Here is a 56,552-nt window from a genome sequence, read left to right on the forward strand (position 1 = left end):
CGTGGCGTAGTGTCACTCAACGGGAAAATGGTGGACAGCCCGGTTATCGAACGTGCGCGTCTGGTGCTATCACGCGCTGCGCTCTCAGGCATTCGTCAAGAATAAGGATTAATCATGACTCAGATCTCCCGACAGGAACGGGTTGCCGCCTGGCGTCGCCACGCGGACGATATGACCCCGCTCTATGCCCCCGTCTCTAAGCTAAACCTGCAAACGCAAAAGCCCCGGGATCGCAAGCTTTGCGCCAGCCTTGAAGAGGCGATTCGCCGCTCCGGGCTGCAGGACGGCATGACCATTTCGTTTCACCACGCCTTTCGCAATGGCGATCTGACGCTGAACCAGGTCATGGACGCGATTGCCGCTCTGGGATTCAAAAACCTGACGCTGGCCTCCAGTTCACTCAGCGACTGCCATGCCCCGCTGGTCGAACACATCCGCAATCAGGTCATTACCCGGATTTATACTTCGGGCCTGCGCGGCCCGCTTGCCGAGGCAATCTCTCGCGGCCTGCTGGCTGAACCGGTGCAGATCCACTCCCACGGCGGGCGCGTTCATCTGGTCGAAAGCGGTGAGCTGAACGTTGACGTGGCCTTTCTTGGCGTGCCCTCCTGCGATCCCTTTGGCAACGCCAACGGTTTCACGGGCAAAGCCTGCTGCGGCTCACTGGGCTATGCCAAAGTCGATGCCGAAAACGCGCAGCAGGTAGTGCTACTCACCGAAACGCTGTTGCCCTACCCGCACGCGCCCGCCAGCCTGCGCCAGGACCAGGTCGATCTGATCGTACAGGTTGAACAGGTCGGCGATGCGGACAAAATCGGTGCCGATGCCACCCGTATGACGTCCAATCCCCGCGAACTGCTGATTGCCCGCAGCGCCGCGGACGTGGTGGTTAACTCCGGCTTTTTCAACGATGGGTTCTCCCTGCAAACCGGCACGGGTGGTGCGTCACTCGCGGTCACCCGTTTTCTGGAAGATAAAATGCGCCAGCGCAACGTCCAGGCCGCGTTCGCGCTGGGCGGCATTACCTCCACCATGGTCGAACTGCACGAAAAAGGGCTGATCCACACGTTACTCGACGTGCAGAGCTTTGACCGGGCGGCCGCTGAGTCCCTCGCCCGCAATCCGAATCACATTGAAATCAGCGCTAACGAGTACGCCAACCGGGGTTCAAAAGGTGCCAGCGTTGACCGGCTGGATGTCGTTGTCCTCAGCGCACTGGAGATTGATACACAGTTCAACGTTAACGTGCTGACCGGCTCCGACGGCGTCCTGCGCGGCGCATCCGGGGGTCACTGCGATACGGCCGTCGCCGCGGCCGTCTCTATCATCGTTGCCCCGCTGGTACGCGGCCGTATCCCCACGCTGGTTGATCAGGTCACCACCTGCGTCACGCCGGGTTCGAGCGTGGATATCCTCGTCACCGATCATGGTATCGCCGTCAACCCCGCTCGCCCAGAGCTGGCCGAGCGCCTTAAGAATGCCGGACTGAAGGTGGTGTCCGTTGAGTGGCTGCGCGAGCGGGCTGACATTCTCACCGGAACACCGCAACCCATTGAATTTACCGATCGGATTATCGCCGTCGTGCGCTATCGCGACGGTTCGGTAATTGACGTCGTCCATCAGGTGAAGGAGTAAACCATGCCGCTCTATCTCAGCTGCGCGAGCAATCGTGTCATCGCGCTGCCCGAACTGCTTGCCAGCCGGGATGATCGTCAGGCACGCCAGCAGCAGTGGCAGAAAAAGTATCCCACATCACTGATTTCCTTTACCACCGTGGCGCCAGGCCCGGTCAAAGACAGCGAACTGTCGCGCCGTATTTTTAACCACGGTATCCGTTCACTTCGCCAGATGCTTGCCGCATCCGGCTGGGAAATTGTTCACCAGCGCTGCTACGAACTGGCGACGGGGGCAGAAGGATTGCTGGCCGTTGATGCCCCAGCGCTGGCGCTCAAGCGGGCCTGTATCACACAGGAGCAGCATCACCCGCTGGGCAGGCTATGGGATATCGACGTCTTCACGCCGCAGGGAGAGCTGCTGTCCCGCCAGGCGCTTGCTCAGCCAGCCCGCCGCTGCCTGCTTTGCGAAAGGGATGCCCGCATTTGTGCAAGAGAGCGTTCCCATTCGACCGCGGAGTTGCTCAACCATATGGAGAGGCTGCTGCATGATGCCGAAAACGCACAGCAAAGCTGACTGCACGCTGGCAGAACGGGTCGCTGAACTGGCCTGGCGGGCAATGATCGCCGAAGTGGAGCTTTCACCCAAGCCCGGCCTTGTGGATCGCCACAACAGCGGCGCGCACCAGGATATGACGCTGGAGGATTTTTATCTCAGTGCAAATGCCATTTATCCCTGGCTTGCCGATTTTGTGCGCTACGGCGCCACCAGCGCGGGGCTGGCTGAAACATCCGTTTTGTCCGGTTTGCGGCACATCGGCCTTGCCTGCGAAGCCGATATGTTTCGGGCAACGGGAGGGGTGAACACCCATAAGGGCAGCATTTTTTCGCTCGGACTGCTCTGTGCGGCAGTTGGACGCCTGCATGAGCATCGCCGTCGTCTCACGCCGGAAAGCATTTGTGCAACCGTGGCATCATTTTGCCATGGGCTTAGCGCCCGTGAATTGCAGCTCGGCAACCAGCAGAAAACCGCGGGCCAGCGTCTGTATCTGACGCTGGGCCTCACCGGGGCGCGAGGTCAGGCGGAAGCCGGTTATCCCCTGGTGCTTAAGCTCGCTTTGCTGCACGTGAGAATAATGCGTAACCGGCATCTTCCCACCGAGCGGATATGGCTCGACACGCTGCTGGTGCTGATGGCGCACAACGGCGACACCAACGTTGCTTCGCGAGGCGGTCTGCAAGGGCTGCTATGGCTGCAACACCAGGCCAGAGCCCTGCTGCATCGCGGTAGCGTCCGCCGGGATAAGGATATGCATGCCCTGCGTGAATTCGACCAACAGTGTATTGCCCGTAATCTGAGCCCCGGCGGCAGCGCCGACCTGCTGATTGTCACCCTCTTTTTAGATGAACTGTCCCGATTAGCGAAAAGATAACGCTATTAAAAATCCTTACAGGAGTTTCAGCTATGTCCGTTTCAAAAGAGAATATATGGAAATTGATAGCCCCTCTGCTGGTGATGGCCGTCATGCTCATTATCCCGGTTCCCGACGGCATGCCCCCGCAGGCATGGCATTTTTTTGCCGTGTTCGTGGCAATGATTGTCGGCATGATCCTCGAACCGATTCCGGCCACGGCGATAAGCTTTATTGCCATGACGATATGCGTTATCGGCAGTGATTATCTGCTCTTTGATGCCAAAGAGCTGGCCGACCCGGCGTTTAACGCGGGAAAAGAAGCGTTGAAATGGGGGCTGGCTGGCTTTTCCAGTACGACCGTCTGGCTGGTGTTTGGCGCCTTTATCTTCGCGCTGGGCTATGAAGTCACAGGCCTCGGCAAACGCATCGCTTTATTCATGGTTAAATTTATGGGGAAGCGTACGCTGACCCTCGGCTATGCGATTGTGATAATCGATATCCTGCTGGCACCGTTTACGCCTTCAAACACCGCCCGTACCGGCGGCACCGTTTTCCCGGTGATCAAAAACCTGCCCCCTTTATTCAGGTCTTTCCCCAACGATCCCTCTTCCCGCCGCATCGGTGGGTATCTGATGTGGATGATGGTAATCAGTACCAGCCTGAGCTCCTCAATGTTTGTCACGGGCGCGGCACCCAACGTGCTCGGCCTGGAGTTCGTCAATAAAATTGCCGGAATTCAGATAAGCTGGCTGACGTGGTTTCTGAGCTTTTTGCCCGTCGGCATTCTGCTGTTGATCGTTGCCCCCTGGCTCTCGTACGTGTTGTATAAGCCCGAAGTCACCCACAGTGAAGAGGTCTCCGGCTGGGCGGGCAATGCGCTTAAAGAGATGGGTGCCCTGTCGCGAAAAGAAATCACGCTCATTTGTCTTGTCCTGCTGAGCCTTGCGCTTTGGGTATTTGGCGGCGGCTTCATTGATGCCACGGCGGTTGGGCTGCTGGCCGTTTCCCTGATGCTGGCGCTGCACGTAGTCCCGTGGAAAGAGATAACCCGTTACAACAGCGCCTGGAATACGCTGGTGAATCTTGCGACGCTGGTGGTCATGGCCAGCGGCCTGACCCGCTCCGGATTTATCGGCTGGTTTGCCGCAACGATGAGCACGCATCTGGAAGGCTTCTCCGCCAATACCACGGTTATCGTGCTGGTGCTGGTGTTCTATTTTGCCCATTACCTGTTTGCCAGCCTGTCCGCGCACACCGCCACGATGCTGCCGGTGATCCTGGCGGTAGGCAAAGGGATCCCTGGGGTGCCGATGGAGCATCTCTGTATTCTGCTGGTGCTGTCGATTGGGATTATGGGCTGTCTGACGCCTTACGCCACCGGTCCTGGCGTTATCATCTACGGCTGCGGCTATGTGAAGTCGAAGGACTACTGGCGGCTGGGAGCCATCTTTGGCGTGATTTACATCTCGCTGCTGCTGCTCGTCGGCTGGCCCATCCTTGCGCTGTGGAATTGATCTCTGTTGAAGCTTCCCCGTCGGGGAAGCTTTTACTCTTCTACTTCCCCTTCCTGTCGCATCTGCGCCGCCCAGCGCTGAGCCGACTCCGGCACGCTGAAGGCCTGTGAGCGCCGGAAGCTGTCCCCCATTAGCACGAAGGCCACGTATTTCCCACGCAGCAGCCAGACGTCACGAAATCCCTCCACTTTGGAGGCGTGATCGGGCGGAGCCGGTTCGACGCGCGGCACGTAGCTGATAACAGGGCGGTTGTTTTGTTGACGCAGCGGTTTCATAAGCGGAAAAACACCAGAACGAAAAACAGAGTCAGGAATCCCCTATGATAGCCGATCGCGGCAGCCAACGTCGCGCCCTGTGTGCGGTTGCCTGGGATAAACGGCGCGATGGCAAATAACGGGCAAAAAAATGCCGGGCATATTCACCCGGCCTAACCCCTAACACGGCGCCCGCAACGAAACCGGGCGCCAGGCGTGACATACTATACGTCGCGGTATGTGCCGAGACGGTAGCCTCGCTCTGCCACCGCGTATTTCAGCGACGGAGACGTGAGGACGTCCAGTTCAGTTAAACGCGGGTAGCAATAGGCGCTGCCCATAATGGTGTTATCGACGAAGGCCGGATGGCACATCACTTCCAGCGATGATTCGCCAGCCTGAGCGGAGGCTTCCAGCGTTTGCAGGAACAGCGCTTCGGTGATGGCCTCGCCGTAGAACTCGCTGGCAAAACCGTCGCTGCTGCGCACGCCCTGCTCGTCCAGACCGTGCAGCTTCTGCACCTGGCGATCAATACGCATCGCGACCCCTTTTGCTTTAGCAAACGCCGCCACAATCGGGAATATCTGCGGGATCATATGCACGTGGTGGTGGCTGTCGAAATGGGTTGGTTCACAGCCGAACAGATCGACAAAGCGGTGATACTGACAGTCCAGCTCGCGGGCAATTTCATCCAGCGGCAGCGTGTCTTCTTCAGCCATTTGCCAGATCCACTTCCCGAGCTTGCCTTCACGCGTCAGGCCCGGCATAGCAGAAAGCGGCATGCCCAGCGTCAGCACAAAGTGCATTCCCACGGCCAGCTCCGGCAAACAGCGGCTCAGCTGAGCCGCGTGTTCGATAGCCGCGCCGTTGACCAGCGCGGTAGTAGAGGTGACCAGACCGTTTTTGCAGGCATCGACAATGCCGTAGTTCTGCCCTTTGCTCAGGCCGAAGTCATCGGCGTTGACGATTAGCACACGTTCCATCTGCAACTCCTTTTACTGCTTGAGGGTTTTCACCGTTTCGGCAAAGTTCGGCAAGCACTTCTCGTGGGCAAGGATCATCTCGCGCGCCAGAATTTCCGCATCTTTGTCGGAATGAATCAGCGGGCTCAGATTCAGCGCCAGCAGCACGTCGTTGAATTCACCGCTCAGCGCCGCATGGCTTGCCGCCACTTCAAAGCCCTTAATGGTGTGGATAAGGCCCAGCACTTTATCATCGAAATGGGTCAGTCGCGGATGCGGCTTCGCCCCTTCGTGGCCCAGAATGCAGGTCATTTCTACGGCCCAGTCCGCCGGAATATTGTCCACGTGGCCGTGATGCGGCACGTTAACGTAATGCTCGGTCTGTTTGTTATTGTAGATAGCGTTAATCACTTCACACGCAGCGTCTGAGTAGTATGCCCCGCCGCGCTGCTCCAGCTCCTTCGGCTTGATGTTCAGGTTCGGATCCTTGTAGAGGTCGAACAGCTGCTTCTCAACCTTCTGAACCACCTGCGCACGAGCGCCGCCTTTGTAGTATTCACCCATTTCAATCGCCAGCATCTCTTTCTGCTTGAAGTAGTACAGCAGATAAGAGCACGGCAGCAGATTCAGGGAGCGAATCAGCCCTTCGCTGAATGGCATATCGAAAATGTTCTTCACGGTGTTGGCGGTGAGCTTGCCGGAGGCAACGCCGTCCAGCAGCTCCGCAAAGCGGGATTCACCGTTCACGATCACGTCGCGGATGAACACCATATGGTTCAGGCCGAACAGATCGATGGACAGATCGTCACTTTCAGAGAGCTTCAGCACGTCGGTGATGAACATTTTCATGCCAACCGGAATGTTGCACACGCCGATAAAGCGCTTGAAGTTTGTGTGGCGATAAACCGCTTCGGTCACCATCCCTGCCGGGTTGGTGAAGTTAATCACCCACGCATCCGGGCAAATCTCCTCCACGTCTTTAATAATGTCGAAAACCACCGGAATGGTGCGCAGCCCTTTGAACAGACCACCTGCACCGTTGGTTTCCTGGCCGAGATAGCCGTGGCTCAGCGGAATACGCTCATCTTTTTCACGCGCTTTCAGCTGGCCGACGCGCAGCTGGGTGGTGACAAAATTCGCACCTTTCAGCGCTTCACGGCAGTTGAGGGTTTTGTGTACCGTCATTGGCACACCGGCTTTTTGCACCATGCGTTCGCACAGAGCGTGGATAATATCGAGCTTCTCTTGCCCTTCTTCCACATCAACCAGCCACAGCTCGGTAACCGGCAGCTCGTGATAGCGCTTGATAAATCCTTCGAGTAATTCCGGGGTATAGCTGCTGCCGCCGCCGATAGTCACAACTTTTAATTTCTGGCTCATAACTTTCTCCCTCGTGATCCGCGCCCGGAATGTGGAAAACCCTCCACGGAAGCGGATAGCTAAACGAATTCGGTGCGCGCGGCAAACCGCGCGGCGTTAATTAATCACGGTGAGCTGTTTACGATACTGGCTTGGCGTGAATGAGGTCAGCTTTTTAAAGGTCTTAATAAACAGACTTGGGCTGCTGTAACCTGATTCATAGGCAATATCGGTCACCGAATAATTGGTTATTTCCAGCTGCTTCATGGCGAAATTGATGCGGATATCATTAATGATCTGCATTGGCGTTTTGCTGTAATAGCGCTGAGTTGCCCGGGTCAGGTATTCCTGGGATTTTCCGGATAACGCCACCATATTTTCCAGCGCGCCTTCGCCAAATTTATGTTTATCGTGCATCTCTTCCACGGTGATTTTTAACCACTGAGGAATGACGTCCTGCGTCTGCTCTTCGCGGAAATGGCGCAGGCGGTTAATCACATAAAAAGAGACAACTTCAATAAACTCATCAAATTCACTTTCGCGGAAATTGAGCGAGGCAATAACCGATTCTATATAGCTGAGAAAGGTACTTTTTACCGAATAGACCTGAGAGGCAACCAGAAAGCCCGGCAGCAGCGGCTGATAATGCTCTTCAAAGAAGCGCTTGCTAATGCCGACGTTCAGTATGCGGGTCGCGCCGAACTCATAAAAGCTCTGGTGGTGCGACCCCATCGGAATGAAGACGAAATCTCCGCGCTCCAGCATCACCCGTTTGCCATTGATCTCCTGATAATAGCGCCCGGTCAATACGAGGGTGTACTCGTAGTAGTCGTGCTGGTGCAGTCCACTGATGCTTTCGGTTTTGTTGTAGATGAAGACATGGAAGTTTTTCCCGTTAAAAAGCTGTTGTTCCAGCGCGGTACTGATTTCCAGGGTCGTCATCTTCGGTTGCCTCATCGTGATATCTGCCCGTTATTGTACCTTCTCGTGAAGCTCAATCAATTCAGCGACCAGCTCGCGAGCGAGCATTGAGGTCATAAGGTGATCCTGCGCATGAACCAGCACCAGGCTGACCTTCATTTTGCCTTCGCCTTCATCGCTTTCGATAAGCTGAGTCTGCACGCGATGTGCTTCACTCAGCGCTATGCGGGACTGCTCCATGGTGGCTTTTGCGGTGGCGAAATCCCCCTGTTTGGCCTGCTTTAGTGCGGTATAAGCAAGGCTACGCGCCTGCCCGGAGTTGATAATCAGCCCCATCACCACTTCTTCGAGGTCGCTCTCCTTAACCTCTGTTTCTGCCACGATATGATCCAAATCGAACATACTTTCTCCCTCATTACGTCTGGCGGTACAGGGCATAACCCCGTACCGCGTTACATCAGAATTTCAGTGCGTTAGCGATATCTTCTTCGCTCTCTTCTTCGTCAATGACGGCCTGTGCTTTGTTTGACACCACCACGAATGGCAGGTAGACCAGCACCGAGACACCGAGGTTGAAGAGCGCCAGCAGCAGTGCGGCAACGCTTCCGTTAGTATTAAAGAATGCACCCAGGCCGGTTGGCATCGTCCACGGTGCCAGGTTGGTGATTGGCGGGATAAGTCCCAGGCCGTAGGCAGACATGGTAATCGCAGCCAGCAGCGGCTGAATCAGCACGAACGGGATGAACATGACCGGGTTCATGATGATCGGCAGACCGAACAGAATCGGTTCGTTAATCTGGAAAATGCCTGATGGCAGCGCCAGCTTCGCAACCTGACGATGGTCAGCGCGACGTGAAGCGATAAAGATAGCGATAATCAGACCCAGCGTTGCACCCGTACCGCCGAGGAAGATATAGGAATCCAGCATCGGCTTCGCCCACATGTGGAAGGACTTGCCTGCAGCCAGCGCCGCCTCTACGGAGCCGTACTGCTGATAAATCTGGATGTTTTCCAGCGCCCACGGGGTCATGATGCCGTTATCCAGAGCGGTAAGCGCCAGAGAGCCATGTACGCCGAAGAACCACAGCAGCGAAGTGAAGATGACGTACGCCCAGCCCACAACGGCCCCCATCGACGCCAGCGGCGTAGAAATGGAATCCATGATGATCTGGTGGAAATTGGTCTGCCAGTGGGTCAGCGCCCAGGCAATCACGCCAAAGATGGAGAGGATAATGAAGCCCGGAATGACCGCAGAGAACGAGCGGGACACGGAGCCCGGTACGCTTGCAGGCAGCTTAATTACCCAGTTACGGCGAACGATAAAGGTAAACATCTCCGCGACCACGAGGCCGATAACAATACCGGAAATGATGTTTGCCCCACCCAGCCAGTTGGCCCCGACCGCATAGGCTTCACCTACGCTGTACGGCGTCACCGTCATAAAGGCCGCAACGGACAGCAGCCCGGCAGCAAAAGGATCGACTTTACGTTCTTCAGCCAGCGCCATACCAATGAAAAAAGGCGCCATCAGCGACATAATGCCCAACGTACCGTTGTACACGTTGCCGCCGATGGCTTTAAAACCATTCAGGGTCTCAATGGTGGAAGCGTCTAACCGAATGCCCATCGAATAGAAAAACGAGCCTTCGCCAAAACTTAAAAACACGTTGTTAATAAGAACAAACATGGCCCCTGCGAGGGTCAACGGCATTAATTTAATAAAGCCGTTTTTAATCGCATTAACGTGTGGCTGCTTTCCTATTTTGACAGCAAAAGGAAGGAGTACCTTTTCAAGAGAGCTAATAACTTTACTCATAGAAAATACCCTTAAAGGCCGTCATCCAGCGATGACGGCGATTGTGTGTGAAATAACTCTTTGACGGGAAAATTAAATCAAATAAAAAAATTATTGCGCTGCAGCTTTCTTAATTGCGGCGACAGCGGCTTTAAGCACACCTAAACCATCTACTTTGCCGTACAAAATAGAATCGATCACTTCCACTGGCTTATTTGGCAGCAGACGTTGAATTTCTGGCAACATATAGGCAATTTGTGGGCCCAGTAATACGACATCGGCCGCTTCACCTTTTTCACCGGCGAGAGTTTCGGGGAAAGCTTCAATCACTACCGGCACTTCGTATTTCTCAGCCTGCGCGCGCATTTTGGACACCAGCAGAGAGGTGGACATGCCTGCAGAACAGAACATATAGATATGTTTCTTTTCCATACTCGCTTCCTCAATTTGCATTTTCTGACCGTCACGTGAGGCATCCGGCTCTCAACGCGACGACATAATGATGGTAACGAATTGTTACTTTGTGTTTATGAGGTGAGTATACGGCATCAAACTGGCGCAGGATAATTCCTGGCAAACCTGAATTGTCTCTCATTGACCTCCGGTTATGACTACCCTCACATTTTGGCCAAATAATTCGCGCAATTAAATAAGCACATTCAGGCAGTAAAAAGCCCGACCAAAAGGCCGGGCTTGCGCAGAACTCAGCAGATTATGGGAGTTGGTTACTTGGCAGCCTGTGGGTCGGTATCGTACTCATCACAGGACTGATAGCCGGAATTCATCACGTGCCCGGTGTTATCAAGGGCAACGAAGTAGGTTTCAGTTTTACCATCGCGTTGACCCAGGATATAAGTCTGACAAGTCCCCTTCGCATGAATCATCGTAATTTCGGATGATGGCTTACCGGCAATCTGCATAACCTGGTCTCGGCTCATGCCTTTTTTCACGTCTTTGACCACCGGCTGGGTGAACTGGTCTTTGGTACGATCGTAAGCGGTACAACCCGCCAACATAGTCAGTACTGCTGCTGCACCTAAAATTCCCGCTACGTTCTTGTTCATATTCCGTCCTCTTTTTTATCAGTGTGTTATAAGCCTGGAATAAAGAGTGATATTTTTCAACCCAGGGGCAAAGATGGCATAACTTTAGGAAAATTCTATTGAAATTACGATTTACTGCTGAATCGCGCTATTTTGCGACACTCAAAACTGTGATCCTTGTCGTTTTCCCGGCAAAGAGGTAGCTTTAGCGAAGACACGACAACTTTTCGGGGAGGGGTAAATGGCTCTGCAACAAGAGATTATCGCTGCACTCGGCGCGAAGCCGCAGGTCAACAGCGAAGAAGAGATCCGCCGCAGCGTGGATTTTCTCAAATCGTATCTCACGACTTATCCATTCATAAAATCGCTGGTGCTCGGCATCAGCGGCGGCCAGGACTCTACGCTGACCGGCAAACTCTGCCAGATGGCCATCAGCGAACTGCGCGAAGAGAACGGTGACGCGAACCTGCAATTTATTGCCGTGCGCCTGCCCTATGGCGTGCAGGCAGATGAGCAGGATTGCCAGGATGCCATTGAGTTTATCCAGCCGGATCGCGTGCTGACGGTCAATATTAAGGGCGCCGTGCTGGCAAGCGAACAGGCTCTGCGCGAAGCAGGCATTGAGCTGAGCGATTTTGTCCGTGGTAACGAGAAAGCACGCGAGCGCATGAAGGCACAGTACAGCATTGCAGGAATGACCAAAGGTGTGGTGGTCGGCACCGATCATGCCGCAGAGGCCATCACCGGGTTCTTCACCAAATACGGCGACGGCGGCACCGACATCAATCCGATTTTCCGTCTCAACAAGCGCCAGGGCAAACAGCTGTTAGCCGCGCTCGGCTGCCCGGAGCATCTGTATAAGAAAGCCCCGACCGCGGATCTCGAAGACGATCGCCCTTCGCTGCCTGACGAAGCCGCACTCGGCGTGACCTATAACAACATCGATGATTATCTTGAAGGCAAGCAGGTTGACGCCAGCATCGCCAAAATCATCGAGGGCTGGTATCTGAAGACGGAACACAAGCGTCGCCCGCCGATCACGGTATTTGACACGTTCTGGAAGCGCTGAGCCAGTCAATCATTGCCGGGTGGCGACTAACGTCTTACCCGGCCGACTAAATTTACCTGTTAGCCGGGCAAGTGAAGCGCCGCCCGGCAATTCTCTTTTCTGCATCGTTCTTCATTGCTACACTGTATGCATAAACAGCATCAGGAGAGAATGTGGCCCGGCGTCAATCCGCCCCGCGTCTGGAATTTGAAGCGGCGGCAATTTATGAATATCCCGAACATCTGCGCCCGTCGCTGGAAGCCCTGCCTTCTCTGCCCGGGGTTTACATTTTCCATGGCGAAAGCGACACGCTGCCGCTTTATATTGGGAAAAGCGTCAATCTGCGCAGCCGTATCCTGTCACACATGCGCACGCCCGATGAAGCCGCCCTGCTGCGCCAGTCACGGCACATCACCTGGATCCGCACCGCCGGGGAAATCGGTGCATTGCTGCTTGAAGCCCGACTCATCAAAGAGCGGCAGCCGCTGTTCAACAAGCGCCTGCGACGCAACCGTCAGCTCTGTTCTCTGCTATTGAAAGATGCACAGCCCCAGGTGGTGTACGCCAAAGAGATTGATTTCGCACACCAGCCCGGCCTGTATGGCCTTTTTGCCAACCGGCGCGCAGCGCTTCAGGCATTGCAGGCCATCGCCGATGAACACCAGCTGTGTTATGGCATTTTGGGGCTTGAAGCGGTCACGCGGGGCCGCGGCTGTTTTCGCTCGGCGTTAAAACGCTGTGCAGGAGCCTGCTGTGGGAAAGAAAGCGTTGAGGCGCACCAGCAGCGGCTGCTGGCAGGACTGGCAAAACTTCAGCTGACCTGCTGGCCGTGGAAAGGTGCGATTGCGTTAAAGGAGAGCAGCGAAGGCATGACCGACTACCTGATCATCCACAACTGGCTGTGGCTGGGCTCGGTCAGCGCATTAGCCGATGCAGACACGCTGCGTCGCCTGCCTGCCGGGTTCGATCACGACGGCTACAAAATTCTCTGCAAGCCGCTGTTAGCCCGCGAGGCTGAAATTATCGACCTGGCTGACGCTATCTGACGGCCAGGACGGGTTCAGGCTAATCGCACTGTAGAGAATTTTTCCTTCGTCTTTCAGCAGGCGTATCGTGTGCTGCTCGTCCTGCCAGAACGCCCCCTGGTCGGCGGTGAGCAGCTTATCGCCGAGCTGCCATGCTCCGCTCAGCACCAGCACCATGCCGCCGCGCGCGCCAAAGCTGGTGAATGTCCTGTCCGCCACGCGCACCTTTGCCTGACAGCGCTCACGGCGGGTCATGATATTCAGCTCCATTGACATCTGTCCTTCGGAAAGCTCGGCTCGCACCGTCTGCTCACCGGCAAATCCGAATGGCTGAAAGCGTTTCAGCGTATGGTGAAAGTCCTTCCCGCCGTCGAGCGTCACTTCACCGCCCTCCAGCAACGTCATGACACGATCTACGCCTGGAAATGCAGAAAACTCGCCGTTGCCCGCAATAGAAGCAATGCTGGCACGCCATGTAAAATCGCGTGTGCCGGGTGGAAAACAGCACAGTTCGCGCGTTTCTCCTGCGCCATTTTTCCACAGACTGACCGGCATCTTGCGAATATCAAAGTATTCCATCATCACTCCTGAAGAACGACTCAGGCCGCGACGAAGGCAGCCCTGTTTATTGTCTTTTTTTGTTCACCACGGACGGAGTATCGGCACAGGACGGCCATTGCCTTAGCGGCTTTACGCAAGCATGAAGGTAAGATGCTGATATTACATAAAAAAGAGTCAAAGGAAGGTTGCTAAGGCAGCCTACCGGGAATGCGGCAACAGGCAAGAGGCAGACAAAGAAAAACCGCCGGTTCTGCCCACAGCCTGAGCGGCGTATGGGCAGGACCGGCGGTCTTAAGACTGTGCGACCGAATTATTCAGCAGCGGGGGCCATTTTACCTTCCGGTGCGTGACGTTCTGTCAGACGCTTCTCAAAATTGGCATTAAACTGCTTTTTCTGTTCCGGGGTCAGAATGTTGTAAATCTTGTTCTGCGTTTCCATGCGGGAAACGGCCATCTCTTTGTGCTGCGCTTCCATTTTGCTCACCATCTCTTCGGCTTTCGCTTTATCGAAGGTGTCGCTGGCAATCAGGCTATGCATGGCACGACGTTCGTCGAGGGACGGACGCTGCATTTTGCCGCGCTGCTCTTTCATGATGTCGCGGATTTGCTGCTTCTGCGCATCGGTCAGGTTCAGGCCTTTGAACATCATGTCATGATGCATGCCCGGCTTACCTTTGTGATGCATCATTGGCGCAGCGTCTGTGGTGCCCGTTACCGAGGTTTCAACCGCGTGAGCCAGGCCGGTTGCGCCCAGAGCCAGGGTAGAGGCAAGAATCAGAGTAGTCAGCTTTTTCATCGTATGTTCCTTACTTTCAGTTATTTTTTACGGCAATGTTTACAACAAGATTTTTACTGCACATCGCCGTGTTGACGTGATTAACTTTACGGGGTTCAACGTCAATTAGTCAGAGCAAGCGTAAAACAATGAAAGTACAAAAACGCTGTTTTAACCAATTATGAAGAAAATAAGGAAAAATGATGGAGAGTTGCGAGGAATAATAACTAATAGACTGTTATTAAAGAGATTATGAAGAAGTTTAGCGCAGTCCTGATTAATTAAAAAGCGGTTTATAAGAATAGTCCGCAATTGTTCGTAAAAACATTTTGGTTCAGCAATGATAAAACGGCGCAGATTGTGTTCCACGCCCTTTATTAAACACTAATTCTTTTCACGAACCAGCATCAGACCCGCCCGCAGGCCTGGCGCAACGTTGGGATTAGGGAACAGCACATATTCCGTTTCGTACTTCACCTGCCAACGCATGTCCCCCTCCTCCGCCAACAGCGTACCTTCACTAAACGGCGTAAAGTTCAGCGTGTCATTGGACATATGCAGCACAAAGCGGTCGTCGTGCCGGGTGATTTGTTGCGCCACCCTGTACTTCTGCGGCAAAGGTGCCGAAGCGATATCACCGCCAAGCAGCCGCGCCATCGCCCGCTGCGTCGTGGAGAACTGGTTTAAATCGTTCTGACCAAACGGCAGCGCTTTACCGAGTTCCAGCGTGCAGGCGAGCGCGCTGAAACGCTCGGTGCTGTAATGCGTAAACGTTCCGCCAGGGCTTTGATGAAACACCAGCGCCTCGAGCCCCGCCGCGCCAAGCCAGTGCAGAAATGCCTCGTCCCAGGGTTCTTTGCGCAGCGGCAGCACGCCAAACCGAACGTGGTGCGACCCGCGAATGGCAGTATGCAGATCGAGATGCCAGCGCTCGCTGTCCAGCGGCTGCCAGAACTGTGACAGCGCGTGCTCCAGCCGCGCCGCCCGCGCCGTTTCCAGCGACGGGACAAACTCATGCCAGCGTCCGCCAAACATCCGGTTCAGATCGCTGTGCAGATAGCGCTTATTCTCTGCCAGAGCGGGAGGATTGCCGAGCACCACCAGCAGGCGCCAGCTTAGCGTGATGGTGCCAGCAAACAGGGCCTTCAGCAGCGCATCCAGCATTTCAACCGGGGCCGTTTCGTTGCCATGAATGCCCGCAGAGAGCACCATTGCACGGGCGCTGGAGACAAACGGCGTCAGCTCCAGCAGGCCAGTGTCATGCCACTGCCAGTGAAACAGCTCCGTTTCTCCGCGCGTCTGCGTCGGTTGTTCGCCGGCCAGAGTCAGCGCCAGAAAGTCCATCATTACGCCTCCTTTTATTGCTGGAACGGATAAACCGAGCCCAGCCCCAGAATTTGCGTCAGCTGATCCAGTGCCTCGCGCCCTTCGCGCAGCAGCTGCGGATCGGCTAAATCGGCCTGCGTCAGGCGATCGCGATAATAGCGGTCAACCCAGGTATTCAGGGTATCGAACAGGCGATCGTTCATCAGAACCGGCGGGTTAACCGCCTGTATCTCCGCTTCATTGAGCACGACACGCAGGCGCAGGCACGCCGGACCGCCGCCGTTGGCCATGCTTTCCCGCAGGTCGAACACCTTCAGCTCGTTAATCGGGTTATCCTGCGCCAGCATATCGTTAAGATAAGACCAGACGCCCTGATGCTCCTGAGACTCTTTTGGCAGCACCAGCATCATACTGCCGTCGGGTTTGCTCAGCAGCTGGCTGTTGAACAGGTACGTCGCCACCGCGTCATTGACTGACACGCGCGAGGTTGGCACTTCGATCGGCGTGAAGCCCGGCACGCGCTCATCCAGCTGTGCCAGAAGCTGCGGCTGATTGAGGAATGCCTGCTCATGGCAGAACAGCACCTGGCGGTTGCTGACAGCGATCACGTCATTATGAAACACGCCCTGGTCAATCACCGACGGGTTTTGCTGGGCGAATATAGCCTGCTGCGGATTGACCTGATTGAGCCGCGCCACGGCCTGACTCGCCTCCAGCGTCTGGCGCGCCGGGTAGCGCAGGGGCTGATGATGGCCGTTCTCTTCCCGACCATAGACGAAAAGCTGCAGGCCTGGCTGGCCGTACTCGCCGCCGAGGCGGTTATGGTTCGCCGCCCCTTCATCACCGAACATCGCCACCTGCGGCAGCGCACCGTGAACGGTAAAGGCCTGCTCATTGCTGAAAATCGCCCTCATCACCGCTTCGGTGGTTGGTGCTTCGCTGGCACGATGGAATTTGTTATTGAGGTTTGCCACCGTCAGGTGCACTTTTCCGTCGAGCGCATCTGCAGAAGGGCAAACCGTGGCGGCATTCGCCACCCACATTGAGGAAGCCGAACTGACGGAAGAAAGCAGCTGCGGCGTCTGCGCAGCAGCCTTTGCAATCACCTGCTCGTCGCTGCCGCTGAAGCCCAGCTGGCGCAGCAATGACACATTAGGGCGCTCCTGCGGAGGCAAAACCGCCTGTTTATAGCCGAGATCCGCCAGCGCTTTCATCTTCAGCAGCCCCTGCTTCGCGGCAAGCTGCGGATTAGAGACGCGAAAACGATGCTTCGTTGACGCCTCGTTGCCAAATGACAGCCCGGCATAGTGGTGCGTCAGCCCCGGCAGGCCATCGAAGTTCACTTCCCAGGCCTTCATGATGTCACCTCAGCGGAAAAATCGAGGCCAGGATTCAGCGTACCCGGAAGCACTAGCGCAGGAGACTCAAGGCTTGCCATCGGCCACGCACAGTAATCCGCGGCATACCATGCTCCCGGACGGTGATTGCCCGAAGCGCCCACGCCACCAAACGGCGCGGTACTTGCGGCACCCGTCAACGGCTTGTTCCAGTTGACGATTCCGGCCCGGGCTTCCAGCAGCAGCTGGTCGAATTTTTCACGTTCAGCGGAGACCAGCCCACAGGAAAGGCCATAGCGGGTGTTATTGGCAAGCTGGATGGCCTCATCAAATTCGTCGTAGCGCCACACGCACAGCAGCGGACCGAACACTTCTTCATCCGGCACGTTCTGCACCTGCGTCATGTCGATAATCCCTGGCGTCACAAGCGACGTGCCTGGCTCCAGCAGACGAGGCTCCAGTAGCGTCACGCCGCCGTTAGCCACGTGTTGCAGCCATGCGGTACGAACGTTTTGTGCAGCCTGTTCGGAAATCAGCCCACCGATAAACGGCTGTGGTTCCGCATTCCAGCTGCCCGGAATAATACGACGGGTCACGTCGACAAGGCGTTTGAGGAAGGCGTCGCCCGCTTCACCGCGTTTTACCAGCAGACGGCGTGCGCAGGTGCAACGCTGCCCGGCGGTAATGAACGCAGACTGCACAGCGACGTGAACAGCGGCGTCAAGATCCTGCGGCTCGTCGATAATCAGCGGGTTGTTGCCGCCCATTTCAAGCGCAAGAATTTTCTGCGGCTGCCCGGCCAGCTGGCGGTGCAGCGTGAAGCCGGTGTTTGAGCTGCCGGTGAACAGCAGGCCATCGAGATCGGCCTGTGAGCTCAGGGCTTCCCCCACAGCACGACCGCCCTGAATCAGGTTCAGTACGCCCGCCGGTAATCCCGCCTTCTCCCATAGCTTCACGACCGCTTCGCCGCTCATCGGCGTCAGTTCGCTCGGTTTGAAAACGACGGTATTGCCCGCCAGCAGCGCAGGGACGATATGTCCGTTCGGCAAATGGCCGGGGAAGTTGTAGGGGCCGAATACCGCCAGCACGCCATGCGGACGGTGGCGCAGGGTTGCCGCGCCGTCAGGCATTGGCGTTGCCTGTTCTCCAGTACGGCTATGATAGCCCTTCACCGAAATGGCAATTTTGTTCATCATCGCGCCGATTTCCGTCGCCGCCTCCCAGCGCGGTTTGCCGGTTTCGCGGGCGATGACTTTGGTCAACGCTGCTTTATGTTCTTCCAGCAGAGAAGCAAATTTTTCTGCAATTTGCTGACGAGCGCTGAACGGCAGTTTTGCCCATGCAGGGAATGCGGCACGGGCAGCCCGGACGGCCTCAGCGACCTGTTCAGCATCCGCATCATTTCCGCGCCACACCGCTTCGTGTGTGACCGGGTTGGCTTTGCTGCGTGCCTCTGCGCGCCCGGCGACCCAGCCGCCGTTGATCCATAGACTCATACTTTTTTCTCCTCAGGGCAAAGACGCACCAGCCGCACGCGGTCACCCGCATGACACTTCAGGGCATCCAGCTGTTTCGCGCTCAGTAACAGTTTGTCGGTGTGCGGATCGGCCTGCACCAGCATCGCGCGAAAGTGCTCATAGTTTTCGTTCGCCACCAGACAGGTTGGCAGCTCGCCCGGCGCGGGCTGACCTTCCCCCACTTCCACCAGACGGCTTTTACGGATGGCCCGGATGCGATCCACGTCGCATTCCAGCGTCGGACCGCCGTCGAAAATATCAACGTAGTTACGGTAGCGGAATCCTTCTTTCTCCAGCACCGCACGGGCGGGCGCGGTTTGCGGATGCACTTCGCCAATCACCGCACGCGCTTCCGACGTCAGGAAATCGGTGTAGATCGGGTGCTTCGGCATCAGCTCAGCGATGAATGCTTTCTGCCCGGTGCCGCACAGGTAATCAGCGCGCGCAAACGGCATGGAGAAGAAGCGCTGGCCGAGGCTTTCCCAGAACGGGGAGTAGCCATGTTCATCGATAACGCCGCGCATCTCAGCGACAACTTTTTCGTTGAAGCGATCGCGGAACGCCGCCATAAACAGAAAACGGGATTTCGACAACAGATAGCCGTTACCCTCTTTACGCCAGTCCGGGTCAAGGAACAGCGTGCAAAGCTCGCTGCTTCCAGTGTGGTCATGAGTAAGGAATAGCGTCGGTAATGCGTTGTAAACGTTCAGCTCTTTTGAAGCGTGGACCAGCGTTCCCACGCGGTAGTTGTACCACGGGTCATGCAGGCCGACTGCAACTTCAATGGCGCAGATCCCGGCCACGCGCCCCTGTTCAGTATCCTCCAGCACGAACACATAACCCTGATCGCCCTTCTCCAGACTGCCGTTCCAGGTGTTAATAGAGCGCTCAATGCGGTCGGCAAGCGTTTTTTCATCCACGGGAAGCGACGTCAGGCCGCCGCCGGTTTTCCCTGCCAGAGCCAGCACGCCGGACAAATCCTCGCGTCCGACCGGGCGGATCACCATCATGATGTCACCCCGGCGACAAAGCGTTCACAGGTGCTGGCGAAGCGGTCAAGGCCGGTCTTCACCTCTTCTTCGCTGATGATAAGCGCTGGCGCAAAGCGCACGACGTTAGCTCCGGCAATCAGCACCATCAGACCGTGTTCTGCGGCAAGCTGGCTAATTTGCTTCGCTTTCCCGGCATACTCAGCCTTCAGCACGCAGCCAATAAGCAGGCCCATGCCGCGAATTTCGTCGAACAGAGCAAATTTCGCATTGATCGCCGTCAGGCGTTCAGTAAACCACTGATGGCGTTGCTTCACACCGTTCAGCACCTCATGGGTATTGATCATGCCGAATACCACACCCGCCACCGCACAGGCCAGTGGGTTGCCGCCGTAGGTGGTGCCGTGGGTGCCGACGGTCATAACGCGGGCGAACTCATCACGAGCCAGCAGCGCACCAATCGGGAAACCGCCACCCAGCGCTTTTGCCGTTGAGAGCACGTCCGGGGTTACGCCGTAATGCATGTAGGCATAGAGCTCGCCGGTGCGGCCCACGCCGGTCTGAACTTCATCGAAAATCAGCACTGCATTGTGCTTATCGCACAGCGCACGCAGCTCTTGCAGAAACGCCGGAGTAGCCGGAACCACACCGCCTTCGCCCTGCACGGGCTCGACGATCACCGCGCAGGTGTCGTCATTAATCAGCGCGCGAGCCGAATCAATATCGTTATAAATGGCGTGCTGGATCTGCGGCGGCAGCGGTGCAAAATCCTGGGAATAAGAAGGCTGACCGCCCGCACTCACGGTGAACAACGTCCGGCCATGGAAGGCATTTTTGAAGGCCACGATGCCGCTTTTCTGCGGGCCAAATTTGTCATGGGCATACTTGCGCGCCAGCTTCAGAGCAGCTTCGTTGGCTTCAGCACCGGAATTGCAGAAGAAAATTTTGTCGGCAAAGGTCGCATCGATGAGCTGCTTCGCAAGCTTCAGCACCGGCTCGTTGCTGTAGCCGTTGCCGGTATGCCAGAACTTGCCTGCCTGTTCGGTCAGCGCCTGCACCATCGCCGGGTGCGCATGCCCCAGCGCGTTCACCGCGATACCGCCTGCAAAATCAATGTATTCTTTCCCCTGCTGATCCCACAGGCGAGAACCTTCCCCACGTACCGGAATAAAAGGCGCCGGGGCGTAAACCGGCATCATCCAATCGTCAAAATTTCCACGCGTCACTGACTGATTCATAGCAACCTCTTCCGGTAACAATTACGTTATTGTGATGTTAATAAAAATGAGTGTTTGTGCTGTAAATGTATATTGCACGCATCGTGCCAGCCAGCGACAAAAGTGCATAAACGGAAGTGGGCAACTTAATATCAATAAGTTACAGCCAAACGCTATTCACCGAATCTGCATATAAAGTGAATAGAAAGGGATTTCTGCGCCATTAGCAGCGTTAATAATTGCAGCATTATGCATTAGAGGAACTTAATTCACGTTCTGTGAAGGCTGCGACATTTATCGTAAGTCTGCGCCCCAAAATGGAGCGGAATGCCCTGTAAAAGAGCAGGTTTGTCACCCTTACCGCTCTGCACTACGCTGAATCTGATTATTTCGTGAACAGCTGAGTGGGGTACCAATGCGGCACTTTGATGCAATTCTGATTGGTGCAGGCCAGGCAGCGCCCTCGCTTGCCGTTGAGTTAGCAGAGAGAGGCCAGCGGGTCGCGCTGATCGAAGGCAATTTACTGGGCGGAACCTGCGTGAACGTGGGCTGTACGCCGACCAAAACGCTGCGCAAATCCGCCCGCGTGGCGCATATGGTAAGCCGGGCCGCGGAATTTGGCGTGATGACAGGGCCGGTCAGCGTCGATTTTGCAGCAGCGATGCAGCGCATGCGGGCGCGGGTTGAAACTTCGCGGCTTGGCCTGACGGACTGGCTTGACGCGACGGCGAATGTCGAAACTCTCCACGGCTGGGCGAGCTTTCAGGGGCGCGACGGCGACCGATTTCTGATTGAGACCAACGGCGAAACCCTTTCTACGGCGCGCGTCTACCTGAATACCGGCACCCGTGCGGTCATTCCCGATGTGCCTGGAATCGAGAGCGTGCCGTATCTGGATAACGTCAGCATTCTGGCGCTGACCGAATGTCCAGCACATTTAATTATCGTGGGTGCCAGCTACATCGGGCTTGAGCTGGGGCAAATCTTCCGCCGGCTGGGCGCGCAGGTTTCCATCATTCATCGTACCGGGCGGATTGCCGAACGCGAAGATGAGGACATCAGCGAACACATTGCAGAGTTCCTGCGTGCCGAAGGGATCGCATTTTACCTGAACAGCAGCGTCAATCAGCTAATGCGTAGTGATGAAGGCCTGAGCGCCCGTCTCAGCGATAACCAAGAAATTCACGGCAGCCACATTCTGTTTGCTACCGGGCGGCAGCCCAACGTTGAACACCTGAATCTTAGCGCCGTGGGTGTGGAAACGAATGCGCGTGGCTTTATTCGCACCGATGCACGCTTCAATACCAGCGTGGCAGGTATCAAAGCGCTCGGCGACGTTAACGGACGCGGCGCGTTTACGCACACCAGCTATCACGATCACCAGATTGTGCTGGCGGAATTCGACGGTCAGCATCCCGCAGGGCAATGGCAGGATGCCGACAGGCGCGTGCTGAGCTACGCCATGTTTACCGACCCGCCTTTGGGTCGCGTGGGCATCACACTTTCTCAGGCAAAGGCGCTTGCAAACAAAGGGCAAAAGATTCTGGTAGCGGAAATCGCCATGGCCGACGTCAGCCGCGCGAAAGAGGAAGATGAAACCTGGGGCATGATGCGGTTTATCATCGATGCCGAAAGCGAGCGTTTTCTCGGCGCAGCCATCCTCGGCATTGGCGGGGACGAAATTATCGCGGTCATCACTAACTTTATGGCGACAGGCGCGAGCTACAGGCTGATGCAGCAGGCTCTGCCCATCCATCCGACCGTAGCAGAATTCTTCCCGACGGTGCTGGCAAGGCTGCGGGCATTGAAATGACATGGCCCGGCTATCAGGCCGGGGCCGCAACAGCATAACACTGCAGAAGTCAGGCGCCACAAATTCTGCTAACATCCCTGCATCATTCACCTTACACAGTAACAGCAACTATGAAATTCGTCTCCTTTAATATCAACGGCCTGCGTGCCCGCCCGCATCAGTTGGAAGCCATCGTTGAGAAGCATCAGCCTGATGTGATCGGCCTTCAGGAAACCAAAGTTCACGATGATATGTTCCCGCTCGAAGAGGTGGCGAAACTCGGCTACAACGTGTTTTATCACGGGCAGAAAGGCCACTACGGCGTGGCGCTGCTGACCAAAGAGACCCCGGTTTCCGTTCGCCGTGGCTTTCCAGGCGACGGTGAAGATGCGCAGCGCCGCATCATTATGGCGGAGGTCCCTTCTGCATTCGGCAACGTGACGGTGATTAATGGCTACTTCCCGCAGGGCGAAAGCCGCGACCATCCGCTGAAGTTCCCGGCCAAAGAGCTGTTCTACCAGAACCTGCAGAACTACCTGACGGTCGAGCTGAAAAAGGAGAATCCGGTGCTGATCATGGGCGACATGAACATCAGCCCGACGGATCTCGATATCGGCATTGGCGAAGAGAACCGCAAGCGCTGGCTGCGCACCGGAAAGTGCTCGTTCCTGCCGGAAGAGCGTGAATGGATGGAGAGGCTGATGGGCTGGGGTCTGGTGGATACCTTCCGTCACGCCCACCCGGAAACGCAGGATAAATTCTCGTGGTTTGACTACCGCTCGAAAGGCTTCGACGACAACCGTGGTCTGCGCATCGATCTGCTGCTGGCAAGCCAGGGTCTGGCGCCGCACTGCGTTGAGACCGGCATCGACTATGACATCCGCAGCATGGAAAAACCTTCCGATCACGCGCCGGTCTGGGCGACGTTTAAGGGCTGATTTAGCGCGACCTGACGCCCCCCCGGCGTCAGGTTTTTCGCAGGCAATCGGCTTTATTTGCGCCATATCAAAGACGTGAGTCAGGCAAAGCTTGCTAAAATGCCGCCCCTCATTGCCTGAACCACGGAGAAACGGATGCCAAAGAAGTTCTGAAAGGGAAAGTCGTTAAGCTTCTGCTCTTTATTGCCCTTTCCGGCATTCTGATTTTCGCACTTCACCACGGCAGGATGACCGATCCCCTGCTTCATCTGTCACAGCTTCAGACGCTTATTCGCCAGAGCGGCGCATACGGTGCTGCACTTTACGTTCTGCTGTTTATTCTCGCGGCGGTCTGTTTTATGCCAGGCAGCCTGCTGGTGATTGCCGGAGGCGTTATTTTTGGCCCGCTTTACGGCACGCTGCTTTCCGTGGTGGCATCGACGCTGGCAAGCTCCCTCTGCTTCTTGCTTGCGCGAGCGCTGGGTCGCGATCTGCTGGTACACGCCTTCGGGCAGAGCGCCGTTTTTCAGGCCATAGAAAACGGTATCCACCGACACGGCGTGGACTTTCTGCTGTTTACCCGCCTGATTCCGCTGTTTCCCTGGACGCTGCAGAATTACGCCTACGGCCTCACCGCCATCGCCTTCTGGCCGTTTACCCTGATTTCCATCCTGACCACCTTTCCGGGACTGCTGATTTATACGCTGATGGCTGACGATCTCGCCACTCATGGCGTTACACGCCTGTTTTTCCTGAAGCTCTGCGTGGCGGGCGCTCTTCTTTTCATGCTCGTCCGGACTGCGAAAGCGTGGGCGCGCCGCAAGGGCGTAAGCGCCACAGGGTTATCGCAATGAACCGGGTTTACCGCATCGCTTTGCTGGTGCTGCTCTGCGCGCTGGTGGCGGCCTGGTGGATTTCCCCGACGGTCAGAACGCTGGTGAACGGCAGCCTCGCCGCCTTCGCCACCCTCGATCAAGCGGCAATCGAGCGCTTTATCCGCGCATGGGGGCCGCAGGCAGCTGCCGTGTCGTTCTTCCTGATGATTTTGCAGGCGATCGTTGCCCCGCTGCCCGCCTTTCTGATTACCTTTGCCAACGCCTCGCTATTTGGTGCCTTCTGGGGCGGTATATTGTCCTGGACCAGCTCCATGGCGGGTGCCGCATTCTGCTTTTATCTTGCCCGTATTCTCGGACGCGATGCGGTGGAAAAGCTCACCGGAAAAACCGTGCTGGAAAGCGTGGACAGCTTTTTTACCCGCTATGGCAAACACACTATTCTGATTTGCCGCCTGCTGCCCTTCGTGCCGTTCGACCCGGTGAGCTACGCCGCCGGGCTGACGTCCCTGCGCTTTCGCGCCTTTTTTGTCGCGACCGGAATCGGCCAGTTGCCCGCCACCATCGTCTATTCCTGCGTCGGCAGCATGCTGACCGGCGGCACTTACTGGCTGGTTACCGGCCTGCTGATCGCTTTTGCCCTGGCTATCCTCATTGTGATGGTCAAAAAAATTACCCAACAACGCCAGAAGAGACGCCACTAATGCCAACATTTTCCCGGAGTATGTTATGGATGACGCTGCTGGCGGTTACGCCGTGTGCATTCGCATCCACGCAGTGGCAGCAAACTGAACAGGAGGCGCGCGGGCAGACCGTGTGGTTCAACGCCTGGGGTGGCGACCCGGCGGTTAACCGCTATCTCGACTGGGCCAGTAGCGAGGTCAAACGCGACTATGGCGTTACCCTGAAAATCGTGCGCCTTGCCGACGCCGCAGACGCAGTAAAACGCATTCAGACGGAAGCGAAGGCCGGGCGAACCAAAGGGGGCTCGGTGGATTTGCTGTGGGTCAACGGCGAAAATTTCCGTACCCTGAAAGAGGCAAATTTACTGCAAACGGGCTGGGCGCAGCAGCTGCCAAACTGGCGCTATGTCGATCTGCAAAAGCCGGTGCGGGAAGATTTTTCCGTGCCGACCGACGGGGCGGAATCCCCCTGGGGCAGTGCACAGCTGACGTTCATTGCCCGCCGGGAACAAACCCCGCAGCCGCCGCAAACGCCTCAGGAGTTGCTCACTTTTGCCACGGCGCATCCGGGCACGCTCACCTATCCCCGCCCGCCGGACTTCACCGCAACGGCGTTCCTGGAACAGCTGCTGTTGGCTTTGACTTCACGGTCCAATGCGCTGAAACAACCTCCTGACCAGGCGACATTTGCCAGCGTCACCGCGCCGCTGTGGGCGTATTTAGACAAGCTGCACCCGCAGCTATGGCGTAAAGGCAGCGATTTCCCGGCATCGCCCGCCCGCATGGATGACATGCTTGCCAACGGCACGCTGCGCCTGTCGCTGACCTTTAATCCTGCACACGCCAGTCAGAAAGTCGCTCGCGGCGAGCTACCAAAGGACAGCTACAGCTTCGGTTTTGCCCAGGGCATGATTGGCAACGTGCATTTTGTCGCCATTCCGGCCAACGCCCGTTCTGCGGCAGGGGCAAAAGTGGTGGCGAATTTCCTGCTTTCACCGCAGGCTCAGCAGCATAAAGCCGATCCTGCCGTCTGGGGCGATCCGACCGTCCTTGATATCCAAAAACTACCACAACCCTGGCCTGCCGCACAGGCAGAAACTGCTCCGCCGGTACTGGCTGAACCGCACGCCGCCTGGGTTAACGCGCTGGAGCAGGAATGGCTGCGCCGCTACGGTACGCACTGACTGGCCTGCTGTGGGCCGCGATGGGGCTGATTTATCTGCCGCTGCTGCCCGCCGCCGTTCAGCTTCTCACGCCCGCGTTTTCGCCTGGTAACTGGCAATCGCTGTTCAGCGATCCGCAGCTTTGGCAGGCAACGCTTGCAACGCTGATATCCACGCTGACGGCCGTTTTCGGCGCGTTGATTATCGCGTTCTGCGTAGTGGCGGCCCTGTGGCCTTCCCGTGGCTGGCAGCGGCTGGCGGTGCGCCTTCCGCTCATGCTGGCGGTGCCTCACGTGGCCTTCGCCAGTGCAGCCCTTCTGCTGTTCGCTGAAGGCGGCTGGCTGTTTCGCCAGTTTCCCCAGCTCACGCCGCCGATTGACCGCTACGGCATTGGACTCGGCCTGACGCTGGCGGTGAAGGAGAGTGTCTTTTTGCTGTGGGCGATGTACGCCCTGCTCGGGGAGAAACGGCTGGCGGAGCAAAGCCTGACGCTGCGCAGCCAGGGCTATGGCCGCTGGCAGTGCCTGGCCTGGATTATCCTGCCGCAGCTTTTGCCACAGCTACGCGTCGTGCTACTGGCGACTACCGCCTGGACGTTGTCGGCGGTGGATGTCGCGTTAATTCTCGGGCCTGGCAATCCGCCGACGCTTGCGGTGCTGGCGTGGCAGTGGCTTTCGCAGGGGAACGAGCAGCAGCAGGCCCTGGGCGCTCTGGCCTGCCTGCTTTTGTTATTTCTGCTGGCAACGCTGATGCTGCTGGCTCATCTACTGTGGCGTCTGTTTCGTACCCAAATCCCTGACTTTGGCGGCGTTCGCCATTCCCGGGCGTTTGCCCTGCCGGGCATAGCCCTGAGCGATCTGCTGCCTCTGAGCGGCCTGCTTTGTGTGGTGACCCTGGCGTTACTGGCCGATGGTGAAATGGCAACCACCGACAATATCGCTGCCAGCTTATGGCTGGGGCTGGCGTCCGCTTCGATCGGCGTAGTGCTTTGCTTACTCTGGCTGGAGTTCGGGGCAAAGCGCTTCACTACCTGGGTGTGGCTGCCGCTGGTGCTGCCTGCCCTGCCGCTCGCCGCCGGGCAGTATCAGCTGGCGCTGCTAAGCTTCCAGGACGGTGAGTGGCCGACGGTGCTGTGGGGGCACCTGCTGTGGGTCGTGCCCTGGATGCTGTTTATCCTGCAACCGGCCTGGCAGCGCCTTGACCCCAGGCTCACGACCATTGCCCGGACATTAGGCTGGAGCCGCTGGCGCGGCTTCTGGCTGATGAAATGCCCACTGCTACTGCGCCCGCTGCTGGCGGCGCTGGCGGTCGGTTTTTCGGTCAGCATCGCGCAATATTTGCCAACGGTCTGGCTCAGCGCCGGACGTATCGCCACGCTGACTACCGAGGCGGTGGCACTCAGCAGCGGCGGCAGCACGCCGATGCTTGCCGCTGAGGCCCTGTGGCAGCTTTTGCTTCCCGGCATGATCTTCCTGGCTGTCGCGCTGATGCTGCGCATAGTGGGACATTATCGACAAGGACTTCGCTGATGCTAAAAGTAGACAACCTCTCTCTGAGATACGCGCACGAGACGCTGCTCAACAACGTCAGTTTTCACGCCAACAACGGCGAGATTCTGACCCTGATGGGCGTTTCCGGTAGCGGTAAATCTACGCTGCTTAACTGGATAGTGGGAGCGTCGGAGAACAACCTGCATGCCAGCGGGGCGCTGTGGCTCAACGACAGGCGCTGCGACATCCTGCCAACGGAAGCGCGGCGGATCGGCATTCTGTTTCAGGATGCGCTGCTGTTTGACCACTTCAGCGTTGGGCAAAATTTGCTGCTCGCCCTGCCCGGTTCCGTGCCCCGTAGCCTTCGTCGGCAAAAGGCGGAGGCCGCACTTGAGTACGCCGGGCTGAGCGGCTTTTATTCCCGCGATCCGGCCACGCTTTCAGGCGGCCAACGGGCGCGCGTCGCGCTGCTGCGTTCGCTGCTGGCTGAGCCCGAAGCGCTGCTGCTTGATGAACCCTTCAGCGGGCTGGATGCCGTCCTGCGCGACAGCTTCCGCCAGTGGGTTTTCGCTGAAATTAAGCAGCGGCAGATTCCGGTCATTCTGGTGACCCACGACGTCGCCGACATCCCGCCGGGAGGACGCTGTATGCGCCTTGAAAGCTGGCGCTAAGCTGCGCTAACGCAAGGATTTTCTGCATCCGGAGGTTCAGAATGTCGCTTCAATTTTCTTCTGACGGGCAATTCGATGAAACGTGTTTCTCAACTGACCGCGCTGGCCCTGCTGATCGGGCTTTCCTCTTCGGTTTCTTTCGCGGCTGATATGGCCTCTTCCCTCACGCTCAGCGAGCTGCAGCAGCAAAAAGGTGTCGCTATTGATACGCGCCTCAGCGCTTTTTACAACGGCTGGCCGCAGACGCTGAACGGGCCGGAAGGCCATGAACCGGCGGCGCTGAACCTCTCGGCAACCTGGCTTTCTGCAATGAACGACGCGCAGCTGACCGATTGGATTAAACAACACAAGCTTCAGCCGTCCACGCCTGTCGCTTTGTACGGCGCGGAAAACGATAACGCCGCCGTAGCTGAACGTCTGAAAAAAGCCGGTATCGCGCACGTTAGCCTGCTCGGCGATGCGCTGACTCAGCCCGATCGTCTGCAAAAGCTGCCGCACTTCGAACAGCTGGTGTACCCGCAGTGGCTGCATGATTTGCAGCAAGGGAAAGCCGTCACCGCGGCACCGAAAGGTGACTGGAAGGTTATTGAAGCCGCCTGGGGCGCGCCGAAATTTTATCTGCTGAACCACATCCCGGGCGCGGGCTACATCAATACCAACGACGTCGAAAGCGAGCCGCTGTGGAACAAAGTGTCTGACGACAAGCTGAAGGCGCTGATGGCGAAGCAAGGCATTCGCCACGACACCACGGTAATTCTCTATGGCCGTGACGTCTACGCCGCCGCGCGCGTGGCGCAGATTCTGCTGTATGCCGGGGTGAAGGACGTTCGCCTGCTGGACGGCGGCTGGAAAACCTGGTCCGACGCGGATCTCCCCGTCGAACGCGGTACGCCGGGTAAAGTGAAAGCGGAACCGGATTTCGGTGCCACCATTCCGGGTCAGCCACAGCTGATGCTGAATGAAGAACAGGCGCGCGGCCTGCTGCATCGCAAGGACGCCTCCCTGGTGAGCATTCGTTCCTGGCCTGAGTTTATCGGCACCACCAGCGGCTACAGCTACATCAAGCCAAAAGGTGAGATTGCCGGGGCTCGCTGGGGCCATGCAGGCAGTGACTCCACCCATATGGAAGATTTTCATAACCCGGACGGCACCATGCGCAGCGCCGACGACATCGCTGCAATGTGGGCCGAATGGCACATTCTGCCGTCGCAGCAGGTCTCGTTCTACTGCGGCACCGGCTGGCGTGCGTCAGAAACCTTTATGTATGCCCGCGCCATGGGCTGGCAGAACGTTTCGGTGTACGACGGCGGCTGGTACGAATGGAGCCAGAACGCGAAAAACCCGGTCAGCAGCGGCGAACGCGGACCGGATTCAACGCTTTAATGTTTTTTGCGCGGTGATGAGATAAAGCAAAGCGGCAACTCAGGTTGCCGTTTTTGTCTTTGCTCCCTCTCCAATAGAGAGAGCGTCGAGTATGAGCATCAGGCCGCCAGGCATTACAAACGCGACAACGTTATATAACCGCTCCACACCCGCGTCAGCGTCGTCAGCCAACACAGCGCGCCAAACACCCACGCCAGCCAGGCAAACGCCTGTGGGAAAAGACAGCCCAGCACAAACAGCGCGATAGTTTCCGTGCCTTCCGTTAAGCCGCCAAGATAATAAAACGACTTATGCGCATAGCCAGGGTTGTCGATATTGTGCTTAGCCGCCAGCGCCGCAAAAGCTAAAAAGCTGCTGCCGGTCCCGATAAAGGCAAACAGCAGCCAGCCGCCTGCCAGCGCATTGGCCTGCGGATCGGCCAGAATAAACCCGAACGGCACCAGCGCATAAAACAGAAAATCCAGCGAGATATCGAGGAAGCCTCCGGCATCGGTCAGTCCTCGCCGTCGCGCCAGCGCGCCGTCCAGCCCGTCGAGCACGCGGTTAAGCGCAATCGCGACCAGAGCGGGAAGATACCAGCCAAGCGCCAGCAGCGGCAGCGCCAGCACGCCAATAGCGAACCCAACCAGCGTAATGCCGTCTGGCGTGATGCCCGGCCTGTCGAGCTTTTCCGCCAGCTGATTGAGCCGCGGCTTGATGCGGGGATGAAGATGACGGTCAAGCATGCGGTTTCCCCTGCGCGTCGCATAATCCCTGCGAAGGGATCTCCAGCGCAGCGTTAAAGCGCGCGGAAAGGTTCTGGAACGCCACCAGCGCGGTCATCTCGCAGATAGCCTCATCATCGTAATACTGTTTCAACGCCACCTTTTGCTCATCGCTAATCCGCGGCGGTGTGGCGGTCATCGCTTCGGCATAGTCCAGCGCCGCACGCTCCCCACCCGTGAACAGTGCTGAGCTACGCCACTCTGCAATCGCCTGCACTTTTTCCAGCGCATTGCAGCGCTGTGCCAGCCGGAGGCTGTTAGCATCAATGCAAAATGCGCAGTCGCACTGCTGAGAAACCCGGGTCATCAGCAGCGCGCGCAGTTCGGGGGAAAGGCGCGCTTGCTTTCGTTCCAGCCAGCCGACAAACAGCGCCACCAGCCAGAACAGGCGCGGCATCCTTCCCCACCAGCGTGTGGGATTCAGTACGTCACCATAATGTTTCTTCTGCATTTTCACGACAGGCGCAAGCGAGGCAGGAATTTTGCCCAGCGGCGGTACCCACGGTTGACGGTTTTTCACCCGAACACTCCAGTCGATCTTCTGATTTTTCAACGGCAGAGATAGTATGACACGCTCATTAAAGGAACCTTGACCTCAATGCTGAAAACAATTGATGTGGTAGCGGCAATTATCGAACGCGACGGGCTGATTTTACTGGCTCAGCGCCCGGCTCATGCCGACCAGCCGGGAATGTGGGAATTTCCGGGTGGAAAAGTAGAACCTGGGGAAACGCAGCCCGAAGCCCTGATTCGTGAGCTGAAGGAAGAACTGGGGATTGAGGCTTGCCCTGCTGCCTATGTGGCGAGCCATCAGCGGGAAGTTTCCGGACGTATGATTAATTTGCACGCATGGCACGTGCCTGACTTCAGCGGTGAACCGATCGCCTTTGAGCACAGCGAACTGGTCTGGGTGAGGCCCGAAGCGGCGTATCAGAGGGATCTGGCTCCCGCCGACGTTCCGCTGCTGGATGCGTTCATTACAGCGAAGCGGTAAAGCATCATGAGTAACAGGTGAATCAGCTATGAAGATAAAACTGCCGCCAGGCGGTTTAACTGTTTCACTTCAAATCAATAAAATGCTGAAGCTGATGATGCCATTATTTTACCAATTCAGAAATACATTATTGCTTTACCATCGGGAAAATCAGGGTCTTTCCCATCAATGCTCTATATCCTGGCATCACCATGAATAATCATCTGTAACGTCCCTGTTGATTGCATGAAAATATTCTACAGTGCCTGATGAGGTTCTTTTAAGGATATATCTTCTGAATAAACAGGTCTTAATCTACCTCACAATCCTGAAGCAGCATTCACTAAACCGACATCACATGACAGATTGAAAATGTTAAATATCCAGTAAAAGCATCCTTTTACTGCCTGACAGGTCACCTGGTGATTACAATTTTTTACATTTATAAAAAATGGATTGAATGCATTCTCATTGTTAACCACCCGATCTCGACTAACATTAAATTATTCACTCGAGCGTTTAAACATGCCGTTAATTTTAATAGGGAATGTTACAACAGAAGCGGTGGCGCAATCATATTGTGGAGTATATTCTGCACGTATTTTTAGTCCCAACGTTCGTTTCTGTTTTTCTTTTTGTTAACCCTCACAACGCAGAATTTATTTCTGTGTCAGGATTTCATAACTATTTATCAGGACATTCGACATGACCAACAGTTACGATGCATCAAATCAAGTCCCTGTCCAACCCGAGTACGGCGACAGACGCTTTGCGGGCCCGCTCGAAAACAGCGCCAGCGCCGTGTCGTGGGGAGCTATCTTTGCCGGTGCGGTAGGGGCTGCGGCTTTAGCGATGATACTCCTCATGCTGGGAACCGGACTGGGATTATCATCCGTTTCCCCCTGGGAGGATCACGGTCTCCAGGCCAGCACGGTCGGTAAAGCAACCATTGGCTGGCTGATATTTACCCAAATCGCCGCCTCAGGCATGGGGGGATATCTGGCCGGACGACTTCGTACGCGGTGGGCAGCAACTCATGTGGATGAAATCTATTTTCGCGACACCGCGCATGGTTTCCTGGCATGGGCGGTCGCCTCCCTGATTTCTGCCGTCCTGTTGACCAGCACGCTCGGCGCTATTGTCGGAGGCGGTGCAAAAGCGATCGGCTCTGTGGCAGGGGGTGCAGCCAGCACATCTGCGAATGCCGTATCAACGGGCGCGTCAGGCATATCAGGCTCCTCAATGGGTTATTTTGTACATTCTCTCTTCCGCACGACCGCTAATCCCTCTGTGACGGATAACGCATCAGCCGCTGGGCCTGCTGGTATGCCTGGCGCGCAGCCGCAAACCACGGCAGTGACCCCTTCTCAGCTTGGTGAAGTCACGGGGATTTTTGCCAACAGTCTGCGTACTGGCGCTTTATCTCCTGAAGATCAGCAGTATGTTGCGCAGCTCGTTGCTCAACATACGGGAATGAGCCAAAAAGATGCAGAGGCTCGTGTGCAGACCGTATATGGAAAAGTCCAGACTACGTGGCAGGATGCGAAAACTGAGGCGAAGAAAGCTGCTGATACTGCCCGTAAAACAGCCATTCATCTTACGCTCTGGACCTTTATTTCACTGCTGATTGGGGCTTTTGTTGCCAGCCTGTGCGCGACCTTTGGTGGCCGCCAGCGCGATTTATAATCACTTATTCAACTGCACCGGAGGAGCCTGATGCGCTCATTACTGCTGTTTTTTCTTGGGGTACCGATCCCGATTATTATTCTGATTGCCCTGTTTGTTCATTAAACGGCAATTCATTAAGTTGTCCGTTCTACTGAGTCTGCGTAAGCGACGATGCATAAGAAAGCAGAAATGCCCTCCAGGGGCATTTCTGCTTCTTTTCAGTTCCCGACAAAAACCTGCCTTACTGCCTTACGCGCCGCCAGACCAGCGGATTCGTGCTGATGGTTTTCTCATCGCGCTGGCACTGCAACAAAATACCTTCAGCCTTCACCACAGCCCCTTCGCTGTAGTTCTGATCCTGATAAATGCAGCACTGGGAGCACGGCTGGCTGCGCTGGCCGCCGCTGCTGAAGACTTCTGGCGGCACATTGACCTCTACGCCGGAGCCATAGCGTTCTGCCGCCTGCGCGCTGAAGCCCGCCAGCAGTAACAACCCCACCATCAGATATTGTTTCATTGTCGTTCCTTATTGAGCATCCTCTGTTAACTATATCGACCCTGGCGACGTTTTCTTAAATTTTCGTCTTCATCGCTTTTGGTTATGACAGCCCGGCCGTTATAAGTTTTCCCCCGCCGGCTTGATTTTTCCTTGCCTGCCGCCGCGTCAGCGGAGATCGTCGAAAGAAAGCGAATCGCAAAGAATAAACACACAAACATCATACCGTTAATGCCATAAGAGGAACTTATCGCAATGGAATCGACTCTCTCTCTGGAATCTTTCCTGTCCCGCGTTCAGCAACGCGACCCGCACCAGGGCGAGTTCGCCCAGGCCGTGCGCGAGGTAATGACCACGCTGTGGCCGTTCCTTGACGCCAACCCGCGCTATCGTCAAATGGCATTACTGGAACGTCTGGTTGAACCCGAACGCGTGATCCAGTTTGGCGGCAGCCTGATTCGCCCGGAAGCAACGGGCTACGGCCTGATTTACTTCACCGATGCAATGCTCAAGCGTCACGGCCTCGGCTTTGAAGGGATGCGCGTAGCGGTGTCCGGTTCCGGCAACGTCGCGCAGTATGCCATTGAAAAAGCGATGGCGCTTGGCGCGCGCGTGGTTACTGCTTCCGATTCCAGCGGCACCGTGGTGGACGAAGCCGGGTTTACGCCGGAAAAACTGAAGCGCCTGGAAGAGATCAAAATCAGCCGCGACGGGCGCGTAGCGGATTACGCCCGCGAGTTTGGCCTGCAATACCTCGAAGGTCAGCAGCCCTGGGCCGTGCCGGTGGATATCGCCCTGCCGTGCGCCACGCAGAACGAGCTGGATGCCGATGCCGCGCGCCTGCTAATTGCTAACGGCGTAAAGGCCGTCGCCGAAGGAGCAAACATGCCGACCACCATTACGGCTACGGATCTGTTTCTCGAGGCTGGCGTACTGTTTGCGCCGGGCAAAGCAGCAAACGCAGGTGGCGTGGCAACTTCAGGGCTTGAGATGGCGCAGAACGCCGCGCGTATGGGCTGGAGGGCGGAAAAAGTAGACGCTCGTCTGCATCACATCATGCTGGATATTCACGAGGCGTGCGTCGAGTTTGGCGGGGAAGCGAAGCAAACCCATTACGTGCGCGGAGCGAACATCGCCGGGTTTGTGAAAGTGGCCGATGCGATGCTGGCTCAGGGCGTTATCCAGGAAAGAATCGCCCGGCGGCAAGCTTGCCGGGCCTACAGAACCGCTCGACCCCGTAGGTCGGGTAAGGCAAAGCCGCCACCCGACACTCCTACGACCCGGCTGGCGTCTCCGGTTTTTTCTTTCTCGCCTTGCTGAACGTTTTCTTCTTCGTTTCGCTGCCCGGCGCCACCAGCCCACGGAACTGCTTCACCGGCGTACTGCGCGCCTGCTGAATCAAATCAAACAGCGTGCCCACCAGCGGCTGCATGAAATCCTGGTACCGGCACTGCTTTTCGCTGATTTGCGTCAGCACTGATTCCCAGTGCGCGGTCATGTCCGGGCGTCCTGCCATTTCCGGCAGCGAATGGATAAGCGCCCTTCCGGCTTCGGCTGAATGAATATAGCGTCCTTTTTTGACGAGGAATCCGCGCTTAAACAGCAGTTCAATGATGCCTGCACGTGTAGCTTCAGTGCCTAAACCGTCCGTTGCACGCAGGATCTTCTTCAGATCTTTATCCTGTACGAAACGCGCGATCCCGGTCATTGCCGAAAGCAGCGTGGCGTCGGTGAAATGGCGCGGCGGCTGCGTTTGCCTCTCCACCACTTCGCCTTTCTCGCACAGCAGTTCATCACCCTTCGCAACGACGGGCAACGGCGTGCCGTCATTCTCTTCGTCGCGCTCTTTATTGCCAAGCAGCGTGCGCCAGCCCGCTTCCGCAAGGAAACGTGCTTTCGCAACGAATTTACCGTTGGCAATATCCAGATCTATCTGGCATTTGCGGAACACCGCGTCCGGGCAGAACTGCATCAGATACTGGCGCGCCACCAGCTCATACACCTTCGCTTCGTTGTCGGTCAGATGTACCGAAGAACTGCGCGCCGTCGGAATGATGGCGTGGTGCGCATCAACCTTTTTGTCATCCCAGCAGCGGTTGCGAATTTCAGGGTCGACGACGGGCTGCGGCAGCAAACCGGTCGCGTGCACACTGATGGCGTTCATTACCGCCTGGCGCCCGGCAAAATGCTCTTCCGGCAGGTAGCGGCTGTCGGAACGCGGGTAGGTAATCAGCTTGTGGGTTTCGTACAGCTTCTGGCAGATATCCAGCACGTTCTGAGCGCTGAAGCCAAATTTTTTCGCCGCCTCAATCTGCAAAGCGGAAAGAGAGAACGGCAGCGGCGCGGGTTCGGAATCCCGCTTATCGTTGTACGCGGTGACAATTGCCGGCTGACCGGCAATGCGCGCCACCACGTGATCCGCCAGCGGGCGATGCAATAAGCGCCCTTCTTCATCCTGATACGGCTCGCAGGCTTCGCTGGGCTGCCAGGTCGCCGTGAAGCGCTCATCGGCAGGCGTAACGATGTGCGCCTTCACGTCGAAAAAGTCTTTGGCAACGAAGTTTTCAATCTCTTCATCGCGCCGCACAACCAGCCCCAGCACCGGCGTCTGCACGCGGCCAACGGAGAGCACGCCCTGATAGCCTGCATTGCGACCCAACAGCGTGTAGGCGCGGGTCATGTTAATGCCGTAGAGCCAGTCGGCGCGAGCGCGAGCCAGCGCCGAGACGCACAGCGGAATAAAGTCGTTATTGGGACGCAGGCGGGAAATGGCTCGTTCCACCGCCTGTGGGTTGAGATCGTTGATCAGACAGCGCTGAACCTGACGGCGCTTTTCTGCCGGCATGTCGAGATAGTCCAGCACTTCATCCACTAACAGCTGCCCTTCACGATCCGGGTCACCGGCGTGGATCACTTCGCTGGCCTCACCGAGCAGGCGCTTGATCGCGTTCAGCTGTTTGGTGACCGACGGCCTCGGCTGAAGCCGCCACTTTTCCGGCACGATCGGCAAATCCATCAGGTTCCAGCGCGCGTAGCGGCTGTCGTAAACATCCGGCTGCGCCTGTTCGAGCAGATGGCCGATACACCAGGTCACCACCTGGCCGTTGCCGCATTCGATATAGCCGTCGCCGCGACGATGCGGTTTGGGCAGCACATCAGCAATGGCGCGAGCCAGGCTCGGCTTTTCCGCAATAAACAAACGCATGCGGCTAGCGGATCTCAATCATCGGGCGACCACCGCGGGCAGTAACCAGCTCGCCAATGGCGGTCAGCGTGATGCCGTATTCTGCCGCCGTGGCTTTCGTTTCATTTTCCGCTTCCGGCAGCACCGCCAGCAGCAGGCCGCCGGAGGTTTGCGGATCGCACAGCAGGTTGCGCCACTCTTCCGGCATTTCGCCCATCAGGTGACCATAGCTGGCAAAGTTACGCGAAGTTCCGCCCGGCACGGCGCCCTGGGCAATGTACTCTTCCACGCCCGGTAGTTTTGGCACGTCGGCAAAGCGAACCTGCGCCTGAACGCCCGCGCCCTGACACATTTCGCTCAGGTGACCCAGCAGGCCAAAACCGGTCACGTCGGTCATCGCTTTAATGCCGTCGATGTTGGCAAAAGCCGCCCCGGCGAGGTTCATCTGGCACATCACCTCTGTCGCCAGGCCTTTGTGCTCAGGCTTAAGCAGCGATTTTTTCTCCGCAGTGGTCAGCACGCCGATGCCCAGCGGTTTGGTCAGATAAAGCTTGCAGCCCGCCTGCGCGGTGCTGTTTTTCTTCACCCGCTCGGTCGGCACGATGCCGGTCACGGCGAGACCAAAAATAGGCTCCGGCGCGTCAATCGAGTGGCCGCCTGCCAGCGCAATACCTGCCTGCTGACATGCAAAGCGCCCGCCTTCAATCACTTCGCGAGCGATTTCCGGTGCAAGGGTGTTAATGGGCCAGCCGAGGATCGCAATCGCCATGATCGGTTTACCGCCCATCGCGAAGATGTCGCTGATGGCGTTAGTGGCGGCGATGCGCCCGAAATCAAACGGGTTATCGACAATCGGCATAAAGAAGTCGGTGGTGCTGATGACCGACGTGCCGTTACCCAGATCGTAAACGGCCGCGTCATCGCGGGTTTCGTTGCCGACAAGCAGGTTCGGGTCGATAAACTTCGCCTGCTCGCTGTGCAGGATGGTTTCAAGCACTTTGGGGGAAATTTTACAACCGCAACCGGCTCCGTGGCTGTATTGCGTCAAACGAATGGCTTGCTCGCTCATGGACATCTCCTGTCATTGCAATCCTGCTATGTTAGCGCCCATTTGCGGAGGTGATAAGTACGACAATCTGATTTCGCGCGCTGTTGCTCATTAAGCGCACGATTGACACCGAAAACGGATGGGCTGGCTTGACGCTTTCGGAATCCATTCATTCACAAAATTTATGAATCCCCCGTTTTGCGAGTTGCCGCACCCTTTTTTGCCGCCATTTATGACAGAAATGTGACAGTTTTCCCCCTGGACGATTTCAAACAATAAGGATCACTCATGAAGAAAAGTCTTTTGGCGTTTTGCGTGGCCAGCCTGTTTTCCGTCAACGCCCTTGCCCTTGTTCCCTCTGGCAACGATGCCACCACCAAACCTGACCTCTATTATCTGAAAAATGCACAGGCTATCGACAGCCTGGCGCTACTGCCACCGCCTCCGGAAGTGGGCAGTATTGCTTTTCTGAACGATCAGGCGATGTATGAGCAGGGCCGCCTGCTGCGTACCACCGAGCGCGGGAAGCAGGCGGCAGAAGATGCCAACCTTAGCAGCGGCGGCGTGGCAAACGCCTTCTCTGGCGCATTTGGTTCGCCGATTACCGAGAAGGACAGCCCGGAACTGCACAAGCTGCTGACCAATATGATTGAGGATGCCGGCGATCTGGCGACCCGTTCAGCCAAGCAGAAATATATGCGCATTCGCCCGTTTGCCTTCTACGGCGTACCAACCTGCAACACCAAAGAACAGGATGAGCTGGCAAAGAACGGCTCTTATCCGTCCGGTCACACCTCTATCGGCTGGGCGACGGCGCTGGTGCTGGCGGAAGTGAACCCGGCGCGGCAGAACGAGATCCTCAAACGCGGATACGATCTGGGCCAAAGTCGGGTGATTTGCGGATATCACTGGCAGAGTGATGTCGATGCGGCGCGCATTGTGGGTTCGGCGGTCGTGGCAACCCTGCACACCAATCCAGCCTTCCAGCAGCAGCTGCAAAAAGCGAAAGAGGAATTTGCGAAGGTGCAGAAGTAAATTTTCTTGCCCGGCGGCGCGAGGCTTGCCGGGCCTACAAGCCCCGTATTTCGTAGGCCGGATAAGCAGAGCGCCATCCGGCAGGAAATCAGAACCGAACCACAAACGGCGCGGTATCCGGCACGGATATGGTAGCTGAAGCCTTCAGCTGCGGCGTGCCCAGGTAAAGAAATCCTACGATTTTATCCTGCTCGCGGCACTGTAACCCATCGCGCACCACCGGGCTGTCGGTTAACGCCCCGCTGCGCCAGATCCCGTTAAACCCTTGCGCCACTGCCGCCATCTGCATCGCCATTACGGCGCAACCAGCAGACATTTCCTGCTCCCATTTAGGCACTTTATGGTGCTCCTGGCATTTAGCAACCACGGCGATGATCATCGGGGCGCGGAACGGCGCATTACGGGCTTTCTCAATCGCTTTTTCATCCTGTCCGGCTTCGATTGCACCTTTCTGCAGCAGCTGGCTGAAGCGTTCACGTCCTTCACCTTCAATGACGAAGAACTGCCAAGGCGTGAGCGTGCCGTGATCCGGAGCCCGCAGGCCTGCGCGAAGAATATTTTCCAGCTGTTCGCCTGCCGGTGCCGGATCGGCCAGACGAGAAGCGCTGCGGCGGTTGACCAGTAAGTCGAGTGCATCCATTAAGGGATCTCCTGTCATAGTGTTTTCACAAAATTAACATGACGGCAGAATTTGTTACAGCGGCGGAGGCGATTCCTGCTGACAACCGTCGGCGGTGTCTTTAGGATAGCCTCACGTCGCGCCTTTGCGGGCGGACCTCTATTTCATTCAGGCAGGGAGAAAACATGCGAACCCTTTGGCGATTTATTGCCGGATTCTTTAAATGGACATGGCGTTTACTGAACTTCGTCCGCGAACTGGTGCTGAACCTGTTCTTTATTCTGCTGGTGCTGGTGTGCGCGGGTATCTGGATGCAGTTCAGCGGCAGTTCGACCGAAAGCACTGGCCGCGGCGCGCTGCTGATGGATATCACCGGCGTGGTGGTCGATAAGCCCTCTTCCACCAGCAAATTCGGCGCTATCAGCCGCCAGTTGCTCGGAGCAAACTCCGATCGTCTGCAGGAAAACTCGCTGTTCGATATCGTGCAGACGATTCGCCAGGCGAAAGACGACCGCAACATCACCGGGATCGTACTGGATCTGAAAAACTTTGCCGGGGCCGATCAGCCGTCTATGCAGTATATCGGCAAGGCGCTGCGCGAATTCCGCGACGGTGGCAAACCTGTTTACGCCGTGGGCGACAGCTACACTCAGGGCCAGTACTACCTGGCGAGCTTCGCCAATAAAATTTATCTCTCGCCACAGGGCACCGTGGACCTGCACGGCTTCGCGACCAACGGTCTGTATTACAAATCCCTGCTCGACAAGCTGAAGGTCACCACTCACGTGTTCCGCGTCGGTACCTATAAGTCAGCAGTCGAACCATTTATTCGTGACGATATGTCTCCGGCAGCGCGTGAAGCAGACAGCCGCTGGATTGGCGAACTTTGGCAGAACTATCTGACGACCGTTGCCGCCAACCGTCAGACCACGCCAGAGCAAATTTTCCCGGGCGCACAGGGGATGCTTGACGGCCTGCGTAAGGTCGATGGCGACACGGCGAAATACGCGCTGGATAACAAGCTGGTTGACGTGCTGGCCTCCAGTGCAGAAATCGAAAAGGCAATGAGCAAACAGTTCGGCTGGAGCAAAGCGGATAACGATTACCGCGCCGTCAGCTACTACGACTATTCGCTGAAAACCCCTGCGGATAAAGGCGCAAGCGTAGCGGTCATCTTCGCTAACGGTGCAATCATCGACGGAGAAGAAACCCCGGGCAACGTGGGAGGCGACACCACAGCTTCGCAGATTCGCGATGCGCGTCTTGATCCAAAAGTGAAAGCGATTGTGCTGCGCGTCAACAGCCCTGGCGGCAGCGTCAGCGCCTCCGAGGTGATTCGTTCTGAACTGGCGGCAGCCCGCGCGGCCGGTAAGCCTGTTGTCGTTTCAATGGGCGGTATGGCAGCCTCTGGCGGCTACTGGATCTCCACGCCTGCCGATTACATCGTGGCTAACGCCAGCACCCTCACCGGCTCTATCGGTATCTTTGGCGTGATCAATACGGTTGAAAACAGCCTCGGCACCCTTGGCGTGCATACCGATGGCGTCTCCACTTCTCCGCTCGCCGATATTTCGGTGACCAAAGCGCTGCCGCAGGAAGTGCAGGACATGATGCAACTGAGCATCGAGAACGGCTACAAGCGCTTTATTACGCTGGTGGCGCAGTCCCGACACAGCACGCCTGTGCAGGTGGATAAGATTGCGCAGGGCCACGTCTGGACCGGCCAGGACGCGAAAGCTAACGGTCTGGTCGACAGCCTAGGTGATTTCGATGATGCCGTGGCGAAAGCCGCAGAGCTCGCGAAGCTCACGCAGTGGCACATTGACTACTATCAGGAAGAGCCATCGCTGTTCAGCTCGGTAATTGACAGCCTGAGCGGATCGGTGCGCGCCGCGCTGCCGGAAGCATTGCAGGCTTATCTGCCCGCGCCGCTGGCGAGTGCTGCAAGCGTGGTAAAAGCGGAAAGCAATAAGCTCGCCGCCTTCAACGACCCGCAGAACCGTTACGCATTCTGTCTGACCTGCGCTAACATACGTTAATTCCTGTCCCCTCCGCCGGAGGGGATTTTTTTATCTGATTCAGTCACTCCAACATGCAAAAAAAATCAATTTACGTGGCCTACACTGGCGGGACCATCGGGATGCAGCGCTCTGAGCAGGGCTATATTCCGGTGTCTGGCCATCTTCAGCGTCAGCTGGCGCTGATGCCAGAGTTCCATCGCCCGGAAATGCCGGACTTCACCATCCATGAATATGCCCCGCTGATGGACTCTTCCGATATGACGCCAGACGACTGGCAGAATATTGCTGACGATATTCAGGCGCATTACGATGAGTACGATGGATTCGTCATCCTGCATGGCACGGACACCATGGCCTTCACCGCCTCGGCGCTCTCTTTCATGCTGGAGAACCTGGGCAAGCCGGTAATTGTGACAGGGTCACAAATCCCACTGGCGGAACTGCGATCAGACGGGCAAATTAATTTGCTGAATGCGCTGTATGTGGCGGCTAATTACCCGATTAACGAAGTCACGCTGTTCTTCAACAATCGCCTGTTCCGCGGCAACCGCACCACCAAAGCGCATGCCGATGGTTTCGACGCGTTTGCCTCACCTAACCTGCAACCTTTGCTGGAAGCCGGGATCCACATTCGTCGCTCCGGCACGCCGCCTGCTCCGCACGGTACGGGTGATCTGATCGTTCATCCGATCACCCCGCAGCCCATTGGCGTGGTCACTATCTATCCCGGCATTTCCGCCGATGTGGTACGTAACTTTCTGCGCCAGCCGGTAAAAGCGCTGATCCTGCGCTCTTATGGCGTGGGCAATGCACCGCAAAATGGTGAGTTCCTGAAAGAGCTGGCCGAAGCCAGCAGCCGTGGGATTGTGGTGGTCAACCTCACGCAGTGCATGTCTGGCAAGGTGAACATGGGCGGATATGCCACCGGCAACGCACTCGCCCACGCGGGCGTCGTTAGCGGTTTCGATATGACCGTCGAGGCCACGCTGACCAAGCTACACTTTCTGCTAACGCAGGGGCTGGATTGCAATGCCGTGCGTACCGCAATGCAGCAGAACCTGCGCGGCGAACTGACGCCGGACGAATAAGGAGCAACGATGAACGGACAAGCGCTGTTACTGGTTGATATCCAAAACGATTTTTGTGCTGGCGGTGCACTGGCTGTACCGGAAGGCGACAGCACAGTGGATGTGGCGAATGCGATGATCCATTGGTGCCTGGTGCGCGGCGATGCGATTGTCGCAAGCCAGGACTGGCACCCGGCGAACCACGGCAGCTTTGCCAGCCAGCATGGCGTTGAGCCCTACACGCAAGGCACGCTAGATGGCCTGCCGCAGACGTTCTGGCCCGATCACTGCGTGCAGAACAGTGAAGGCGCGGAGCTGCACCCCATGCTCAATTCACAGCATATCGATGTGGTTTTCCCCAAAGGCGAAGCGGTGAATATCGACAGCTACAGCGCATTTTTCGATAACGGTCATCGTCAGAAAACCGGTCTGGATGAGTGGCTGAAGGCGCAGCAAGTTTCAGAGCTTATCGTGCTGGGCCTCGCGACGGATTATTGCGTCAAATTTACCGTGCTGGATGCGCTGAAGCTCGGCTATGAAGTCAACGTCATCACCGACGGCTGTCGCGGCGTTAATCTTCAGCCGCAGGACAGCGCGCTGGCGTTTATGGAGATGGCAGCCGAAGGCGCTACGCTTTATACCTTCGCCGACTGGCAGGAAACGCAGGCCTGAGTTTTTGAGATCGCCGGGCGGCACTCCGTTTGCCCGGCCTACGTGGCTGGTACGGCCTGAAGCCCTCACCCGTCCCTCTCCCACAGAGAGAGGGAGCAACCGTACAACGTCCTCATTTTTCTCCAATTTGAACCCTTCTCGCATTTTTTGCGAAGCGGCACTGCTACTCTGTCCTGGCTATTTTTTCGTCACGCCGCGTTGTGTGGCGTGCTTATTTTTTTAGTCAAAGAGGAAACTGTATGAAGCTATTGCCTGTTCTGGCAGCCTTCCCCCTGCTCTGCGCGCCGTACGCCTTCGCCGCCGATATGATGTCCGTCGGCTACTTCAACGGCGGCGGTGACGTGACCGCCGGTCCCGGCGGCGATATCGATAAGCTGGATGTCCGTCAGATAACGCACCTCAATTACTCCTTTGGTCTCATCTACAACAACGAAACGGGCGAGACGAACGAAGCGCTGAAGGACGTCAGCAAACTGCATCAGATCTGGCTGTCGCCTAAAGTGATCGCCGACCTGAAAAAAATCCCTGAGCTGCGCAAGCAAAACCCGAACCTGAAGGTGCTGCTGTCGGTGGGCGGCTGGGGAGCCCATGGGTTCTCAGGCGCGGCGGACGATAAAGAGAGTCGCGAAGTCTTTATCCGTTCAGCAAATGACATCGTCAATACCTACGGCCTGGACGGGATCGATCTCGACTGGGAGTACCCGGTCAACGGCGCGTGGGGGCTGGTGGATAAAAAGCCGGAAGACAAGGACAACTTCACCGCCCTGCTGAAAGCGTTACGTGAAGCGCTGCCGAAGGAAAAACTGGTCACCGTCGCACTCGGTGCGAATGCGGAAAGTCCGAAAAGCTGGGTCGACGTGAAGGCCATTGCGCCGTATCTGAACTACATCAACCTGATGACTTACGATATGGCCTACGGTACACAGTACTTTAACTCCAACCTGTATGACTCCCAAACATGGCCTACGGTGGCGCAGGCGGATAAGTACAGCGCTGATTTCGTGGTGAACAACTATCTGGCGGCCGGGCTGAAGCCTGAGCAGATGAATCTGGGTATTGGTTTCTATGGCCGGGTGCCGAAGCGAGCCACTGAGCCAGGTATCGACTGGAGCAAGCCGGATGCCCAGAAGAACCCGGTCACGCAACCGTATTTTGGCCCAGCGGAAATCGCGCTGTTTAAATCACTCGGCTTCGATCTCAGCAAAGACACCTACGTGAAGTACAACGACATTGTCGACAAGCTGATTCACGATCCGCAGAAGCGCTTTACCGAACAGTGGGATGATGAGGCGAAAGTACCGTGGCTGTCGCTGAAGTCGGCTGAAGGGAAACCGCTGTTTGCGCTGTCATACGAAAACCCACGCTCGGTGGATTTGAAAGCGCAATACATCAAGGAGAAAGGCCTCGGCGGCGCGATGTTCTGGGAATATGGTGCGGATGACCACAACCAGTTAGCCAGGCAGCTGGCGACGTCTTTAGGGATTAAGCACTGATAAAGCAGAGTGCCCGGTGGTGGCTTCGCCGTATCGGGCCTACAGGCAAACGCTATCTGTAGGCCCGCGCAAGCAATGCGCCGCCGGGCATCAAATCACAAAACTTACTGCATTTTCAGCGTTGCAATCGGCTTCGGTGCGATACCGAAATCCTCTTTCAGCTGCTGCTTGCTCTTCATCACCATCTGCCCCTGCGTGTCGATGGTCATGTGCTGCGCGTCGGTGTTATTGCGCGCCTGCCACAGCATCACTAACTGCAGGCAATTCTCTTTCTGTTCCGCCGTCAGGGCGATGCCATCCGGCCATTTTCCCAGCTCAACGGCGGTTGCCAGACGCAAATACACTTCCTCTGACATGCCGTCGATCATTTGCTCAATATTCACCCTTCACTCCGTAGCGCAGGAATAATTTGCTGAATCGTTTCTTCAGCCCTTGGTTTGCTCGCCGTTTTGCTCATCGGTGAAGCTCAACGAAGCCGAATTCACGCAGTAGCGCTCCCCTGTAGGCTGCGGGCCATCCGGGAATACGTGACCAAGATGCGCGTCACAGTTTCCACAGCGGATTTCAGTGCGCTGCATGCCGTGGGAGGAGTCGTTCAGGTAGCGGATCGCCGTGTCGCTGACGGGTTCATAAAAGCTCGGCCAGCCGCAGCCAGAGTCGTACTTGCTTTCGGCGGTAAACAGCGCGGCATCGCACACCAGGCAGTGATATACGCCGTCGCGCTTGTTGTGCAGCAGGCGGCCGGTGAACGGCGGTTCGGTCCCGTGATTCTGCGTCACGTAGAACTGCATTTCGCTGAGCGAGCCTTTCAGCTGCTCCGGGGAAGGTTTGTTGGTCATGGGCTCACATCTCGCTGTATTAAGGACCACTTCAGCGTCGATTCTAACAAAACATTAACAATGAAGCGTGAACTTTTGTTCTAAACTTAGTCGTTGCGAAAGGGTCGCCAGATAATCGTGATCTGAATCACATTTTTATCTCTTATGGCCTTTAAAATTCCGGGCGCAGCCCCCATGTGGAATTTGGCCCAATGGATGAGTGAGTCGGTCAATCGTGCAAAGGCTATGCAGAGGATTGATTTGTCGCAATGATTGACACGATTCCGCTTGACGCTGCGTAAGGTTTTTGTAATTTTACAGGCAACCTTTTATTCACTAACAAATAGCTGGTGGAATATATGACTATCAAAGTAGGTATCAACGGTTTTGGCCGTATCGGTCGCATTGTTTTCCGTGCTGCTCAGGAACGTTCTGACATCGAAATCGTTGCAATCAACGATCTGTTGGACGCTGACTACATGGCGTACATGCTGAAATATGACTCCACTCACGGTCGTTTTAACGGCACCGTTGAAGTGAAAGACGGTCATCTGATCGTTAACGGTAAAAAAATCCGTGTTACCGCTGAGCGTGATCCGGCTAACCTGAAGTGGAATGAAGCAGGCGTTGACGTCGTTGCTGAAGCAACGGGTCTGTTCCTGACTGACGAAACCGCGCGTAAACACATCACCGCTGGTGCGAAAAAAGTTGTTCTGACTGGTCCTTCCAAAGACAACACCCCAATGTTTGTTAAAGGCGCTAACTTTGACAAATACGAAGGTCAGGACATCGTTTCCAACGCATCCTGCACCACCAACTGCCTGGCACCGCTGGCGAAAGTTATCAACGACAACTTCGGCATCATCGAAGGTCTGATGACCACCGTTCACGCGACCACCGCAACTCAGAAAACCGTTGATGGCCCGTCTCACAAAGACTGGCGCGGCGGCCGCGGCGCAGCTCAGAACATCATCCCATCCTCTACCGGCGCTGCTAAAGCAGTAGGTAAAGTACTGCCAGAACTGAACGGCAAACTGACTGGTATGGCGTTCCGCGTTCCAACTCCAAACGTATCCGTTGTTGACCTGACCGTTCGTCTGGAAAAAGCAGCGTCTTACGAAGAAATCAAGAAAGCAATCAAAGCGGCTTCTGAAGGCGCAATGAAAGGCGTTCTGGGTTACACCGAAGACGACGTTGTTTCTACCGATTTCAACGGCGAAGTTTGCACTTCCGTGTTCGATGCTAAAGCAGGTATCGCACTGAACGACAACTTTGTGAAACTGGTTTCCTGGTACGACAACGAAACTGGCTACTCCAACAAAGTTCTGGACCTGATCGCTCACATCTCCAAATAAGTTGAGATGAGACTCTGATCCAAAAAGGCGACCTCGGTCGCCTTTTTTTATGGCTTTACGTTTACGGCTCACCTTTAGGATTGCACCATGATTAATAAAATTTTTGCTCTCCCGGTAGTTGAACACCTTACCCCTGTCCTCTCCCGCCGTCAGCTGGACGATCTCGAGCTGATCGTTGTCGATCATCCACAGGTCAAAGCCTCTTTTGCGCTGCAGGGCGCTCACCTGCTTTCCTGGAAGCCAGCGGGCGAAGAAGAAGTGCTGTGGCTCAGCAACAACACGCCTTTTAAAAATGGCGTCGCCCTGCGCGGCGGCGTGCCAATCTGCTGGCCATGGTTTGGCCCGGCCGCGCAGCAGGGTCTGCCGGCTCACGGCTTCGCCCGTAATCTACCGTGGACGCTGAAAGCGCATAACGAAGATGACAACGGCGTGGTGCTGACCTTTGAACTGCAAAACAGCGAAGAGACGAAGAAGCTGTGGCCGCACGACTTCACGCTGTATGCGCGCTTTAAGGTCGGTAAAACCTGTGAGATTGAGCTTGAGGCTCACGGTGATTTCGAGACCACCTCTGCCCTGCACACCTATTTCAACGTCGGTGATATCAGCAAGGTGAAAGTGAGTGGCTTTGGCGATCGCTACATCGACAAAGTGAAGAACGCAGAAGAAGGCGTACTGGCCGATGGCGTGCAAGCCTTCCCGGACAGAACCGATCGCGTTTATCTCAACGCGGAAGCCTGCAGCGTGATCCACGACGGTGCACTGAATCGCAATATCGACGTGGTCCATGGTCACCACAGCAACGTGGTTGGCTGGAACCCGGGCCCGGCGCTCTCCATCAGCATGGGCGATATGCCGGACGATGGCTACAAAACGTTTGTCTGCGTGGAAACCGCCTGCGTGACTAACCCGCAGAAAGTGTCCGAAGAGAAGCCTTCCCGCCTTTCTCAGTCGATTCGCGTCGCTAAGCGTTAATTCCTCGCACTGTCATAACGCAAAACAGGGCGTCTCCGCCCTGTTTTATTGCATTCCACGCATCTTATTAGTGCATCATCAGAAGCTGTAGGTGATCCCTGTGGACAGCAGACCCGTCCAGCTCTTGTCGATCATTGGGCTGTCAGTGACCTCATCTGACAGACGGGTGTAGCGCCCGATGCCATACACGGTCCAGTCGTCCGTCAGCTTATAGCTCATCGAAAGCTCTACGTACGGGTTCCAGCCGCTGTCCGGATCGTAGCTGCGCAGGCCACTTTTCCGGGATTCATTTTTGGAAACGCCGTAGTAGTACTCGTTCTGATTTTCGCTGTTCCACTGCACACCGATGCCCGGCGTTACCGTCAGCTTGCCCGCGTTGTAGCGGTAGAGCCAGGCGGTGTCCCAGGTGATGCCGTTGCTTTTATCCAGCGTATCACCCGCGAGCGTGGTGCGCAGGAAGCCATACTGGGTAAAGTGCATATACGACAGGCCAGCCATCATCGTTGACTGACGACGATCGAGCTTGCGGAGCTGATGATTGTCGCTGTCGCCCGGCTTGAAGTACAGCGGCGACCAGTAAGCGGTGATGGAGAGCTTATCGGCCTGGTCATTCCAGAGGTAATAGCCCCCGCCAAGACCGTGGAACCAGAAATTCTTGCTTTCGTAATCGATAGCCGGCACCGGATAATAATCAGTGTGATACTGCTTATACGGATGCCCGACCACGCCAACGCCTGCTCCCAGCGTCAATTTGCTGTCTTCAGCGTGCACAACGGTAGCTGCTGTTGCGAGAAGCAGGCCCGTTGTTAAAAGTTTAATTGTCTTCACGTTGCATATCCCTTTAAAAATACAAGCGGCTGAAGTTTACCCGCCCGACCCGCTTACCTCAAATTCTTTACTTCCACTGACACTGTTTAACCTGCCAGGCTGCCAGGCTGCCACCTTTGTATGACGCGCTGCTGACAGCCGGATGACACCCCGATGAAACCCTGAAATTTCTTCATCTTTAAGTCGCGGTATTTTTTGATGAGTTATTGATAAGTCATTGAAATTGATTTTTCTCAACATGCAAGTTTTCCAAATGCCATCTACGCTTAAATTCAGAAGGTGTAATCGCGGGCCACGTTATCTTTTCAGTGCTGGCAACCTGGCACAAGGGTTGCTGCAATCTGAGTGAGCGTCGTTCAGCTTACGGCTTCCGGGAGCCTCTACTACTCATATGAACGGCTCTCATCCTGTGCTAAAAAACGAAAGGACGGCATGCCATGAATATATTCGATCACTATCGCCAGCGTTATGAAGCTGCCAAGGACGAAGAGTTCACACTGCAGGAATTTCTTGCCATCTGTAAACAAGATCGCAGTGCCTATGCCAATGCGGCAGAACGACTGTTAATGGCTATCGGTGAGCCAGTCATGGTCGATACTGCCCATGAGCCACGGCTGTCCCGTCTGTTTTCGAACCGGGTGGTTGCACGCTATCCGGCGTTTGAAGAGTTCTACGGTATGGAAGACGCTATCGAGCAGATCGTCGCCTACCTGAAGCACGCCGCTCAAGGCCTGGAAGAGAAGAAACAGATCCTTTATCTGCTGGGCCCGGTGGGCGGCGGTAAATCTTCTCTGGCCGAGCGCCTGAAATCGCTGATGCAGCGCGTGCCCATCTATGTGCTGAGCGCCAACGGCGAACGCAGCCCGGTGAACGATCACCCGCTGTGCCTGTTCAATCCACAGGAAGATGCCCAGATTCTGGAAAAAGAGTACGGCATTCCTAACCGTTATCTCGGCACCATTATGTCGCCGTGGGCGGCGAAACGGCTGAACGAGTTTGGCGGTGACATCACCAAATTCCGCGTGGTGAAAGTCTGGCCGTCAATTCTGGCGCAAATTGCCATTGCAAAAACGGAACCCGGCGATGAGAACAACCAGGATATCTCGGCGCTGGTCGGGAAGGTCGACATTCGCAAACTGGAAAACCACGCGCAGAACGATCCGGATGCCTACGGCTATTCCGGTGCGCTGTGCCGCGCTAACCAGGGTGTGATGGAATTCGTCGAGATGTTCAAGGCGCCGATTAAAGTGCTGCACCCGCTGCTGACCGCGACCCAGGAAGGTAACTATAACGGTACCGAGGGGATCTCTGCCCTGCCGTTCAACGGCATCATTCTGGCGCACTCCAACGAATCGGAATGGGTCACCTTCCGCAACAACAAAAACAATGAGGCCTTCCTTGACCGCGTCTACATCGTCAAAGTGCCTTATTGCCTGCGGATCTCTGAAGAGATCAAAATTTACGAAAAACTGCTCAACCACAGTGAGTTGACCCATGCGCCTTGCGCACCGGGCACCCTGGAAACCCTGGCGCGCTTCTCGATTCTGTCGCGCCTGAAAGAGCCGGAAAACTCGAGCATCTACTCGAAAATGCGCGTGTACGACGGCGAAAGCCTGAAAGATACCGATCCGAAGGCGAAATCCTATCAGGAGTATCGCGACTATTCGGGCGTTGACGAAGGGATGAACGGGCTCTCCACCCGCTTTGCGTTCAAAATCCTCTCCCGCGTCTTCAACTTCGACCACATCGAAGTGGCGGCGAACCCGGTGCATCTGTTCTACGTGCTGGAGCAGCAGATTGAGCGTGAACAGTTCCCGCAGGAGCAGTCTGAACGCTACCTGGAGTTCCTGAAAGGCTATCTGATCCCGAAATACGCCGAGTTTATCGGCAAAGAGATCCAGACCGCCTACCTTGAATCCTATTCCGAATACGGGCAGAACATTTTTGACCGTTATGTCACCTATGCGGACTTCTGGATCCAGGATCAGGAATACCGTGACCCGGATACCGGCCAGCTGTTTGACCGCGAATCCCTGAACGCGGAGCTGGAAAAAATTGAGAAGCCTGCCGGGATCAGTAACCCGAAAGACTTCCGTAACGAAATCGTCAATTTCGTGCTGCGCGCCAGAGCGAACAACAGCGGACGTAACCCGAACTGGACCAGCTACGAAAAACTGCGCACCGTTATTGAGAAGAAAATGTTCTCCAATACCGAAGAGCTGCTGCCGGTGATTTCGTTCAACGCCAAAACCTCAACCGATGAGCAGAAAAAACACGACGATTTCGTCGACCGCATGATGGAAAAAGGCTATACCCGCAAACAGGTGCGCCTGCTGTGCGAATGGTATCTGCGCGTGCGTAAGTCGTCCTGATGACAAAAATTGCCCGGCAGCGTATCGCTTGCCGGGCCTACAATAAAGAGCGACCTGTAGGCCGGATAAGCACACCGTCATCCGGCATTTCTGTCACAGCGTAAGGTTGGCAATGCAGTACGGGAGGGGAATATGACCTGGTTCATAGACCGGCGCCTGAACGGTAAAAACAAAAGCGCGGTAAACCGCCAGCGCTTTTTGCGCCGCTATAAGGCGCAGATAAAACAGTCGATCTCCGAGGCCATCAACAAACGCTCGGTGACCGACATCGACAGCGGCGAGTCGGTATCCATTCCGACGGACGATATCAGCGAACCGATGTTCCATCAGGGACGCGGCGGACTGCGCCATCGCGTTCACCCCGGCAACGACCACTTTGTGCAGAACGATCGTATTGAGCGCCCTCAGGGCGGCGGCGCCGGCGGTGGAAGCGGTCAGGGCCAGGCGAGCCCGGACGGCGAAGGCCAGGATGAGTTCGTATTCCAGATTTCAAAAGATGAGTATCTGGATCTGCTGTTTGAAGATCTGGCTCTGCCGAATCTGAGGAAAAATCAGCACCGCCAGCTGACGGAGTACAAAACCCATCGTGCCGGCTATACCGCCAACGGCGTTCCGGCAAATATCAGCGTCGTGCGTTCTTTGCAAAACTCGCTGGCGCGCCGCACGGCAATGACAGCGGGCAAACGTCGTGAGCTGCGCGAGCTGGAGGCGAGACTGGATACCGTCGCCAAAAGCGAGCCTGCTCAGCTGCTGGAAGAGGAGCGGCTGCGTCGGGAAATTGCCGAGCTGCGGGCAAAAATCGAAAAAGTGCCGTTTATCGACACCTTCGACCTGCGGTACAAGAACTATGAGAAGCGCCCCGAGCCTTCCAGCCAGGCGGTGATGTTCTGCCTGATGGACGTATCCGGCTCGATGGATCAGGCCACTAAGGACATGGCAAAGCGCTTTTATATCCTGTTGTATCTGTTCCTCAGCCGGACCTATAAAAACGTTGAGGTGGTCTATATCCGCCACCACACTCAGGCGAAAGAGGTGGATGAGCACGAGTTCTTCTATTCGCAGGAAACCGGCGGCACAATTGTCTCCAGCGCCCTGAAGCTGATGGATGAGGTGGTGAAGGAGCGCTATGACCCCGCGCAGTGGAATATCTACGCGGCGCAGGCGTCTGACGGTGATAACTGGGCGGATGACTCTCCGCTGTGTCATGAGATCCTGGCGAAGAAAATCCTGCCGGTGGTGCGGTATTACAGCTACATCGAAATCACCCGCCGCGCGCATCAAACCCTGTGGCGTGAATATGAACATCTGCAGTCAACGTTTGAAAACTTTGCCATGCAGCATATTCGCGACCAGGAGGATATTTACCCGGTATTCAGAGAGCTTTTTCACAAGCAGAGTGCCACGAGCGGTAATTAATCATAAAAAACGGCCAGGTTATCTGGCCGTTTTTTCTTCTGATGCTATTTAAACAGCACGTTATTTTGCAGCCTGATATAAAGGCGCTGAACGCCAGCGGGATATCAGCCAGCCCAGGCCGCTGCACAACAGGTAATAAACCAGCCCCGTAAAGATAAAGATGGCCGCCGGATAAACCTGCACCCGGCTGTTCACCTGCCCGGCGACGGTGGTTAATTCCGGCACGTTAACGATAAACGCCAGCGAAGTGTCTTTCAACAACGCGATAAACAGGCCGATAAAAGAAGGCAGCACGTTACGCATCGCCTGCGGGAGCAACACCAGACGCAGCGTTTGCCAGTGGCTGAAACCTCCGGCAACAGCGGCCTCGCGCTGTCCGCCGGGCAACGCCTGCAAACCGGCATAGGCCGTGTGCATGACCGCCGCCGAGGTAAACCATGCCAAAGCAAGCGTCACGGTCAGGGCACCGGGTAAATCGCGTCCGGTAATCAGCGGCAGCAGGAAATAGAGCCAGAAGATGACAAATATTAGCGGGATACCACGAATAAACTCCGCCCAGATAAAGAGCACTCGTCGCACCCCGCCCCCGTACCGCCAGGCCAGACCCGCCAGCAGCACGCCCCCGGGCAAAGCAAGCGCCGCTGCGCCCGCCGCCATCAGCAGCGTAAGCAGTACACCACCCGGCTCGCCCTGCGCCATGCGACCCCAGAGCAGATAATCGAGATTATCGGTAATCACCGTGATGTTAGCTATCATGCTGCGCCTCCACGGCGGGAGGAGTTATTGCAGATGTCGGACGCTTTGCGTTGCGCGGCCCAAACCAGGTAAACAGCGCCCCCATGATGATTCCCAGCAGCAGATAAAGCGCTGTCCCCACGGCGAAGGCTTCCAGAGCATGCGCATTGTAACTTTCTATCTGCCTGACCTGATAGGTCAGCTCTGCAAAGCCAATGCCGGTGGCAAGCGAGGAGAGCTTCATCAGGTTGAGATACTGCCCCACCATCGGCTGCCAGGCGTTCACCAGCCCCTGCGGCAGCAAAATCCAGCGGAACAGCCTCCACGCCGAAAAGCCCTGCGCGAGCGCCGCCTCAGTCTGGCCTTTGGGCACCGCCTGTAGGCCGCTGCGAATTTCTTCGAGCAAAAACGCCGAGGTAAACAGTCCGAGGCCCCACGCCGCCGACAGAAACTCCGGCGTCAGCCACCACACGTTGCCCGGCAGAATCGACCAGCGATGTTCATCGTTGATAAAGTCACGCAGCGCCTGCGGGAGAAAGCTCCAGGCAGCGAAATACCAGAACAGCAGCTGTACCAGCAGCGGCGTATTGCGCAAAAGTGACACCCATACCGCAACCACGCCGCGCCCTGGTCGTCCTCCCGCCAGCCTCAGGCCCGTCAGCAAAAGCGTCAGCACCGTCGCCAGTAGCATTCCGGCAAGCGTTACCCAGACGGTGGTCAGGAAGCCGGAGATAATCCACCGTAACGGTTGGCCACTCAGTACCCCGGCCCAGTCGATATGCCAGTTCATTGCCCGTCCTTAAGTTCCGTATGCAGCGGGTCGAGCACCTTTTGCAGAAAACGTCGGGCACGGGGATGCTGCGGGGAACGAAAGAATTGCGCCGGTGGCGCCTGCTCAAGAATTTCTCCCCCGTCGATAAACACCACACGATCGGCTATCTCTCGGGCAAACTGCATCTCATGGGTCACCACAATCATGGTAATACCGCTGTGCGCCAGAGATTTCATTACCGCCAACACTTCACCTATCGTTTCCGGGTCGAGGGCGGAGGTCGGCTCGTCGAACAGGATTATCTGCGGCGATGAGGCCAGCGCCCTGGCAATAGCCACCCGCTGCTGCTGTCCGCCGGAAAGCTGGGCGGGGAAATGGTGTGCTTTTTCGGCAAGCCCCACGCGCAGCAGCAATGCGGCCGCCTGCTGCTTCGCCTCTTCCGCTTTCCAGCCGTGAACATGCGTCAGCGCCAGCGTGATATTCTGCACGGCGGTGAGATGCGCGTAGAGGTTGAACTGCTGGAAGACAAAGCCGATACGGCTGCGCAACGCCCGCAGCGCCTGTCCGCGTAGATTCCGCGTCGGTTTGCCGTCGATAAGTATATCGCCCGCGCTTAACGGTTCGAGCTGGTTGATCAGGCGAATGAGCGTCGATTTTCCCGAGCCTGACGGCCCGCAGATCGCCACCACTTCGCCGGCATTAATCTTCAGATCGATGGATTTTAAAACCTGATGATCGCCATAGAGTTTCCCCGCCCGGCGAAACTCCACGCTGGCATCGCGTAAATGTGCAAAATCCGCAGCCTGAGCTGCGGATCGTTTTAACAGGCCACTCAGCATACTACTTAGCTTCTATCTTAAAGCCGCGTGGCTGAGGCGTCTTGCTGCCCGGACCAAACCAGCCGTCGTATATTTTTGCCGCCTCGCCGCTTTGCTCAAGCTTCACCAGCTCGTCGTTGACCGCCTTTAATAACGTCGTTTCGCCTTTCTTCACGCCAACGCCAATCTCTTCTTTGCTCAGTAAATCCGGCAGGATTTTGAATTTCGCTTTGTCCGGCGCTTCCGCCAGCAAACCGGCCAGGATGGTGCTGTCCTGAGTAATGGCCTGCACGTTGCCGTTACGCAGCGCAGTTAACGCCAGCGGAATATCGTCATAGGAGAGCACGCGGGCTGACGGGAAGCGCTGATGCAAGGCCTGCTCACCCGTGGTGCCTTTTACCGCCCCGATGCGGCTATGGCCGTAATCATCAAGCTTATCCGGCGAGCTGGCTGGCACGAGGAACTGTTGCCCGGTCACAAAATAAGGCGTAGAGAAGTCCACAACCTGCGCGCGCTCCGGCGTGATGGTAATATCCGCCACGATCAAATCGACCTTCCCTGACTGTAAAAGAGGAATACGGTTTGCCGGGTTGGTCGCGACCAGCTGAAGCTTAACCCCAAGCGATTTGGCCAGCGCTTTAGCAAAATCGACGTCATAGCCAACGATATCGTGAGTTTTAGCGTCCACTGAGCCAAAAGGCGGATTGGCATCAAACGTTGCGACTTTTATCACACCCGCTTTCTGGATATCCGCAAGCTGATCGGCCTGCGCCATCGCGGAAGCGGCGCCGAGAAGCGCCAGAAGGACAAACGAAGCGATCTTATTTTTATGGGATTTCATTGCCTGTGCCATAGATTTTCCTTGTTATCTCCGCCTGTTAGCGGGCTATGCCACTACGCTCCCATAACCCCGATGCGTCCGCCAATGCTAAAAAATCATTTCTATATGCGGAAAAATAGTAATGGATATCATTATGAAATAAGCGGCTGCGCAAAATTGATTCCCGGCACAATGCATCCTGCTTGCCGGGTTTTCCCCTCAGGACTATGCTGACCGCCTGATTTTTTTACCGGAGTCATCATGTCTGACATCTCCTCCCGCAATATCCACCAGCATTTACTGGACGTTCTCACCGCAGAGCAAGCCCGCTTCCGCGTGATGGAGCACGAAGCCATTGGCAAATGTGAAGCCGTCTCAGAAATTCGCGGCACGGCGCCAGGACAGGGCGCGAAGGCGCTGGTATGCAAAGTGAAGGGCAACGGCGTGAAGCAGCACGTGCTGGCAATTCTGGCGGCAGATCAGCAGGCGGATTTATCACGCCTCGCATCACATCTGGGCGGGCTGAAGGCGTCGCTCGCGAGCCCGGCGGAAGTCGACTCTCTCACCGCCTGCGTGTTTGGGGCTATTCCTCCGTTCAGCTTCCATCCGTCACTGAAGCTGGTGGCCGACCCGCTGTTGTTCGAGCGTTTCGACGAGATCGCTTTCAACGCCGGGCTGCTGGAAAAATCTATCGTGATGGACACCCAGGACTATCTGCGCATCGCGCAGCCAGAGCTGGTCACGTTCCGTCGCGAGAACGATTAACCCGCTCTCTCCAGCCATAACACGGAAGCCACCAGCGTCAGGGCAATAGCGATAAACGCGGTGGCAATCATCAGCGCTTCACTCATCGGGTTTACCTCCAGGGCGGCCTCTCTTCACCTGCACATTCCCCCTTTTTCATGACAGCACAATGACAGCGCAAACGCCTGCTTTGGGCATCTGCCAAAAAGTGTTGCCGGAATGAAAAATAGCGCTTTCTGCTCATGGCGTTGCGCGTAAA

Annotated in this window: 55 protein-coding genes and 1 pseudogene (1 of these 56 cut by a window edge); 28 read left to right on the forward strand and 28 right to left on the reverse strand. The window is 56.4% G+C overall.

Going from position 1 to position 56,552, the window contains the following annotated elements; translation table 11 throughout:
* The 5 genes in view from AB1287_RS13875 to AB1287_RS13895 are tightly spaced (at most 32 nt apart) and all read left to right on the forward strand, a layout consistent with a single transcriptional unit that may run on beyond the window.
* Window positions 1-105 carry the 3' end of an aldolase/citrate lyase family protein gene (locus AB1287_RS13875; protein WP_435618121.1) on the forward strand. It extends 804 nt beyond the left edge of the window, so 105 of the gene's 909 nt are visible here — the last part of the coding sequence; the start codon falls outside the window, past its left edge; the stop codon is at window positions 103-105.
* A gap of 9 nt (window positions 106-114) precedes the next feature.
* A complete protein-coding gene (gene citF, locus AB1287_RS13880; RefSeq protein WP_436799840.1) occupies window positions 115-1,635 on the forward strand; it encodes a citrate lyase subunit alpha in 1,521 nt (506 codons plus the stop codon).
* Window positions 1,636-1,638: 3 nt separating this feature from the next.
* On the forward strand, window positions 1,639-2,190 hold the full coding sequence (gene citX, locus AB1287_RS13885; RefSeq protein WP_435618122.1) for a citrate lyase holo-[acyl-carrier protein] synthase: 552 nt from the start codon (window positions 1,639-1,641) through the stop codon (window positions 2,188-2,190).
* The gene (gene citG, locus AB1287_RS13890; protein WP_436799843.1) at window positions 2,165-3,046 is read left to right on the forward strand and encodes a triphosphoribosyl-dephospho-CoA synthase CitG; all 882 of its coding nucleotides are present in this window, start codon (window positions 2,165-2,167) and stop codon (window positions 3,044-3,046) included. The genes citX and citG overlap by 26 nt, the downstream gene beginning before the upstream one ends.
* Before the next feature lie 32 nt (window positions 3,047-3,078).
* On the forward strand, window positions 3,079-4,542 hold the full coding sequence (locus AB1287_RS13895; RefSeq protein WP_435618124.1) for an anion permease: 1,464 nt from the start codon (window positions 3,079-3,081) through the stop codon (window positions 4,540-4,542).
* 32 nt (window positions 4,543-4,574) lie between these two features.
* Here the strand turns inward: AB1287_RS13895 and cedA are convergent, their stop codons facing one another.
* From cedA to osmE, 8 genes are all read right to left on the reverse strand, one after another.
* Complete coding sequence (gene cedA / locus AB1287_RS13900) at window positions 4,575-4,817, reverse strand: cell division activator CedA (protein ID WP_435618125.1); 243 nt, start codon at window positions 4,815-4,817, stop codon at window positions 4,575-4,577.
* A 203-nt stretch (window positions 4,818-5,020) separates the two neighbouring features.
* Window positions 5,021-5,779 carry a chitin disaccharide deacetylase gene (gene chbG, locus AB1287_RS13905; protein ID WP_312626560.1) on the reverse strand — a complete coding sequence of 253 codons (759 nt, stop codon included), beginning with the start codon at window positions 5,777-5,779 and terminating at the stop codon, window positions 5,021-5,023.
* A gap of 12 nt (window positions 5,780-5,791) precedes the next feature.
* Window positions 5,792-7,138 carry a 6-phospho-beta-glucosidase gene (locus AB1287_RS13910; protein ID WP_435618126.1) on the reverse strand — a complete coding sequence of 449 codons (1,347 nt, stop codon included), beginning with the start codon at window positions 7,136-7,138 and terminating at the stop codon, window positions 5,792-5,794.
* A gap of 96 nt (window positions 7,139-7,234) precedes the next feature.
* Window positions 7,235-8,059: a transcriptional regulator ChbR gene (gene chbR, locus AB1287_RS13915; RefSeq protein WP_312626556.1), complete on the reverse strand. Its 825-nt coding sequence runs from the start codon at window positions 8,057-8,059 to the stop codon at window positions 7,235-7,237.
* 30 nt (window positions 8,060-8,089) lie between these two features.
* Entirely contained in the window at window positions 8,090-8,440 is a 351-nt protein-coding gene (chbA, locus tag AB1287_RS13920) for a PTS N,N'-diacetylchitobiose transporter subunit IIA (protein ID WP_312626554.1), read from the reverse strand.
* Between the two features lie 55 nt (window positions 8,441-8,495).
* Entirely contained in the window at window positions 8,496-9,854 is a 1,359-nt protein-coding gene (gene chbC, locus AB1287_RS13925) for a PTS N,N'-diacetylchitobiose transporter subunit IIC (protein WP_435618127.1), read from the reverse strand.
* 90 nt (window positions 9,855-9,944) lie between these two features.
* Window positions 9,945-10,265, reverse strand: a complete 321-nt coding sequence (gene chbB, locus AB1287_RS13930; protein WP_435618128.1) for a PTS N,N'-diacetylchitobiose transporter subunit IIB — start codon at window positions 10,263-10,265, stop codon at window positions 9,945-9,947.
* A gap of 293 nt (window positions 10,266-10,558) precedes the next feature.
* Entirely contained in the window at window positions 10,559-10,897 is a 339-nt protein-coding gene (gene osmE, locus AB1287_RS13935; RefSeq protein WP_312626548.1) for an osmotically-inducible lipoprotein OsmE, read from the reverse strand.
* 220 nt (window positions 10,898-11,117) lie between these two features.
* Between osmE and nadE the strand changes: the two genes are divergently transcribed.
* Complete coding sequence (nadE, locus tag AB1287_RS13940) at window positions 11,118-11,945, forward strand: ammonia-dependent NAD(+) synthetase (protein WP_435618129.1); 828 nt, start codon at window positions 11,118-11,120, stop codon at window positions 11,943-11,945.
* 152 nt (window positions 11,946-12,097) lie between these two features.
* Window positions 12,098-12,970: an excinuclease Cho gene (gene cho / locus AB1287_RS13945; protein WP_435618130.1), complete on the forward strand. Its 873-nt coding sequence runs from the start codon at window positions 12,098-12,100 to the stop codon at window positions 12,968-12,970.
* On the opposite strand, the gene ves is transcribed toward cho, so the two are convergent.
* From ves to AB1287_RS13980, 7 genes are all read right to left on the reverse strand, one after another.
* Complete coding sequence (ves, locus tag AB1287_RS13950; RefSeq protein WP_435618193.1) at window positions 12,926-13,528, reverse strand: environmental stress-induced protein Ves; 603 nt, start codon at window positions 13,526-13,528, stop codon at window positions 12,926-12,928. The two genes, cho and ves, sit on opposite strands and share 45 nt — an antisense overlap.
* Window positions 13,529-13,820: 292 nt before the next feature.
* Window positions 13,821-14,306, reverse strand: coding sequence for an ATP-independent periplasmic protein-refolding chaperone Spy (gene spy, locus AB1287_RS13955; RefSeq protein WP_312626545.1), 486 nt, complete (start codon window positions 14,304-14,306; stop codon window positions 13,821-13,823).
* Between the two features lie 363 nt (window positions 14,307-14,669).
* Window positions 14,670-15,632 (reverse strand): succinylglutamate desuccinylase, encoded by a 963-nt coding sequence (gene astE / locus AB1287_RS13960; protein ID WP_312626544.1) that lies wholly within the window; start codon window positions 15,630-15,632, stop codon window positions 14,670-14,672.
* Window positions 15,633-15,643: 11 nt separating this feature from the next.
* Window positions 15,644-16,969: an N-succinylarginine dihydrolase gene (astB, locus tag AB1287_RS13965; RefSeq protein ID WP_435618131.1), complete on the reverse strand. Its 1,326-nt coding sequence runs from the start codon at window positions 16,967-16,969 to the stop codon at window positions 15,644-15,646.
* Window positions 16,966-18,444, reverse strand: coding sequence for a succinylglutamate-semialdehyde dehydrogenase (gene astD, locus AB1287_RS13970; RefSeq protein WP_435618132.1), 1,479 nt, complete (start codon window positions 18,442-18,444; stop codon window positions 16,966-16,968). Before astD ends, astB begins: the two co-directional genes overlap by 4 nt.
* Window positions 18,441-19,475, reverse strand: a complete 1,035-nt coding sequence (gene astA / locus AB1287_RS13975) for an arginine N-succinyltransferase (protein ID WP_435618133.1) — start codon at window positions 19,473-19,475, stop codon at window positions 18,441-18,443. The genes astD and astA overlap by 4 nt, the downstream gene beginning before the upstream one ends.
* The gene (locus tag AB1287_RS13980; RefSeq protein ID WP_435618134.1) at window positions 19,472-20,692 is read right to left on the reverse strand and encodes a succinylornithine/acetylornithine transaminase; all 1,221 of its coding nucleotides are present in this window, start codon (window positions 20,690-20,692) and stop codon (window positions 19,472-19,474) included. The genes astA and AB1287_RS13980 overlap by 4 nt, the downstream gene beginning before the upstream one ends.
* Window positions 20,693-21,086: 394 nt before the next feature.
* Between AB1287_RS13980 and AB1287_RS13985 the strand changes: the two genes are divergently transcribed.
* The 8 genes from AB1287_RS13985 (at window position 21,087) to AB1287_RS14020 (ending at window position 29,603) form a co-directional block, all read left to right on the forward strand.
* Complete coding sequence (locus tag AB1287_RS13985; protein ID WP_435618135.1) at window positions 21,087-22,484, forward strand: mercuric reductase; 1,398 nt, start codon at window positions 21,087-21,089, stop codon at window positions 22,482-22,484.
* Window positions 22,485-22,594: 110 nt separating this feature from the next.
* Window positions 22,595-23,401, forward strand: coding sequence for an exodeoxyribonuclease III (gene xthA / locus AB1287_RS13990; protein WP_435618136.1), 807 nt, complete (start codon window positions 22,595-22,597; stop codon window positions 23,399-23,401).
* A gap of 197 nt (window positions 23,402-23,598) precedes the next feature.
* Window positions 23,599-24,234 carry a TVP38/TMEM64 family protein gene (locus AB1287_RS13995; RefSeq protein ID WP_436799844.1) on the forward strand — a complete coding sequence of 212 codons (636 nt, stop codon included), beginning with the start codon at window positions 23,599-23,601 and terminating at the stop codon, window positions 24,232-24,234.
* Window positions 24,231-24,917, forward strand: a complete 687-nt coding sequence (locus AB1287_RS14000) for a TVP38/TMEM64 family protein (RefSeq protein WP_435618137.1) — start codon at window positions 24,231-24,233, stop codon at window positions 24,915-24,917. Before AB1287_RS13995 ends, AB1287_RS14000 begins: the two co-directional genes overlap by 4 nt.
* Entirely contained in the window at window positions 24,917-26,080 is a 1,164-nt protein-coding gene (locus tag AB1287_RS14005) for an ABC transporter substrate-binding protein (protein WP_436799841.1), read from the forward strand. Before AB1287_RS14000 ends, AB1287_RS14005 begins: the two co-directional genes overlap by 1 nt.
* Window positions 26,053-27,588 (forward strand): thiamine ABC transporter permease, encoded by a 1,536-nt coding sequence (locus tag AB1287_RS14010; protein WP_435618139.1) that lies wholly within the window; start codon window positions 26,053-26,055, stop codon window positions 27,586-27,588. Before AB1287_RS14005 ends, AB1287_RS14010 begins: the two co-directional genes overlap by 28 nt.
* Entirely contained in the window at window positions 27,588-28,220 is a 633-nt protein-coding gene (locus AB1287_RS14015) for an ATP-binding cassette domain-containing protein (RefSeq protein WP_312626534.1), read from the forward strand. Before AB1287_RS14010 ends, AB1287_RS14015 begins: the two co-directional genes overlap by 1 nt.
* 75 nt (window positions 28,221-28,295) lie before the next feature.
* Entirely contained in the window at window positions 28,296-29,603 is a 1,308-nt protein-coding gene (locus AB1287_RS14020) for a rhodanese-like domain-containing protein (protein ID WP_435618140.1), read from the forward strand.
* Window positions 29,604-29,716: 113 nt separating this feature from the next.
* Here AB1287_RS14020 and AB1287_RS14025 read toward each other — a convergent pair whose 3' ends face one another.
* Complete coding sequence (locus AB1287_RS14025) at window positions 29,717-30,328, reverse strand: CDP-alcohol phosphatidyltransferase family protein (protein WP_435618141.1); 612 nt, start codon at window positions 30,326-30,328, stop codon at window positions 29,717-29,719.
* Window positions 30,321-30,887: a carboxymuconolactone decarboxylase family protein gene (locus AB1287_RS14030; RefSeq protein ID WP_435618142.1), complete on the reverse strand. Its 567-nt coding sequence runs from the start codon at window positions 30,885-30,887 to the stop codon at window positions 30,321-30,323. The genes AB1287_RS14025 and AB1287_RS14030 overlap by 8 nt, the downstream gene beginning before the upstream one ends.
* 78 nt (window positions 30,888-30,965) lie before the next feature.
* Here AB1287_RS14030 and AB1287_RS14035 point away from each other — a divergent pair, with 78 nt between their 5' ends.
* On the forward strand, window positions 30,966-31,361 hold the full coding sequence (locus AB1287_RS14035) for a pyrimidine (deoxy)nucleoside triphosphate diphosphatase (RefSeq protein ID WP_312626530.1): 396 nt from the start codon (window positions 30,966-30,968) through the stop codon (window positions 31,359-31,361).
* Between the two features lie 684 nt (window positions 31,362-32,045).
* Entirely contained in the window at window positions 32,046-33,026 is a 981-nt protein-coding gene (locus tag AB1287_RS14040; RefSeq protein ID WP_435618143.1) for a hypothetical protein, read from the forward strand.
* 223 nt (window positions 33,027-33,249) lie between these two features.
* Here the strand turns inward: AB1287_RS14040 and AB1287_RS14045 are convergent, their stop codons facing one another.
* Window positions 33,250-33,510 (reverse strand): DUF1496 domain-containing protein, encoded by a 261-nt coding sequence (locus AB1287_RS14045; protein WP_436799845.1) that lies wholly within the window; start codon window positions 33,508-33,510, stop codon window positions 33,250-33,252.
* A gap of 249 nt (window positions 33,511-33,759) precedes the next feature.
* On the opposite strand from AB1287_RS14045, the pseudogene AB1287_RS14050 reads away from it, so the two are divergent.
* Window positions 33,760-34,686: pseudogene (locus tag AB1287_RS14050) on the forward strand (hypothetical protein); the annotation flags it as partial.
* A 91-nt stretch (window positions 34,687-34,777) separates the two neighbouring features.
* Here the strand turns inward: AB1287_RS14050 and AB1287_RS14055 are convergent.
* A complete protein-coding gene (locus AB1287_RS14055) occupies window positions 34,778-36,709 on the reverse strand; it encodes a DNA topoisomerase III (RefSeq protein ID WP_435618145.1) in 1,932 nt (643 codons plus the stop codon).
* Between the two features lie 4 nt (window positions 36,710-36,713).
* Entirely contained in the window at window positions 36,714-37,757 is a 1,044-nt protein-coding gene (gene selD, locus AB1287_RS14060) for a selenide, water dikinase SelD (protein WP_312626524.1), read from the reverse strand.
* A gap of 267 nt (window positions 37,758-38,024) precedes the next feature.
* Here selD and phoC point away from each other — a divergent pair, with 267 nt between their 5' ends.
* Window positions 38,025-38,771, forward strand: coding sequence for an acid phosphatase PhoC (phoC, locus tag AB1287_RS14065; protein WP_312626523.1), 747 nt, complete (start codon window positions 38,025-38,027; stop codon window positions 38,769-38,771).
* An 88-nt stretch (window positions 38,772-38,859) separates the two neighbouring features.
* Here phoC and AB1287_RS14070 read toward each other — a convergent pair whose 3' ends face one another.
* Complete coding sequence (locus tag AB1287_RS14070) at window positions 38,860-39,411, reverse strand: NAD(P)H nitroreductase (RefSeq protein ID WP_435618146.1); 552 nt, start codon at window positions 39,409-39,411, stop codon at window positions 38,860-38,862.
* Between the two features lie 164 nt (window positions 39,412-39,575).
* On the opposite strand from AB1287_RS14070, the gene sppA reads away from it, so the two are divergent.
* From sppA to AB1287_RS14090, 4 genes are all read left to right on the forward strand, one after another.
* On the forward strand, window positions 39,576-41,429 hold the full coding sequence (gene sppA / locus AB1287_RS14075; RefSeq protein ID WP_435618147.1) for a signal peptide peptidase SppA: 1,854 nt from the start codon (window positions 39,576-39,578) through the stop codon (window positions 41,427-41,429).
* A 53-nt stretch (window positions 41,430-41,482) separates the two neighbouring features.
* Window positions 41,483-42,499 carry an asparaginase gene (gene ansA / locus AB1287_RS14080; protein ID WP_435618148.1) on the forward strand — a complete coding sequence of 339 codons (1,017 nt, stop codon included), beginning with the start codon at window positions 41,483-41,485 and terminating at the stop codon, window positions 42,497-42,499.
* A gap of 9 nt (window positions 42,500-42,508) precedes the next feature.
* Window positions 42,509-43,150, forward strand: coding sequence for a bifunctional nicotinamidase/pyrazinamidase (pncA, locus tag AB1287_RS14085; protein ID WP_435618149.1), 642 nt, complete (start codon window positions 42,509-42,511; stop codon window positions 43,148-43,150).
* A 239-nt stretch (window positions 43,151-43,389) separates the two neighbouring features.
* A complete protein-coding gene (locus AB1287_RS14090; protein ID WP_435618150.1) occupies window positions 43,390-44,643 on the forward strand; it encodes a glycoside hydrolase family 18 protein in 1,254 nt (417 codons plus the stop codon).
* A gap of 104 nt (window positions 44,644-44,747) precedes the next feature.
* Here the strand turns inward: AB1287_RS14090 and AB1287_RS14095 are convergent, their stop codons facing one another.
* On the reverse strand, window positions 44,748-45,026 hold the full coding sequence (locus AB1287_RS14095; protein WP_435618151.1) for a YeaC family protein: 279 nt from the start codon (window positions 45,024-45,026) through the stop codon (window positions 44,748-44,750).
* A 42-nt stretch (window positions 45,027-45,068) separates the two neighbouring features.
* The gene (msrB, locus tag AB1287_RS14100; protein ID WP_312626512.1) at window positions 45,069-45,482 is read right to left on the reverse strand and encodes a peptide-methionine (R)-S-oxide reductase MsrB; all 414 of its coding nucleotides are present in this window, start codon (window positions 45,480-45,482) and stop codon (window positions 45,069-45,071) included.
* A gap of 338 nt (window positions 45,483-45,820) precedes the next feature.
* On the opposite strand from msrB, the gene gapA reads away from it, so the two are divergent.
* Both gapA and AB1287_RS14110 read left to right on the forward strand, forming a co-directional pair.
* The gene (gapA, locus tag AB1287_RS14105; protein ID WP_004860805.1) at window positions 45,821-46,816 is read left to right on the forward strand and encodes a glyceraldehyde-3-phosphate dehydrogenase; all 996 of its coding nucleotides are present in this window, start codon (window positions 45,821-45,823) and stop codon (window positions 46,814-46,816) included.
* Between the two features lie 87 nt (window positions 46,817-46,903).
* Window positions 46,904-47,788 carry a D-hexose-6-phosphate mutarotase gene (locus AB1287_RS14110; protein ID WP_435618152.1) on the forward strand — a complete coding sequence of 295 codons (885 nt, stop codon included), beginning with the start codon at window positions 46,904-46,906 and terminating at the stop codon, window positions 47,786-47,788.
* 78 nt (window positions 47,789-47,866) lie between these two features.
* Here the strand turns inward: AB1287_RS14110 and AB1287_RS14115 are convergent, their stop codons facing one another.
* On the reverse strand, window positions 47,867-48,616 hold the full coding sequence (locus AB1287_RS14115; RefSeq protein ID WP_435618153.1) for a MipA/OmpV family protein: 750 nt from the start codon (window positions 48,614-48,616) through the stop codon (window positions 47,867-47,869).
* 437 nt (window positions 48,617-49,053) lie between these two features.
* On the opposite strand from AB1287_RS14115, the gene yeaG reads away from it, so the two are divergent.
* Together yeaG and AB1287_RS14125 are read left to right on the forward strand one after the other, a co-directional pair.
* Entirely contained in the window at window positions 49,054-50,988 is a 1,935-nt protein-coding gene (gene yeaG / locus AB1287_RS14120) for a protein kinase YeaG (protein WP_435618154.1), read from the forward strand.
* A gap of 132 nt (window positions 50,989-51,120) precedes the next feature.
* Window positions 51,121-52,404, forward strand: a complete 1,284-nt coding sequence (locus AB1287_RS14125; protein WP_435618155.1) for a YeaH/YhbH family protein — start codon at window positions 51,121-51,123, stop codon at window positions 52,402-52,404.
* Between the two features lie 60 nt (window positions 52,405-52,464).
* Here the strand turns inward: AB1287_RS14125 and AB1287_RS14130 are convergent, their stop codons facing one another.
* The 4 genes from AB1287_RS14130 to AB1287_RS14145 are packed head-to-tail and all read right to left on the reverse strand — an operon-like array spanning window position 52,465 to window position 55,570.
* Window positions 52,465-53,160, reverse strand: coding sequence for an amino acid ABC transporter permease (locus AB1287_RS14130; RefSeq protein WP_435618156.1), 696 nt, complete (start codon window positions 53,158-53,160; stop codon window positions 52,465-52,467).
* On the reverse strand, window positions 53,150-53,929 hold the full coding sequence (locus AB1287_RS14135; RefSeq protein WP_435618157.1) for an amino acid ABC transporter permease: 780 nt from the start codon (window positions 53,927-53,929) through the stop codon (window positions 53,150-53,152). The genes AB1287_RS14130 and AB1287_RS14135 overlap by 11 nt, the downstream gene beginning before the upstream one ends.
* Window positions 53,926-54,750, reverse strand: a complete 825-nt coding sequence (locus AB1287_RS14140) for an amino acid ABC transporter ATP-binding protein (protein ID WP_435618158.1) — start codon at window positions 54,748-54,750, stop codon at window positions 53,926-53,928. The genes AB1287_RS14135 and AB1287_RS14140 overlap by 4 nt, the downstream gene beginning before the upstream one ends.
* Before the next feature lies 1 nt (window position 54,751).
* The gene (locus tag AB1287_RS14145) at window positions 54,752-55,570 is read right to left on the reverse strand and encodes an ABC transporter substrate-binding protein (protein ID WP_435618195.1); all 819 of its coding nucleotides are present in this window, start codon (window positions 55,568-55,570) and stop codon (window positions 54,752-54,754) included.
* A 240-nt stretch (window positions 55,571-55,810) separates the two neighbouring features.
* Here AB1287_RS14145 and AB1287_RS14150 point away from each other — a divergent pair, with 240 nt between their 5' ends.
* On the forward strand, window positions 55,811-56,314 hold the full coding sequence (locus tag AB1287_RS14150; RefSeq protein WP_435618159.1) for a YbaK/prolyl-tRNA synthetase associated domain-containing protein: 504 nt from the start codon (window positions 55,811-55,813) through the stop codon (window positions 56,312-56,314).
* The last annotated feature ends 238 nt before the right edge of the window (window positions 56,315-56,552 follow it).

Source organism: Scandinavium sp. UTDF21-P1B, assembly GCF_040750395.1.
GTDB lineage: Bacteria > Pseudomonadota > Gammaproteobacteria > Enterobacterales > Enterobacteriaceae > Scandinavium.

Bases quoted from the DNA above. Each gene is read 5' to 3' on its own strand.
- pncA (WP_435618149.1), top strand. From the start codon at position 42,509: ATGAACGGACAAGCGCTGTTACTGGTTGATATCCAAAACGATTTTTGT.
- osmE (WP_312626548.1), bottom strand. From the start codon at position 10,897: ATGAACAAGAACGTAGCGGGAATTTTAGGTGCAGCAGCAGTACTGACT.
- AB1287_RS14150 (WP_435618159.1), top strand. From the start codon at position 55,811: ATGTCTGACATCTCCTCCCGCAATATCCACCAGCATTTACTGGACGTT.
- chbB (WP_435618128.1), bottom strand. From the start codon at position 10,265: ATGGAAAAGAAACATATCTATATGTTCTGTTCTGCAGGCATGTCCACC.
- astE (WP_312626544.1), bottom strand. From the start codon at position 15,632: ATGATGGACTTTCTGGCGCTGACTCTGGCCGGCGAACAACCGACGCAG.
- AB1287_RS14010 (WP_435618139.1), top strand. From the start codon at position 26,053: ATGGCTGCGCCGCTACGGTACGCACTGACTGGCCTGCTGTGGGCCGCG.
- xthA (WP_435618136.1), top strand. From the start codon at position 22,595: ATGAAATTCGTCTCCTTTAATATCAACGGCCTGCGTGCCCGCCCGCAT.
- AB1287_RS13910 (WP_435618126.1), bottom strand. From the start codon at position 7,138: ATGAGCCAGAAATTAAAAGTTGTGACTATCGGCGGCGGCAGCAGCTAT.
- chbA (WP_312626554.1), bottom strand. From the start codon at position 8,440: ATGTTCGATTTGGATCATATCGTGGCAGAAACAGAGGTTAAGGAGAGC.
- AB1287_RS14125 (WP_435618155.1), top strand. From the start codon at position 51,121: ATGACCTGGTTCATAGACCGGCGCCTGAACGGTAAAAACAAAAGCGCG.
- AB1287_RS14145 (WP_435618195.1), bottom strand. From the start codon at position 55,570: ATGAAATCCCATAAAAATAAGATCGCTTCGTTTGTCCTTCTGGCGCTT.
- AB1287_RS13980 (WP_435618134.1), bottom strand. From the start codon at position 20,692: ATGAATCAGTCAGTGACGCGTGGAAATTTTGACGATTGGATGATGCCG.
- AB1287_RS13985 (WP_435618135.1), top strand. From the start codon at position 21,087: ATGCGGCACTTTGATGCAATTCTGATTGGTGCAGGCCAGGCAGCGCCC.
- yeaG (WP_435618154.1), top strand. From the start codon at position 49,054: ATGAATATATTCGATCACTATCGCCAGCGTTATGAAGCTGCCAAGGAC.
- AB1287_RS14055 (WP_435618145.1), bottom strand. From the start codon at position 36,709: ATGCGTTTGTTTATTGCGGAAAAGCCGAGCCTGGCTCGCGCCATTGCT.
- AB1287_RS14090 (WP_435618150.1), top strand. From the start codon at position 43,390: ATGAAGCTATTGCCTGTTCTGGCAGCCTTCCCCCTGCTCTGCGCGCCG.
- chbR (WP_312626556.1), bottom strand. From the start codon at position 8,059: ATGACGACCCTGGAAATCAGTACCGCGCTGGAACAACAGCTTTTTAAC.
- citF (WP_436799840.1), top strand. From the start codon at position 115: ATGACTCAGATCTCCCGACAGGAACGGGTTGCCGCCTGGCGTCGCCAC.
- AB1287_RS14040 (WP_435618143.1), top strand. From the start codon at position 32,046: ATGACCAACAGTTACGATGCATCAAATCAAGTCCCTGTCCAACCCGAG.
- spy (WP_312626545.1), bottom strand. From the start codon at position 14,306: ATGAAAAAGCTGACTACTCTGATTCTTGCCTCTACCCTGGCTCTGGGC.
- AB1287_RS14005 (WP_436799841.1), top strand. From the start codon at position 24,917: ATGCCAACATTTTCCCGGAGTATGTTATGGATGACGCTGCTGGCGGTT.
- gapA (WP_004860805.1), top strand. From the start codon at position 45,821: ATGACTATCAAAGTAGGTATCAACGGTTTTGGCCGTATCGGTCGCATT.
- AB1287_RS14140 (WP_435618158.1), bottom strand. From the start codon at position 54,750: ATGCTGAGTGGCCTGTTAAAACGATCCGCAGCTCAGGCTGCGGATTTT.
- msrB (WP_312626512.1), bottom strand. From the start codon at position 45,482: ATGACCAACAAACCTTCCCCGGAGCAGCTGAAAGGCTCGCTCAGCGAA.
- AB1287_RS14110 (WP_435618152.1), top strand. From the start codon at position 46,904: ATGATTAATAAAATTTTTGCTCTCCCGGTAGTTGAACACCTTACCCCT.
- AB1287_RS14020 (WP_435618140.1), top strand. From the start codon at position 28,296: ATGAAACGTGTTTCTCAACTGACCGCGCTGGCCCTGCTGATCGGGCTT.
- AB1287_RS14025 (WP_435618141.1), bottom strand. From the start codon at position 30,328: ATGCTTGACCGTCATCTTCATCCCCGCATCAAGCCGCGGCTCAATCAG.
- astB (WP_435618131.1), bottom strand. From the start codon at position 16,969: ATGAAGGCCTGGGAAGTGAACTTCGATGGCCTGCCGGGGCTGACGCAC.
- AB1287_RS14070 (WP_435618146.1), bottom strand. From the start codon at position 39,411: ATGGATGCACTCGACTTACTGGTCAACCGCCGCAGCGCTTCTCGTCTG.
- chbC (WP_435618127.1), bottom strand. From the start codon at position 9,854: ATGAGTAAAGTTATTAGCTCTCTTGAAAAGGTACTCCTTCCTTTTGCT.
- cedA (WP_435618125.1), bottom strand. From the start codon at position 4,817: ATGAAACCGCTGCGTCAACAAAACAACCGCCCTGTTATCAGCTACGTG.
- astD (WP_435618132.1), bottom strand. From the start codon at position 18,444: ATGAGTCTATGGATCAACGGCGGCTGGGTCGCCGGGCGCGCAGAGGCA.
- chbG (WP_312626560.1), bottom strand. From the start codon at position 5,779: ATGGAACGTGTGCTAATCGTCAACGCCGATGACTTCGGCCTGAGCAAA.
- selD (WP_312626524.1), bottom strand. From the start codon at position 37,757: ATGAGCGAGCAAGCCATTCGTTTGACGCAATACAGCCACGGAGCCGGT.
- phoC (WP_312626523.1), top strand. From the start codon at position 38,025: ATGAAGAAAAGTCTTTTGGCGTTTTGCGTGGCCAGCCTGTTTTCCGTC.
- ansA (WP_435618148.1), top strand. From the start codon at position 41,483: ATGCAAAAAAAATCAATTTACGTGGCCTACACTGGCGGGACCATCGGG.
- AB1287_RS14000 (WP_435618137.1), top strand. From the start codon at position 24,231: ATGAACCGGGTTTACCGCATCGCTTTGCTGGTGCTGCTCTGCGCGCTG.
- AB1287_RS14045 (WP_436799845.1), bottom strand. From the start codon at position 33,510: ATGGTGGGGTTGTTACTGCTGGCGGGCTTCAGCGCGCAGGCGGCAGAA.
- AB1287_RS14130 (WP_435618156.1), bottom strand. From the start codon at position 53,160: ATGATAGCTAACATCACGGTGATTACCGATAATCTCGATTATCTGCTC.
- sppA (WP_435618147.1), top strand. From the start codon at position 39,576: ATGCGAACCCTTTGGCGATTTATTGCCGGATTCTTTAAATGGACATGG.
- ves (WP_435618193.1), bottom strand. From the start codon at position 13,528: ATGGAATACTTTGATATTCGCAAGATGCCGGTCAGTCTGTGGAAAAAT.
- astA (WP_435618133.1), bottom strand. From the start codon at position 19,475: ATGATGGTGATCCGCCCGGTCGGACGCGAGGATTTGTCCGGCGTGCTG.
- AB1287_RS14035 (WP_312626530.1), top strand. From the start codon at position 30,966: ATGCTGAAAACAATTGATGTGGTAGCGGCAATTATCGAACGCGACGGG.
- citG (WP_436799843.1), top strand. From the start codon at position 2,165: ATGCCGAAAACGCACAGCAAAGCTGACTGCACGCTGGCAGAACGGGTC.
- AB1287_RS14015 (WP_312626534.1), top strand. From the start codon at position 27,588: ATGCTAAAAGTAGACAACCTCTCTCTGAGATACGCGCACGAGACGCTG.
- nadE (WP_435618129.1), top strand. From the start codon at position 11,118: ATGGCTCTGCAACAAGAGATTATCGCTGCACTCGGCGCGAAGCCGCAG.
- AB1287_RS13895 (WP_435618124.1), top strand. From the start codon at position 3,079: ATGTCCGTTTCAAAAGAGAATATATGGAAATTGATAGCCCCTCTGCTG.
- citX (WP_435618122.1), top strand. From the start codon at position 1,639: ATGCCGCTCTATCTCAGCTGCGCGAGCAATCGTGTCATCGCGCTGCCC.
- AB1287_RS14135 (WP_435618157.1), bottom strand. From the start codon at position 53,929: ATGAACTGGCATATCGACTGGGCCGGGGTACTGAGTGGCCAACCGTTA.